Annotated in this window: 65 protein-coding genes and 1 pseudogene (2 of these 66 cut by a window edge); 18 read left to right on the forward strand and 48 right to left on the reverse strand. The window is 36.8% G+C overall.

Annotation, left to right across the window (positions count from 1 at the left end):
• On the reverse strand, positions 1-782 hold the 5' portion of the coding sequence (locus M3175_RS06130; protein WP_251515927.1) for a patatin-like phospholipase family protein. 1 nt of this gene lie to the left of the window's left edge; the window shows 782 of its 783 coding nt (coding positions 1-782); the start codon lies at positions 780-782; its stop codon straddles the left edge of the window (only 2 of its three bases are visible, at positions 1-2).
• 210 nt (positions 783-992) lie between these two features.
• Between M3175_RS06130 and spoVV the strand changes: the two genes are divergently transcribed.
• Positions 993-2,207 (forward strand): dipicolinic acid transporter SpoVV, encoded by a 1,215-nt coding sequence (spoVV, locus tag M3175_RS06135; RefSeq protein ID WP_251515929.1) that lies wholly within the window; start codon positions 993-995, stop codon positions 2,205-2,207.
• A gap of 37 nt (positions 2,208-2,244) precedes the next feature.
• Here spoVV and coaD read toward each other — a convergent pair whose 3' ends face one another.
• The 3 genes from coaD to M3175_RS06150 all read right to left on the reverse strand — a co-directional run bounded on the left by coaD (position 2,245) and on the right by M3175_RS06150 (position 5,026).
• On the reverse strand, positions 2,245-2,730 hold the full coding sequence (gene coaD / locus M3175_RS06140) for a pantetheine-phosphate adenylyltransferase (RefSeq protein WP_251515931.1): 486 nt from the start codon (positions 2,728-2,730) through the stop codon (positions 2,245-2,247).
• Positions 2,731-2,743: 13 nt separating this feature from the next.
• Positions 2,744-3,307, reverse strand: coding sequence for a 16S rRNA (guanine(966)-N(2))-methyltransferase RsmD (rsmD, locus tag M3175_RS06145; protein ID WP_251515933.1), 564 nt, complete (start codon positions 3,305-3,307; stop codon positions 2,744-2,746).
• A 291-nt stretch (positions 3,308-3,598) separates the two neighbouring features.
• Positions 3,599-5,026, reverse strand: a complete 1,428-nt coding sequence (locus tag M3175_RS06150; protein ID WP_251515935.1) for a stalk domain-containing protein — start codon at positions 5,024-5,026, stop codon at positions 3,599-3,601.
• 156 nt (positions 5,027-5,182) lie between these two features.
• Here M3175_RS06150 and M3175_RS06155 point away from each other — a divergent pair.
• A pseudogene (locus tag M3175_RS06155) lies at positions 5,183-5,572 on the forward strand (DUF7147 family protein).
• A 30-nt stretch (positions 5,573-5,602) separates the two neighbouring features.
• Here M3175_RS06155 and M3175_RS06160 read toward each other — a convergent pair.
• The 5 genes from M3175_RS06160 to M3175_RS06180 form a co-directional block, all read right to left on the reverse strand.
• Positions 5,603-5,878: a YlbG family protein gene (locus M3175_RS06160; RefSeq protein ID WP_119707429.1), complete on the reverse strand. Its 276-nt coding sequence runs from the start codon at positions 5,876-5,878 to the stop codon at positions 5,603-5,605.
• A gap of 96 nt (positions 5,879-5,974) precedes the next feature.
• Positions 5,975-6,412, reverse strand: coding sequence for a YlbF/YmcA family competence regulator (locus M3175_RS06165; RefSeq protein ID WP_251516287.1), 438 nt, complete (start codon positions 6,410-6,412; stop codon positions 5,975-5,977).
• 60 nt (positions 6,413-6,472) lie between these two features.
• On the reverse strand, positions 6,473-6,886 hold the full coding sequence (locus tag M3175_RS06170) for a hypothetical protein (RefSeq protein ID WP_251515937.1): 414 nt from the start codon (positions 6,884-6,886) through the stop codon (positions 6,473-6,475).
• A gap of 107 nt (positions 6,887-6,993) precedes the next feature.
• Positions 6,994-7,233: a YlbE-like family protein gene (locus M3175_RS06175; protein ID WP_251515939.1), complete on the reverse strand. Its 240-nt coding sequence runs from the start codon at positions 7,231-7,233 to the stop codon at positions 6,994-6,996.
• Between the two features lie 14 nt (positions 7,234-7,247).
• Positions 7,248-7,679, reverse strand: a complete 432-nt coding sequence (locus M3175_RS06180) for a YlbD family protein (RefSeq protein WP_251515941.1) — start codon at positions 7,677-7,679, stop codon at positions 7,248-7,250.
• A 118-nt stretch (positions 7,680-7,797) separates the two neighbouring features.
• Here M3175_RS06180 and M3175_RS06185 point away from each other — a divergent pair, with 118 nt between their 5' ends.
• Positions 7,798-8,283, forward strand: a complete 486-nt coding sequence (locus M3175_RS06185) for a PaaI family thioesterase (RefSeq protein ID WP_251515943.1) — start codon at positions 7,798-7,800, stop codon at positions 8,281-8,283.
• An 11-nt stretch (positions 8,284-8,294) separates the two neighbouring features.
• Positions 8,295-8,654, forward strand: coding sequence for a hypothetical protein (locus M3175_RS06190; RefSeq protein WP_251515945.1), 360 nt, complete (start codon positions 8,295-8,297; stop codon positions 8,652-8,654).
• A 27-nt stretch (positions 8,655-8,681) separates the two neighbouring features.
• On the opposite strand, the gene M3175_RS06195 is transcribed toward M3175_RS06190, so the two are convergent.
• Positions 8,682-9,719 (reverse strand): CAP domain-containing protein, encoded by a 1,038-nt coding sequence (locus M3175_RS06195; RefSeq protein WP_251515947.1) that lies wholly within the window; start codon positions 9,717-9,719, stop codon positions 8,682-8,684.
• Between the two features lie 193 nt (positions 9,720-9,912).
• The gene (locus M3175_RS06200; RefSeq protein WP_251515949.1) at positions 9,913-10,344 is read right to left on the reverse strand and encodes a CBS domain-containing protein; all 432 of its coding nucleotides are present in this window, start codon (positions 10,342-10,344) and stop codon (positions 9,913-9,915) included.
• 218 nt (positions 10,345-10,562) lie between these two features.
• Between M3175_RS06200 and M3175_RS06205 the strand changes: the two genes are divergently transcribed.
• Positions 10,563-10,922 (forward strand): YugN family protein, encoded by a 360-nt coding sequence (locus tag M3175_RS06205; protein WP_251515951.1) that lies wholly within the window; start codon positions 10,563-10,565, stop codon positions 10,920-10,922.
• Positions 10,923-10,950: 28 nt separating this feature from the next.
• Here the strand turns inward: M3175_RS06205 and M3175_RS06210 are convergent, their stop codons facing one another.
• Positions 10,951-11,286 carry a hypothetical protein gene (locus M3175_RS06210; protein WP_251515953.1) on the reverse strand — a complete coding sequence of 112 codons (336 nt, stop codon included), beginning with the start codon at positions 11,284-11,286 and terminating at the stop codon, positions 10,951-10,953.
• Between the two features lie 135 nt (positions 11,287-11,421).
• On the opposite strand from M3175_RS06210, the gene ytvI reads away from it, so the two are divergent.
• Positions 11,422-12,501, forward strand: coding sequence for a sporulation integral membrane protein YtvI (gene ytvI, locus M3175_RS06215; protein WP_371321661.1), 1,080 nt, complete (start codon positions 11,422-11,424; stop codon positions 12,499-12,501).
• 47 nt (positions 12,502-12,548) lie between these two features.
• Here the strand turns inward: ytvI and M3175_RS06220 are convergent, their stop codons facing one another.
• The 8 genes from M3175_RS06220 to cyoE form a co-directional block, all read right to left on the reverse strand.
• Positions 12,549-13,721 carry a GNAT family N-acetyltransferase gene (locus M3175_RS06220; protein ID WP_251515957.1) on the reverse strand — a complete coding sequence of 391 codons (1,173 nt, stop codon included), beginning with the start codon at positions 13,719-13,721 and terminating at the stop codon, positions 12,549-12,551.
• 80 nt (positions 13,722-13,801) lie between these two features.
• Positions 13,802-14,269 (reverse strand): DUF420 domain-containing protein, encoded by a 468-nt coding sequence (locus M3175_RS06225; protein ID WP_251515958.1) that lies wholly within the window; start codon positions 14,267-14,269, stop codon positions 13,802-13,804.
• Positions 14,270-14,294: 25 nt separating this feature from the next.
• Positions 14,295-15,200 carry a cytochrome c oxidase assembly factor CtaG gene (gene ctaG, locus M3175_RS06230; protein ID WP_251515959.1) on the reverse strand — a complete coding sequence of 302 codons (906 nt, stop codon included), beginning with the start codon at positions 15,198-15,200 and terminating at the stop codon, positions 14,295-14,297.
• Between the two features lie 132 nt (positions 15,201-15,332).
• Positions 15,333-15,668, reverse strand: a complete 336-nt coding sequence (ctaF, locus tag M3175_RS06235) for a cytochrome c oxidase subunit IVB (RefSeq protein ID WP_251515960.1) — start codon at positions 15,666-15,668, stop codon at positions 15,333-15,335.
• A 4-nt stretch (positions 15,669-15,672) separates the two neighbouring features.
• Positions 15,673-16,302 carry a cytochrome (ubi)quinol oxidase subunit III gene (locus M3175_RS06240; RefSeq protein WP_251515961.1) on the reverse strand — a complete coding sequence of 210 codons (630 nt, stop codon included), beginning with the start codon at positions 16,300-16,302 and terminating at the stop codon, positions 15,673-15,675.
• Positions 16,302-18,170, reverse strand: coding sequence for a cytochrome c oxidase subunit I (gene ctaD, locus M3175_RS06245; protein WP_251515962.1), 1,869 nt, complete (start codon positions 18,168-18,170; stop codon positions 16,302-16,304). The genes M3175_RS06240 and ctaD overlap by 1 nt, the downstream gene beginning before the upstream one ends.
• Positions 18,171-18,201: 31 nt before the next feature.
• The gene (coxB, locus tag M3175_RS06250; protein WP_251515990.1) at positions 18,202-19,272 is read right to left on the reverse strand and encodes a cytochrome c oxidase subunit II; all 1,071 of its coding nucleotides are present in this window, start codon (positions 19,270-19,272) and stop codon (positions 18,202-18,204) included.
• 119 nt (positions 19,273-19,391) lie between these two features.
• Positions 19,392-20,324 carry a heme o synthase gene (gene cyoE / locus M3175_RS06255; protein WP_251516019.1) on the reverse strand — a complete coding sequence of 311 codons (933 nt, stop codon included), beginning with the start codon at positions 20,322-20,324 and terminating at the stop codon, positions 19,392-19,394.
• A gap of 626 nt (positions 20,325-20,950) precedes the next feature.
• Between cyoE and M3175_RS06260 the strand changes: the two genes are divergently transcribed.
• A complete protein-coding gene (locus tag M3175_RS06260) occupies positions 20,951-21,889 on the forward strand; it encodes a COX15/CtaA family protein (protein ID WP_251516289.1) in 939 nt (312 codons plus the stop codon).
• 38 nt (positions 21,890-21,927) lie between these two features.
• On the opposite strand, the gene pyc is transcribed toward M3175_RS06260, so the two are convergent.
• The 3 genes from pyc to M3175_RS06275 form a co-directional block, all read right to left on the reverse strand.
• Positions 21,928-25,365 (reverse strand): pyruvate carboxylase, encoded by a 3,438-nt coding sequence (pyc, locus tag M3175_RS06265; RefSeq protein WP_251516022.1) that lies wholly within the window; start codon positions 25,363-25,365, stop codon positions 21,928-21,930.
• 74 nt (positions 25,366-25,439) lie between these two features.
• Positions 25,440-26,654, reverse strand: a complete 1,215-nt coding sequence (locus M3175_RS06270) for an FtsW/RodA/SpoVE family cell cycle protein (RefSeq protein WP_251516026.1) — start codon at positions 26,652-26,654, stop codon at positions 25,440-25,442.
• Positions 26,655-26,841: 187 nt separating this feature from the next.
• Positions 26,842-27,111, reverse strand: coding sequence for an Fpa/YlaN family protein (locus M3175_RS06275; RefSeq protein ID WP_371321667.1), 270 nt, complete (start codon positions 27,109-27,111; stop codon positions 26,842-26,844).
• 206 nt (positions 27,112-27,317) lie between these two features.
• Between M3175_RS06275 and M3175_RS06280 the strand changes: the two genes are divergently transcribed.
• A complete protein-coding gene (locus M3175_RS06280) occupies positions 27,318-27,815 on the forward strand; it encodes a peptidyl-prolyl cis-trans isomerase (protein WP_251516032.1) in 498 nt (165 codons plus the stop codon).
• Between the two features lie 75 nt (positions 27,816-27,890).
• Here the strand turns inward: M3175_RS06280 and M3175_RS06285 are convergent, their stop codons facing one another.
• Complete coding sequence (locus tag M3175_RS06285) at positions 27,891-29,219, reverse strand: PhoH family protein (RefSeq protein WP_251516035.1); 1,329 nt, start codon at positions 29,217-29,219, stop codon at positions 27,891-27,893.
• Between the two features lie 171 nt (positions 29,220-29,390).
• On the opposite strand from M3175_RS06285, the gene M3175_RS06290 reads away from it, so the two are divergent.
• Positions 29,391-29,990, forward strand: a complete 600-nt coding sequence (locus M3175_RS06290) for a YhcN/YlaJ family sporulation lipoprotein (protein ID WP_251516038.1) — start codon at positions 29,391-29,393, stop codon at positions 29,988-29,990.
• A gap of 26 nt (positions 29,991-30,016) precedes the next feature.
• Here the strand turns inward: M3175_RS06290 and M3175_RS06295 are convergent, their stop codons facing one another.
• The gene (locus M3175_RS06295; RefSeq protein WP_251516041.1) at positions 30,017-30,472 is read right to left on the reverse strand and encodes a pyridoxamine 5'-phosphate oxidase family protein; all 456 of its coding nucleotides are present in this window, start codon (positions 30,470-30,472) and stop codon (positions 30,017-30,019) included.
• Between the two features lie 143 nt (positions 30,473-30,615).
• Between M3175_RS06295 and M3175_RS06300 the strand changes: the two genes are divergently transcribed.
• Positions 30,616-30,816 (forward strand): YlaI family protein, encoded by a 201-nt coding sequence (locus tag M3175_RS06300; protein WP_119707401.1) that lies wholly within the window; start codon positions 30,616-30,618, stop codon positions 30,814-30,816.
• A gap of 65 nt (positions 30,817-30,881) precedes the next feature.
• Here the strand turns inward: M3175_RS06300 and M3175_RS06305 are convergent, their stop codons facing one another.
• The 3 genes from M3175_RS06305 to typA are packed head-to-tail and all read right to left on the reverse strand — an operon-like array spanning position 30,882 to position 33,355.
• Positions 30,882-31,169: a hypothetical protein gene (locus M3175_RS06305; RefSeq protein WP_251516043.1), complete on the reverse strand. Its 288-nt coding sequence runs from the start codon at positions 31,167-31,169 to the stop codon at positions 30,882-30,884.
• Between the two features lie 4 nt (positions 31,170-31,173).
• Positions 31,174-31,494, reverse strand: a complete 321-nt coding sequence (locus M3175_RS06310) for a YlaH-like family protein (protein ID WP_251516046.1) — start codon at positions 31,492-31,494, stop codon at positions 31,174-31,176.
• 22 nt (positions 31,495-31,516) lie between these two features.
• A complete protein-coding gene (gene typA, locus M3175_RS06315) occupies positions 31,517-33,355 on the reverse strand; it encodes a translational GTPase TypA (RefSeq protein ID WP_251516049.1) in 1,839 nt (612 codons plus the stop codon).
• Between the two features lie 182 nt (positions 33,356-33,537).
• On the opposite strand from typA, the gene M3175_RS06320 reads away from it, so the two are divergent.
• Positions 33,538-33,723, forward strand: a complete 186-nt coding sequence (locus M3175_RS06320; RefSeq protein WP_251516052.1) for a YlaF family protein — start codon at positions 33,538-33,540, stop codon at positions 33,721-33,723.
• A 26-nt stretch (positions 33,724-33,749) separates the two neighbouring features.
• Here the strand turns inward: M3175_RS06320 and M3175_RS06325 are convergent, their stop codons facing one another.
• From M3175_RS06325 to M3175_RS06335, 3 genes are all read right to left on the reverse strand, one after another.
• On the reverse strand, positions 33,750-34,214 hold the full coding sequence (locus tag M3175_RS06325) for a GNAT family N-acetyltransferase (protein ID WP_251516055.1): 465 nt from the start codon (positions 34,212-34,214) through the stop codon (positions 33,750-33,752).
• Positions 34,201-34,998, reverse strand: coding sequence for an inositol monophosphatase family protein (locus M3175_RS06330; RefSeq protein ID WP_251516058.1), 798 nt, complete (start codon positions 34,996-34,998; stop codon positions 34,201-34,203). Before M3175_RS06330 ends, M3175_RS06325 begins: the two co-directional genes overlap by 14 nt.
• A 183-nt stretch (positions 34,999-35,181) precedes the next feature.
• Positions 35,182-35,376 (reverse strand): YkzI domain-containing protein, encoded by a 195-nt coding sequence (locus M3175_RS06335; protein ID WP_066059919.1) that lies wholly within the window; start codon positions 35,374-35,376, stop codon positions 35,182-35,184.
• A 198-nt stretch (positions 35,377-35,574) separates the two neighbouring features.
• Here M3175_RS06335 and M3175_RS06340 point away from each other — a divergent pair, with 198 nt between their 5' ends.
• Complete coding sequence (locus M3175_RS06340; RefSeq protein WP_251516060.1) at positions 35,575-36,195, forward strand: YktB family protein; 621 nt, start codon at positions 35,575-35,577, stop codon at positions 36,193-36,195.
• Positions 36,196-36,276: 81 nt separating this feature from the next.
• On the opposite strand, the gene M3175_RS06345 is transcribed toward M3175_RS06340, so the two are convergent.
• On the reverse strand, positions 36,277-36,546 hold the full coding sequence (locus tag M3175_RS06345; RefSeq protein WP_251516063.1) for a UPF0223 family protein: 270 nt from the start codon (positions 36,544-36,546) through the stop codon (positions 36,277-36,279).
• Positions 36,547-36,732: 186 nt separating this feature from the next.
• Here M3175_RS06345 and M3175_RS06350 point away from each other — a divergent pair, with 186 nt between their 5' ends.
• Complete coding sequence (locus tag M3175_RS06350; RefSeq protein WP_251516066.1) at positions 36,733-38,202, forward strand: aminotransferase class I/II-fold pyridoxal phosphate-dependent enzyme; 1,470 nt, start codon at positions 36,733-36,735, stop codon at positions 38,200-38,202.
• Positions 38,203-38,274: 72 nt separating this feature from the next.
• Here M3175_RS06350 and M3175_RS06355 read toward each other — a convergent pair whose 3' ends face one another.
• Positions 38,275-38,403, reverse strand: coding sequence for a GapA-binding peptide SR1P (locus M3175_RS06355; protein WP_251516068.1), 129 nt, complete (start codon positions 38,401-38,403; stop codon positions 38,275-38,277).
• Between the two features lie 180 nt (positions 38,404-38,583).
• The gene (locus tag M3175_RS06360; protein ID WP_251516070.1) at positions 38,584-38,883 is read right to left on the reverse strand and encodes a DUF3055 domain-containing protein; all 300 of its coding nucleotides are present in this window, start codon (positions 38,881-38,883) and stop codon (positions 38,584-38,586) included.
• A 175-nt stretch (positions 38,884-39,058) separates the two neighbouring features.
• On the opposite strand from M3175_RS06360, the gene M3175_RS06365 reads away from it, so the two are divergent.
• Complete coding sequence (locus M3175_RS06365) at positions 39,059-39,493, forward strand: DUF1885 family protein (RefSeq protein ID WP_251516072.1); 435 nt, start codon at positions 39,059-39,061, stop codon at positions 39,491-39,493.
• Between the two features lie 48 nt (positions 39,494-39,541).
• Here M3175_RS06365 and M3175_RS06370 read toward each other — a convergent pair whose 3' ends face one another.
• A complete protein-coding gene (locus tag M3175_RS06370; RefSeq protein WP_251516093.1) occupies positions 39,542-39,784 on the reverse strand; it encodes a hypothetical protein in 243 nt (80 codons plus the stop codon).
• Positions 39,785-39,955: 171 nt separating this feature from the next.
• On the opposite strand from M3175_RS06370, the gene M3175_RS06375 reads away from it, so the two are divergent.
• Entirely contained in the window at positions 39,956-40,333 is a 378-nt protein-coding gene (locus M3175_RS06375; RefSeq protein WP_251516133.1) for a small peptidoglycan-associated lipoprotein, read from the forward strand.
• A gap of 33 nt (positions 40,334-40,366) precedes the next feature.
• Here the strand turns inward: M3175_RS06375 and lpdA are convergent, their stop codons facing one another.
• The 5 genes from lpdA to M3175_RS06400 form a co-directional block, all read right to left on the reverse strand.
• Positions 40,367-41,776: a dihydrolipoyl dehydrogenase gene (lpdA, locus tag M3175_RS06380; protein WP_251516136.1), complete on the reverse strand. Its 1,410-nt coding sequence runs from the start codon at positions 41,774-41,776 to the stop codon at positions 40,367-40,369.
• Between the two features lie 4 nt (positions 41,777-41,780).
• Positions 41,781-43,094: a dihydrolipoamide acetyltransferase family protein gene (locus tag M3175_RS06385; RefSeq protein WP_251516138.1), complete on the reverse strand. Its 1,314-nt coding sequence runs from the start codon at positions 43,092-43,094 to the stop codon at positions 41,781-41,783.
• A gap of 92 nt (positions 43,095-43,186) precedes the next feature.
• Positions 43,187-44,164, reverse strand: coding sequence for an alpha-ketoacid dehydrogenase subunit beta (locus tag M3175_RS06390; protein WP_251516139.1), 978 nt, complete (start codon positions 44,162-44,164; stop codon positions 43,187-43,189).
• Between the two features lie 3 nt (positions 44,165-44,167).
• Positions 44,168-45,283: a pyruvate dehydrogenase (acetyl-transferring) E1 component subunit alpha gene (pdhA, locus tag M3175_RS06395; protein WP_251516140.1), complete on the reverse strand. Its 1,116-nt coding sequence runs from the start codon at positions 45,281-45,283 to the stop codon at positions 44,168-44,170.
• A 438-nt stretch (positions 45,284-45,721) separates the two neighbouring features.
• The gene (locus tag M3175_RS06400) at positions 45,722-46,390 is read right to left on the reverse strand and encodes a YkyA family protein (protein WP_251516141.1); all 669 of its coding nucleotides are present in this window, start codon (positions 46,388-46,390) and stop codon (positions 45,722-45,724) included.
• Positions 46,391-46,639: 249 nt separating this feature from the next.
• On the opposite strand from M3175_RS06400, the gene def reads away from it, so the two are divergent.
• The 3 genes from def to rnjA all read left to right on the forward strand — a co-directional run bounded on the left by def (position 46,640) and on the right by rnjA (position 49,589).
• Positions 46,640-47,194, forward strand: a complete 555-nt coding sequence (gene def / locus M3175_RS06405; protein WP_251516142.1) for a peptide deformylase — start codon at positions 46,640-46,642, stop codon at positions 47,192-47,194.
• 511 nt (positions 47,195-47,705) lie between these two features.
• On the forward strand, positions 47,706-47,918 hold the full coding sequence (locus M3175_RS06410) for a DNA-dependent RNA polymerase subunit epsilon (protein ID WP_251516143.1): 213 nt from the start codon (positions 47,706-47,708) through the stop codon (positions 47,916-47,918).
• A 3-nt stretch (positions 47,919-47,921) separates the two neighbouring features.
• Positions 47,922-49,589 carry a ribonuclease J1 gene (gene rnjA / locus M3175_RS06415; RefSeq protein WP_251516144.1) on the forward strand — a complete coding sequence of 556 codons (1,668 nt, stop codon included), beginning with the start codon at positions 47,922-47,924 and terminating at the stop codon, positions 49,587-49,589.
• A 40-nt stretch (positions 49,590-49,629) separates the two neighbouring features.
• Here rnjA and M3175_RS06420 read toward each other — a convergent pair whose 3' ends face one another.
• The 8 genes from M3175_RS06420 to ccpC all read right to left on the reverse strand — a co-directional run.
• The gene (locus M3175_RS06420) at positions 49,630-50,289 is read right to left on the reverse strand and encodes a potassium channel family protein (RefSeq protein ID WP_119707379.1); all 660 of its coding nucleotides are present in this window, start codon (positions 50,287-50,289) and stop codon (positions 49,630-49,632) included.
• 95 nt (positions 50,290-50,384) lie between these two features.
• A complete protein-coding gene (locus M3175_RS06425; protein WP_251516145.1) occupies positions 50,385-52,211 on the reverse strand; it encodes an ABC transporter ATP-binding protein in 1,827 nt (608 codons plus the stop codon).
• A gap of 10 nt (positions 52,212-52,221) precedes the next feature.
• Positions 52,222-53,976, reverse strand: a complete 1,755-nt coding sequence (locus M3175_RS06430) for an ABC transporter ATP-binding protein (protein WP_251516146.1) — start codon at positions 53,974-53,976, stop codon at positions 52,222-52,224.
• 143 nt (positions 53,977-54,119) lie between these two features.
• Positions 54,120-54,575: a TlpA family protein disulfide reductase gene (locus M3175_RS06435; protein WP_251516147.1), complete on the reverse strand. Its 456-nt coding sequence runs from the start codon at positions 54,573-54,575 to the stop codon at positions 54,120-54,122.
• 82 nt (positions 54,576-54,657) lie between these two features.
• A complete protein-coding gene (locus M3175_RS06440) occupies positions 54,658-55,200 on the reverse strand; it encodes a peroxiredoxin (RefSeq protein ID WP_251516148.1) in 543 nt (180 codons plus the stop codon).
• 189 nt (positions 55,201-55,389) lie between these two features.
• A complete protein-coding gene (locus tag M3175_RS06445; RefSeq protein WP_251516159.1) occupies positions 55,390-56,511 on the reverse strand; it encodes an N-acetyldiaminopimelate deacetylase in 1,122 nt (373 codons plus the stop codon).
• A 61-nt stretch (positions 56,512-56,572) separates the two neighbouring features.
• Positions 56,573-57,283 (reverse strand): 2,3,4,5-tetrahydropyridine-2,6-dicarboxylate N-acetyltransferase, encoded by a 711-nt coding sequence (gene dapD, locus M3175_RS06450; RefSeq protein ID WP_119707373.1) that lies wholly within the window; start codon positions 57,281-57,283, stop codon positions 56,573-56,575.
• A 73-nt stretch (positions 57,284-57,356) separates the two neighbouring features.
• Positions 57,357-57,671, reverse strand: partial view of a transcriptional regulator CcpC gene (ccpC, locus tag M3175_RS06455; protein ID WP_371321662.1) — the end only. Its footprint extends 564 nt past the window's final position; the window shows 315 of its 879 coding nt (coding positions 565-879); its start codon lies beyond the right edge, outside the window; the stop codon is at positions 57,357-57,359.

Genomic DNA, 57,671 nt, shown 5'->3' on the forward strand with positions numbered 1-57,671 from the left:
TAGTACCCCTTCCAATTACTTAACAGCTCTTTAATCTTTGGTACAGCTTTAAGAGCCTCTTCCTCCCCTATTGCGATAATCTCCTCGATATTTGTAAATGCACGAGAATTAAACATCTGTACAGGAGGACGAATCATGACATCGGACTTTACTTCACGATTTGAAACGAGTTCCATTTGCATAATGTCTATACTTTGCATAATCACATCATAAATCGTGGTAATTTCTGCTGTAGATTTTACTGGACTAACATCAACTGCAACGATAATATCTGCACCCATTTCTTCCACGACAGAGACCGGTATACGGTCAACAACACCACCGTCTACAAGTAAGCGTCCATTATGCTTCTCTGGTACAAAAATCCCAGGGATGGAGATGCTAGCTCGAACTGCATCAGCTATGGGCCCCTCCTTGAAAACAACCTTTTCACCAGTCATTAAATCAGTAGCGATTACCGCAACCGGAATGTCTAACTCTTCTATATTTTTCCCATGAGTAAATACCCGGATAAGCTCCTTTACTCGTTTTCCAGCAACAAAGCCCATTTTTGGTACAGTATAATCTAAATAATATTTTCTTTTAAATGCTTTTGAAAGTTTGTATAGCCTCTCTACATCTAATCCTGCCCCATAAAAACAGCCCACTAGTGCCCCCATACTGCTTCCAGCAACAAAATCAATTGGGATACCTTCGGCTTGTAACACTTTAATTACACCTAAATGGGCAAAGCCTCTTGCCCCACCAGACCCAAGTGCTAATCCAATTTTCGGACGAGACAAGTACTCCTCCCCCTTTAAAAAGATTGTGTTACATATTCTAATCTTATGGTCTATTTTCATTTTGTATGAGTATATTGATTTATGAGGACAAGACCTATAAAAGAAATCCTTATTTTGTAACCTTCCATGTAGGGGTCCCCACTTTTCTCATATTTTATCACTTCTTTCCATACTTGCACAGTAAGTTCACCTTCAAGGGAGGATATAGGTGTGTTTCGATCCAGACTGAAAACCGTTGTATTAGCACTATCTGTCACATTAATGGCTATTTCATTAATAGCTTTCCCACAAGAATCTGTTGATGCGTCGATTCGCGGCTTAGATATGTGGTGGGAAATTGTCTTTCCTTCTTTGCTTCCTTTCTTTATCGTATCAGAAATGCTTATAGGTTTTGGAGTTGTTAAGTTTATTGGCGTATTATTAGAACCCCTTATGCGTCCACTATTTAAAGTACCTGGTGTTGGAGGCTTTGTTTGGGCAATGGGTATGGCATCGGGATACCCTTCAGGAGCTAAACTCACTGCGAGATTACGGCAGGAAGGACAATTAACTAAAGTAGAAGCAGAAAGATTGGTTTCATTTACAAATTGCTCAAATCCGCTCTTTATATTTGGAGCTGTTTCCATCGGTTTTTTCGGAAATGCAAAACTCGGTTTTCTATTGGCTTTGGCTCACTATCTTGGGAATATTTCCGTGGGATTGATCATGAGGTTTTACGGAAATGACACAGAGGAGAAAAAACGTACCAAAGAGCAGAAATTTTCTATTATTCTCGCATTAAGAGAACTACATCGTACAAGATTGAAAGAACAGAGACCTTTAGGACGACTGCTAGGAGATGCGGTCATGTCTTCCGTACAGACATTACTTATGATAGGTGGATTTATCATTTTATTTTCAGTGATAAACAAGCTTCTGTTCCATCTGCACATCACAGCATTCTTAGGTCAGTTTGTTGAGTTTATCCTTGTTAGCTTACATCTACCCGATGTGTTAAGCATTCCCTATATTTCTGGATTGTTTGAGATTACCTTGGGAAGTCAGCTGACGAGTCAAGTTCAAGAAGCTACCCTTATGCAACAAGCTGTCATTACTAGTTTTATTCTTGCCTTTAGCGGATTTAGTGTACAGGCACAGGTAGCAAGTATCACCTCTCAAACCGATATTGCTTTTAAGCCTTTTTTTATTGCTCGTATTATGCACGGGTTTTTCGCTGCTATTTATGCCTATTTACTTTGGGGAATCGTATACGAAGGATTAGCTAAAAGTGACCAACCCTCGAACGCCATCCCCGTATCTGTCCTAGAAACAGGATCATGGGCTTTAAACACGTATTCTTATCTAGCACAAATCGGTCCACTCGTGACCATTGTTTCTCTAGTAATCTATATTTTGGTTTATTCAAGAAGATTGAATGTAAAATGAAAACGAGCACCTCAAGGTGCTCGTTTTTTTTATGTATTTACTTGACTGTGTTCTTTTCTAATAGAGCTTTTTCTACAAGAGGTGGCACCAATTCAGAAATATTTCCTTTGTATTTTGCTACTTCTTTTACAATACTTGAGCTTAAGAAAGAATACTGACTATTCGTCATGATAAAAAATGTCTCGATTTGGTCATTTAATACTCTATTCATACTAGTGATTTGCATTTCATACTCAAAGTCTGAAACAGCTCTTAATCCACGAATAATGGCACTTGCTCCTACTGAGCTTGCATAGTCCACAAGCAACCCCTGAAACGAGTCGACCTTAACATTCGGTAAGTGTTTTGTTACTTCTCGGATCATTTCTGTACGTTCTTCAACTGAAAATAAAGGTTTTTTTGATGAATTACTTAATACTACTACAAAAACCTCGTCAAATACTTTTGCCCCTCGTGTAATAATATCTAGATGGCCATATGTAATCGGGTCAAAACTTCCTGGACAAACAGCAATACTTGCCATAAGATGTCACTCCCTATTCTTCTTCCGATTTAAGAACATAAATTGAAATGGAAATAATTCCATAATTCTCGAATTTCATTTGCTTCAAACGTCCAACCTCAACAGGAAGGACAACATCCTTTGAATGCTCACAAACAACAATTCCATTATTCGTAAGGAGGTTTTCATTTTGTATGGTTTCAAGCAAGTGTTCAAGTTGTTGTTTTTTATATGGAGGATCTAGAAAAATATAGTCAAACCTGATCTCCCTTTTCATTATTGCTTTTAAAGCTCGATCAGAATCGTTTCTATATACCTCTGAGTGATCTAACAACCCACATGTTTGCAGGTTCTCCTTAATTGTAGCAATTGCCTTTCCATCACGATCGACAAAGATTACTTTTTCTACTCCACGACTTAGCGCTTCAATCCCAAGTCCACCGCTACCAGCAAACAAATCCAGTCCTATTCCGCCACTGAAATAAGGTCCAATAATATTAAAAATCGATTCTTTCACTTTATCTGTAGTCGGTCTTGTTGAGTTCCCAGGAACCGCTTTCAATGCTTTCCCTTTATATTCACCAGATACAACCCTCATTGTCTCACCACTATCAATTCATTTTCATGTAAATTTCCTTCTTATCCTAACATAATGTCCTTATGAAGCCAATAGTTGTAACTTATAAAGAAAATATCGATTTTTCGTGTATATCCATTCAAGGAGTGGAAATAATGTAATTAACAACATCTATTCGAGATGTTGTTGCCAACCGCGGAGAAGACTTACGTTTCCCCATAAGTTCTTCCTCCGGTTTCTCCTCTCCCTTTGCCTTCTATCCAGTAGGATATAGAAGGACCCTGCAGAAAATTTTCTGCAGGGTTTTCTTTTTTATTCCGTAGATTCTTTCAGATAGACCGTATTTTCATCCTCATCAATTTGTATGTTAAACAGTGAGGTTAACCATTGATAATTAATATAAATGGTCTCATTTAGTTTCGTCAGTGGATTTTCTAACAGTCCATAGTCTTCTTCATTATAAATAAATATATTTTGGTTAACGTAAAAGCGATAACTATTTAGTCCCTTTGTAAGCAATAAGGTCTCATTATCTGAAAGAACCTTTACTTGAAAACCGAGGGATGATAACGTCTCGACAAATGGGAAAAGCTTTTGATCACCCATATAAATAATGTGGAGGTCTTTCTGAATTTTGCCCTTTAAAGATATATTTCTCTTTTCTAAGAAATATAAAGGAACCAAATTCGAATCTTCATTTTTATTATCTTCAAAGAACATAGTTGGTTTCCCCATTACCTTTACCAGAATTTCATCTAACTTTTGAGGAGTATAAACATTTCCTTCTGACAAAAATGTTTGGAGATAGCTCTCAAGTTCCTCTTCAGTCAGCTTCAATTTTAATTCTTGGATCACTTGATTACTCTTAGAAATTTGACTTTGACTGTTTAATAACAATGACACATGAAGATCCACTAACCAGCTTTGTTCTATCGGAAGATTGTCAAACTTTAATTTTAATAATGAGTAAAGCAGTTTCTTTTCTAACATTTCTGGCTTTATGTCTGGACGAGTAATAATTATTCCGTTGCCATTGCCCTCTTGTAGCTGGTTGGTTATTACCACTGTCAAGTGGGATCTGTTAGAGATCTGCTGTATGGAGGTAAAAGTTTGACCAAGATTCCCCTCTTGCTCAGAGTAAATCATAAGCTTACTGTCCACTTCTTCTTGCACTAAAGAATCCGCCTGCCAATAAAGAGAAGGATTAGCCAATTGGCCCTCAAATACATAATAATCAATAAGATCAAGCTTTTTGTTTCCTATTAAGGGAATACCCATTGCCCATGTTCCATTTCTTTTCGTTGAATCAGTAAGCTCGACCTTTGTATCTGTCACATCTACGTTTGAAAACGAAGCTAACCACTGATTGAAAAGAAAAGCTTTTTCGTTAGGTTTTATCGGTAATGTAAATTGTATTTGAATATTTCCTTTATTATCGGGTTTTATTGATGTTACACTTTCTTCCTGTTTTTCACACTTTCTTCCATCTTCAAGAAGACATTGCCAGATAGTCACCCCACTAGGAAGAGCAAAAGGTATTTCCTTTTTTCCTGTAAGACCACTAAGCTTTTGTGTGATTACTAACTTGTCTGATTCTGTATGAATAGAAATCTTTTGACTCGCAAGCTCCCTGTCAACAGGCTGATCCATTTCCTTTGAATAGGCATCCCATTGCCAAAATAACAAACCACATATGACAGCTGATAATATGATAAAAAATGTGAACGGTATCTTCCACATATCTATTCCCCTTGTTAAAATCTCTTAAATCTCTTACCATTACAATAGCAGATAGGAGAAATAACGTCACACAGATTTTTTGAAAAATTTACGAAATTTGACTTAGTTCGACACCATTCTGCGAGTACAAAATAACTAAAAAGGAGGTCATTTTACTTGATCCAAAGGTTTATTGAATTAGGAGAGGGCTATTCAGACATCTATGAGTTGCTAGAAATTGCCAAAGCAAATAAACATCGACTCATGCATTTCATGGCGTTACATACAGAAAAAAATAACAGGTCTGTAACTTCATTAATCATCGTTTTAAAACCCACTGATCCTGGAAACTTCCAACCACTTTATGTGTGTCGTGAAGGAATTCCGAATCCGCATGTGACAAAAAACAAGCGGTTTGAGTTATTCGAAAAGTAAGCTTTTGAATACGGGAAAGAAATCATTCAATTTGATGTAAAACCTTCAACGGCTTTTTCGGAAAAGGAATTATTCTATCAATATGTAATAGGTATCTTACGTTTAAATCATTATATCGCTCCATTACAATAAAAGATCAGGAAGGGTATCCCTCCTGATCTTTTAAATTCCCATTTTATAGTCGTATTCCTTTGCTTTATCTGGCCTCGAATTTTCATATTCAACCTTTAAGAATGGTTTAAAGGATGGCTCGACTTTTTTGACAAAGGAGTAGCTTTTTATTTTTTCCATGATTGTTTCAGTTTCATCTTGGTTGCAATATAAGACCACGTACTTCAATCTTTTTGATACATAATGAACATTCCCAAATTTGCGAAGCATTTTCGCTTGCTTAAGAGAAAATAGCCATACAATAATTCCTTGACGTTGACCTAGCATCGCTTTACTCCTTTTTCATTACACAATTGTCTTTTTATTCTAACACATACGTGTGTATAAAAAAAGCATAGGAATAATCCTATGCTTACAGTTAGTTTATGAGCAACCACAGCTTCCGCCTGTGCTGCAGCCTCCACCACAACTTGATTCAAAGAACGGATTTCCGGTTGGAACCTTGATAAAGTCAGATACTGACCGGCCAATGAGTACACTTATTTCATCAAGAAGTGACTGTAGATCGTTCTCCGCTTTTTTGAATTCAGCTACATTAAGGTCGAGATCGACTTCTCTTTTCAAGTTACGGATTTCCATCATGACGGTTTTATAATCAGGATGATATCTACCAAAGCGTTCAACCTCTTCATAACGATCCTTCATTTGAATAAACGCTTTAATTTTCTTTTGTGTTTCTTTATCTTTTTTTACATTATTCAAGCATATATAATAAGCCTCAACGACAGTTGACTCGAGCACCATTGTAGCTAGTTCTTCCGCATACTCTAGAATTTCCATACTTTCTGATGTAGCAAGCAATCCGCTCACCTCCGATTCATATTTTACCATGAATGTACGAAGAAATGAACTTTTTACATCCTACCTTATGAGAACTTCAAAATCTTTTATCATATCTTCTCTTTTTTGGTTCTTTTCAACGACTTGTAATTGAATTTGATGGGAGCCTTTTGAAAGCCCTTTAATAATAAAGGCAGCTGTTGTTACTACTTTTTTTTGTTTCCCATCTACTGAGACAATTAAGTTCGTATTACGATTTGTAAATGAAATATTAGGAATATAGCACTCAACATAAACATTATTTTCCTTCACATGGTGCTGAACTGTAAATGAATGTTCTGATTTCATTCCTAACACTACCACATCATTTTCTGCTCTTACAGTGTGCATAGGTACAATAGAAATTTCTTTTTTCACTTCAGGATCTGGGATATCTTTATGACATGCATTTAACATAAGTCCAATCAGAAAAACGAATACCATTTTCCTTACCAATTTGGCTGCCCCCAATCACACAATTTTACTTATTTTGTGCAATTATCAGCAAGATTAGTCAAAAAACCAACCAAAAAGCCTCCATACTCTCGTCAAGTGAAGGCCCCTTATTGGTTACTATTCATGGCTTGAAACATACTCATCATCATATTCGCCATTTGTACACTATGATTAAATTGCTCCACACGGTGGGGGATAGTCTTTTTATAATGGTGTAAAGCTGATATTTCAAAGCTTTGTATATCATGTGGATTTCTTCCGAGTTTTCTGTACCAAATGGGCTGTTCCCTTAAAAACTTTTTTAATTGTGGTTGCATACGTAAATACTCATTAATTTCTTCTCGCATCCAAGAGCCCCCTTCTAGTCTTGTCTAAATTGAAACGGATGTGATGGTGGGCTTACATTTTTTTTAGGCGGATTTTGGACGCTACTCCCTCCTTGTAGGGAGGAAATGACACCTTGAATCGCACCTAAGGCAGAACTAATACTCACGATATGATGTTGAAGCTGGTTTGGATCCATATTTTTCACAGCACCTAGTACGGTCGACATCCAATCCTTTTTAGATGATTCTTCTTTAGGAGATGATTCTTCCTTTGAAGCTTCCGTTGAGTGGTTACTTTCTTCAACATTTCCACTTTCTTTAGAATCATCCTCACCGAATAAATACCATTCCTCATATAACTCTTGCCACGTATTTGTCCCGCTTCTAACCTGCTTAATGAGTTCAGGGTGGACACGAACATACTCCTTAAACTTTTGCACAGAAGGATGCAGTTGCTTTTTGGCCATTACATTTCACCTCAATATAAACGAATGCCTATAATACGATATGAGAAAAAGAAAAATATGTGCACCACAGATTTCATGATAAAATGGAAAGGATAGGAAAGGAAAAGTGAGGGATATCATGGAGAATATTCAAAAGCAAATCCAAGACATTACTCTTCATTCGACCGAGCAGGACTTAGAACTGCTCGAACAGCTTCTAAAAGGTTATCAACTTTGGAAATCTGGAAATAACACCACGTTTATCTCTAGTCTTTTGCAAATGGAACGTAAAATAACGGATAATGACTGTGAAATAACCATACCCATTTCTCCTCTTTTATATAATACGTTGAACATTGTTCATGGAGGAATTACTGCGACTTTGCTTGATACAGCAATGGGTGTATTAGCCAATTCACTTGTTCCAAATGGCTATGGTGCCGTTACTACCCAGTTGAATATAAATTATATTGCCGCTGGAATTGGAGAACATATGGTCTGTAGAGCGAAGATGGAACATAAAGGCTCAAAAACCCTCGTATTGTCCGCAGAGATTCATCGTTCAGATGGAGTTAAGATAGCTATTGGGACAGGGAGTTTCCTTGTCATTGAAAAAAGAATATAGGGTGAACCCATTTGGTAACTGCCATTGTAATACCTATCATTATTATTTACTTTTATATTATTTCAAAGCGAGAGTTACAATCTCATACTGAGCAATGGTTAGCACTAGAGCAGGTATATGAGGAAGCGATTGTAACAGGAAAGATTAACCAGATAAAAATAAGAAAAGAACGTTTTTATTATCATCGATATGTACATATTGTCGAACTCACACTTATAAATAACCAGACAACAACAATTGTTTCAAAAATCACTCCAATGGTAAAAGGGATAATTCTTACAAATGATTTTCAGCTTGGTGATGAAGTGCGTGTGTACGGTAATTGGAAGGAAGACCATTTTCGTTTTGGTAGGTATGAAATACTTCAATAATAAAAAGGAGCACTCAGCTCCTTTTCGTCATTCTTCCCATGCTTGGATAAAGTTTTGTGTGTAGTATTTTTTATATACACCTACGCCGATATGTGTAAATTCTTCGTTCAATAAGCTTTCCCGGTGACCTTTACTATTTAACCAACCTTCCATAACAGCTGGAGCATCAGCATAGTTTGCAGCAATATTCTCTCCAGCTACCTGATAAAATACTTCCCCGGCCTCTAAGCGATCAGAAAGCTCCCCGAACTTTTCAGATGTATGCGAAAAAGTATTGCTCTCTTCCATATCCTTACTATGTCCATAAGCTACAATTGCCGTTTTCTCATCCCATTTTAAGTTAGTAAGACCAAATCTCATTCTCATAATATTCGTAATATCATATATTTGCTTTTCATTTGCATCCTCGACTTTTTCATCTGGTGCCATCTCATCAGGTTCAATTTCTTGTAATTCACCAAAATAAACCAATTCATAAGGTCTTAATTTCAATAAAGTTTCTGCATCCATTACCCTAAAACTAGATAATGTTGCGGTAAATTTATCAATATACAGTTGAACGAAAATGTCCCCCATTTTCAACAATGGTCTTGTATTGAGATCTGACTCTGATAGCTCAAATTGATAGGAACTTCCTTCATAATCTAACCCTATTTCTGTTTCAACATAACTTGAAGAAAAAATTTCATCTACATGTTGTCCAATCTTGAAGGGGCTTATATCCACTTCTGAACCGATCGCATAAACGGTTACTACCTTCCCGTCTTTCACACCAATCTGAGTATAATTAGCAGGATCAGCATTATAGATCCACCAATCAAACCCATAATAAGTCTGATCTACTCTGTTAGGTTGACCTAAGTTTTCCACCAAGTTTTCTATAGACATTCCGATATATGTTGTAACTCCCTCCGTGGGTCTTTCAGAATTTGTTCCTTCATCGCTCGTATTATTCGATAAGTCCTGGTTACTTTCTCTCTTTTGCGTCCCGTCTTCTAGGAGTATATCCTCATCACCATTTTGAATATTAAAATAAAATACAATTCCTAATATGGCAGTTATCAATATTAATATTCTTCCTAAACTTCTCAGAGGCCATCCTCCTCTCTATCATTCTTTCTATCATTGTATGCAAGCATTAAAAAAATAGTATAGTATTTCATAGTAAATATAATAGGTTGTTATGGTAGTTATTTATTTTATTATACCCTACCAGGCTCTGTACATAAATAAATAAAGACACCAAAAGGTGCCTTCATTAATGCATGTCAGAAGATGTATGTTCGGAAATGTCAGATAGGGCTTTACCGGCTTGATAATCTGTTATTTTCTCAACAGCCAAATCCCCAAGAGCAACGATTCCTACTAGTTTTTTTCCTTCTGTGACAGGAAGACGTCGAATTTGGTGCTTGGCCATTAATTCAGCCGCGTCTCTAGCAGTAGTTTCAGGTGATACTGTTATGATTTGCTTACTCATGATATCTTCTACTTTTGTCGAACCAGGATGTTTTTCAGCAACTCCTCTAACGACAATATCACGATCTGTAATCATTCCGATTAACTTATCATCATCAACAATTGGAATCGCACCTACGTTTAGCTCTTTCATTTTAAGTGCAACCTCGTACACATTATCCAGAAGCGTACAGCATTCGACTTCCCTAGTCATTAACTCATTTATGGTCTTCATCCTGAGCCCTCCTAAAAATATCGTCAATTCTATTGTTCCCTTTTGTTTGGTCAACTATTCCAGCATTGTACATGAGGAAAACATATCTGATTTTTGTGAACGTTCTCATTGCAACTTCCTATAATTTCTACTATTATTAAACATGAAGAAGTTATCATTACATAGTGAAGAGTTCAGTTTTAAGTAGACGGGTATCGTGTTTTGTAGGAGGGAAAATAATGAAGTTTGAAAATGTAGGTCTTGAGAACGTAAAAGCCGATTTAAATCGTTTGGACGAAGTTATGCTTGATCATGGATTAGTTCGTGAGGGACAATGGGACTATGAAAGAGTAACATATGACCGCAAGTTTATCCTAAAAGAAGGAACTTTCTACCTTCGTGTGTTCGGATATGCTGTAGAAGGTGATGTAGGAGCACACAAAGCAACCGTTCAATTAATGACACCTCTATTAGGTAAGCATTATTATCCACATGGAGTAGAATATGGTGAAGGTGAAGCCTTTCCAAAAGGACTTGTCAGTCAATGCGAAAAGCTTCTTAATGAAGTAAAAGTTGAAGTAGAAAAATTCGCTAAATAAAAAGACGCTTTTTGCGTCTTTTTTATTTTCAACTAAGTTTCACATGAATATAACTTACTTTATACCCCGTCAACAAGTACACTTCCTCTTGAATGGCAGCTTGTAAATTTTCTATTTTTTCAATAATTCCTCTATAATTAATGGCATTTAATCTTAAAATGATGCCAACAACGCTTTCTTTCAGTATCACTTCGTACGTTTGATTTTTTGTCGGATGGAATTGTCCTTGAATGCGATCAATGATAGATCCTCTTTTATTGAGAAGGACATAGTTATCGCTTTCCATTATATTAGACTCGACTATTGCTGAAATAATGTTGTGAACGGCTCGATCGCTTTCGTTTTGCTCAAACATACTTACCAACATAATCCCTCCTTTTAGGCTCGTCTAATAAACACCTCAAAATATAACTTCATATTTTTATTATTTTCATTGGTTATTTTATTAAATGCATACTATAATTTAAGTGTTCCGAAATTAACAAATATTTTTTTATTTATGGAAGGAGAACATCTTTTGTTACTAAGCTTTTTTAAGAAACGTTATTTTTTAATTATTTTAGGCCTCTGTATAACAGCCCTTTTGTTATATCTTATCCTGCCTGTTTCTATACCTTTGATCACAGCATTTATAACTGCTTTATTTCTTGAACCGCTCGTACGAATGATACAAAATCGTACCAAACTTAATCAGAAAGTATCTGTCTTAATTGTATTTTTAGGCTTTTTACTCTTTGTTGGCTTTACCGGCTACTTCATTGTTACAAAGGTTATAACAGAAGCCATTCAAGTAGTTGAATACGCACCGCAATTAATAAATGAAATAAATCGAGCTTGGTTAGATACAGAAGAAAAATTAACATCAGCAGCAAAAGAATTACCAAAGGAAATAGTAGATGGAATTAGCAGCCAAGTACAAACTTTTCTCAACCAAACGAAAAATGATTTAGTAGCTTACGTCAACATCGATAATGTCCGGTCATTACTTACAAATATCCCTAGCTATCTTGTTAGTTTTTTAGTTTATCTGATTGCTTTATTTCTTTTCCTACTAGATTTACCAAGGTTAAAAATTTCTTTATACAGTCATTTAACAGAGAAAACAGCTGATAAAGTTCATTTTATGACCTCTCGTCTATCCTTTGTTGTAATAGGGTTTGTTAAAGCTCAATTTCTTGTTTCTGTAATCATTTTTTTAGTTACATTAATCGGCCTTTTCATTATCACTCCAAAAGTAGCATTATTAATGGCAACAATCATTTGGATTATTGATTTTATCCCAATCATCGGTTCTATTGTAATCATGGCTCCATGGGCTTTATTTCATTTCATTACCGGTGATGTAGTATTAGGTACAAAACTTGCTGTTTTAGCAGTTATTTTGTTAATTATTCGTCGAACAGTCGAACCAAAAGTGATGGGAACACATATCGGCCTCTCACCTTTATCAACTCTAATAGCAATGTACCTTGGCCTGAAGTTGCTCGGAATACTAGGGTTTATTATTGGCCCTTTACTGTTAATTGCATTTAATTCGGCAAAAGAAGCCGGAATAATTAAACTGAATTTTAAAATTTAAAAAAAACGCAGACTTCCTATTAATGAAGTCTGCGTTTTTAAAAATTATTAAAAGTAATCAGGAAAAAATGGACGTAATTTTGGAATTTTCCTTTCTAGCTTTTTTATATCTTCTAAGCTTCCTATAATTTCTCCAAGGTGATATAATTCTTCAGATGTTTTGTATCCTAACAAAAGTGTAGACAATGTTCCTATGCCCATTTGTAGCCCTACCTTAGGTGGATGAGCACAAACACTTCCGTCTTTCTCTTTGTAAGCAGTTATTGAATCATCTCCAAGTAGATACGAACCGATATTCCATCTACAGTATTCATCACTCACATGAATAAATACCTTCTCACCAGTTGACTGAAAAGAGTAGGATTTTAGAAACTCTTCTACATTAACAATTCTAGCCATAAAGTATGGATGAACTTCGGTCTTTTGTTTTGGTTGTTTTAGGTAATATGGAAAGGAGTCATGAGTCGAAGTGTTAATTACAACCTTGTCTACCATAGAGTCATGCTGACAGATAAAATTCCACAGACCAATCGCTGCCTGATGGCTATTAGTAATAGTTTCAATGACTTCCAACTCTTTATTTTTCACTGAATATACGATATAACCCTCGTACTCTCCATCGTCGTTCACATACGCAGCCATATGATCCTCACTGTATACATGATCGTTCCACCATTCTTTTGTACGAACAAGCATCCCACTATGAGATGCCGCATAAGAATCATATACTCTTTCGATTTGTTCTTTTTCTTTCTGCGGAATGTCCCTTAAAACTTTGCCTTGGTATGAAGGCAACATTACCAGATCTTTTTTCTCAATCGTTACCATTTTGTTATCTGCAAAAGTCTCCCAACCAAATCTACGGTAAAAGTGAACATCAAAAGGGTGAAGAAAGGACAGGTATTGCTGTTTCTGATTCATATATTTTAAGGCGTCAGTTATGAGTTGTTTCACATAGCCATGCCGACGATATTCTGGATACGTGGAAACTCCAGCAATGCCTCCCATTTGAAACTTTTTATCGTTTATATAAACCACAAATGGGATAATATGTAATTTAGCAACAAGCTTTTGTTCATCTTTGACTGCAAGAATATTGTGTGATTTTAACATTTGTTTTCTTTTAGGTATATCTTCCTCGTTTACCTTGTATTGAAAAGCATACATTGACAATTTCATGGCTTCTTCATAATCTTTTTCTGTTAACACAACTACTTCCATCATTCCCACCCCTTATCACAACATCTGTATATTTTATTCAAAAAAAAGCGCCACAATTACTTGTAGCGCTTTCTGATTCATTAGAACCCTAAAATTGCTTTAATCACTGAGGTAGTTTCTCCTCCGTGGTAAAAAACATATAACAACAGGTAAACTGCTACTCCTGTAATAGCTGTAAAAAACCACACAATGCTTGTGATTGGTCCAAGTTTTCGATGCTTTTCTAACTGCTTTTTATAGCCAGTATATAAAGAAATAATCCCTAATACAGCTCCAACCGTAGCCAACGTAATATGAAAGATCAAAAAGATTGTATAGTAAATCTTTATATCATCTGGTCCACCAAACGCAGTATTTCCAATAAAAATAGTTCGGCTAGCATAGATGATAAAGAAGATAATAGCAAATATAGCAGCTAAAAACATCGTTTTTTGATGGGCCTGTATTTTACGTTGCTTGATTTGCCACCATCCAATGGCAACAGTTAGACCACTTAGTACAATAAAGGTAGTACTAATTGTAGGTAAAATCGGTAATGTGAACTCCATTTGTTTCTCCTCTTAATAACTTAATTTATTTAGTGGGCTCAGGTTGAAAGCTAGTTTGACTTGTAGGTAACTCATCAATTGTTTGTTCCTTTCTAAACCAACTAAAGAACACCCGTGCTAAGATCACTCCGTACACAACCTCTTGGATAACCTTCATTAACACTCCGCCCGTTTGCTGATCCTCAAGAAGCGACATCGAATTAAACATTTCTGGACCGCTTAAATTTAAAGAAGCAAGTGTGGTTGATGGAACGCATAATTCAAGAGCACTTGCCCATGCATTGGGATCAGAAAAAGTAGAATACATTGGTGTATCTGCAAAGATAATTAATGCACATGCTGGAGTTAACAAAATTCCATCTGCAAAAATATAACCTACTTTTTTTAACCCGTTTAATGTTTCATACTCTTCTAACTCGTTCACTAGTGGCCACCACATGCAAATAGCTAATAAAAATAATACAGAAGTATAGATCGCGTGCAACCACATATCTGTTTTTACAATATCAAAAATATTAGGAACGTGATAAAAAGAGAACACTCCATTAAAAAGAATAAGTGCAATTAAAGGTTTTGTAAAAAATGCAAACAATGGTTTAATGATTGGTCTAGATAGTACAGATCTCCAAACCCATGGAGGAATTCCGTAAATAAACAGAATAGGAATCACTAAGTATAGAATGGCCATCTGAATCATATGAACATAAAACATAATATGTCCTAGCAAATCTATGGGAGATCCCTTCACCACATACAAGAGTAAAATAGCAGAAGCAAAGCTAATCCATTGTTTTCTCGTTAATGCTTCAGATTGTTGAAATAGAGTTCGATATTTTGTAGTTACGAGAAAATAGCTAGCTAATATCACAAGTAAAAGAATCAGGAAGATGGGACTCCATAAAGCCCTAAAGCCAAATATATCAAGCGACAATGACGATCACCTCGTTATTTTTAAGTCAGTTATATTATACCTGATTTGTTATGAATACTACAATGAATGAGGTTTTCCTATATTTAGTGCAAAAAGAAAATCGGCTCAAGAGGCCGATTTTCATTCACTCATTTACCACCAAATAATGGTCATAAAAGCTAATATTGTTATTAACCCAACTAATAAACCTGAATATAGGAAAAGCGCTGGCGCTTCATGTCCCTTATGACTCATATGCATGAAGTAATATAATTGAAAGACTACTTGCACGACAGCTAGCAAAAGAATGAAAGGAACGATAAACCATGCCGAAAAGTCACCATAGCCTACAGCAATAAATGCTACTAAAGTCAAAAAGATCATCATAGAAAATGATACGATTTGATAGCGCATTTCCTCTGCACTTTTCTTTTTACGATATTCAATGTCTACTCTAGGGTTACCTGAATGTGTTTGTTCACTTGCCATCAGTTTATCCCACCATTCCCATTAAATATACTACCGTGAAGATAAATACCCACACCACGTCAATAAAGTGCCAGTAAAGACTTGCCACATAGAACTTTGGAGCATTATATAAATCTAACCCACGCTTTGCATTTCTCACCATTAAAGTAACAATCCATAAAAGCCCGAAAGCAACGTGACCACCGTGGAATCCAACAAGTGTATAAAATGCAGATCCAAATGCACTACTTGTAAATGTATGATGATACTCATGTACATAGTGATTGAACTCGTAAATTTCAAGAAGCAAGAACGCAAATCCTAGAAGCACTGTTAAACCTAACCATAGCTGCATCTTTTTGAAATTGAAGTTTTTCATATGGTACATTGCATATACACTTGTTAACGAACTAGTTAAAAGTAACATCGTTGCCACAAATACAATTGGCAATTCGAAAAGATCCTTTGCTAGTGCGTGTTCAGCATTCGGAACCTTATCCTTTAATGCTAAGTAAGTAGCAAAAAGTGATGCAAAGAGAACAGTCTCTCCACCTAGAAATAACCAAAAACCTAAAAATTTATTTTTTCCTTCAAGGGTTTGCTTTTCAGGTGCGGCAGGCCATGTTTCAGCAGTAAACTTATCTTCTACATGCATTATGCCTTCCCCCCCTTATCATCATCGTTTAATAAATCTTCCTTGTGAATATGGAAGCCATGGTCATCTTTAACAGAACGAACGAACATTGATAATAGAGTAATACCCATCCCTACGATAAGAACCAATACACCCCAATTATAATCTTCACGATAGAGTGCACCAAATGCGGCCACAAATAATCCAAGTGAAATCATAAAAGGATTAAATGAATTGTTTGGCATATGAATGTCCCCAAGCGGTTCAGCCGGTGTCATACCCTTTTTGCCTTCCATTTTTTCAATCCATAGTGGATCTAATCCACGAACAAGCGGAAGTTGCTTAAAGTTGTAGAAAGGTGGTGGTGATGGAATTGCCCACTCAAGTGTACGCCCATCTTCCCAAGGATCATTTCCAACCTTTTGATTTTTCACGCTTGTGATCACAATGTTAATTAACAGAATTAATGTAGCAATCGCCATAAAGAATGCACCAATCGTACTAATTAAGTTCCCAGCATCCAAGCCTTGGTTAGGTAAGAATGTGAAAATACGTCTTGGCATCCCCATTAATCCTAGGAAATGCTGGATAAAGAATGTTAAGTGGAATCCAATTAAGAATAACCAGAAAGTGATTTTCCCTAATGTTTCATTTAACATGGTTCCAAACATTTTTGGCCAATAGAAATGTGTTGCTGCTAATAGACCAAATACAACTCCACCAACGATAACATAGTGGAAATGAGCAACTACGAAATATGAATCATGGTATTGGTAATCTGCTGCTGCAGAAGCAAGCATAACACCAGTTACCCCACCACCTACGAACGATGGAATAAATGCCACAGCATATAGCATCGGTGTAGTAAACTTGATACTTCCTCCCCACATCGTGAAGAGCCAGTTAAAGATTTTAATACCAGTAGGAACCGCAATTGCCATTGTTGCAACAGCAAAGATTGCATTAGCAATTGGACCTAATCCAGTTGTGAACATATGGTGAGCCCATACCATGAATCCTAAGAATCCAATAAGAACAGTAGCGAACACCATCGATGAGTAACCAAACAGACGTTTTCTCGAAAAAGTAGCAAAAATTTCCGAGAAAATACCGAAAGCCGGTAAGACTAAAATATAAACCTCTGGATGTCCGAAGATCCAGAATAAATGCTCCCAAATGACTGTATTTCCACCATTCGCAACATCAAAGAAATTTGAACCGAACATACGGTCAAAAATCAGCAAGAATAGTCCCACAGTAAGTGGAGGAAATGCAAATAGAATAAGTGCTGATGCCACGAACGTAGACCATGTAAACAATGGCATTCTCATGTAAGTCATCCCAGGTGCACGCATATTGATAATCGTTACTAGGAAGTTAATCCCCCCCATTAACGTCCCTGCACCAGAAATTTGTAATCCTAGTGCATAGAAATCAATCCCGTGTCCTTCAGATGCCATCGATAGAGATGCATATGAAGTCCAACCAGCATCTGGTGCCCCTCCTAAAAACCATGATAGGTTTAAGAAAATACCACCAAAAAAGAATAACCAAAAACCAAGTGCATTTACAAATGGAAACGCAACGTCACGTGCTCCGATTTGTAGTGGCATAATAGCATTCATAAAACCAAATAACAGTGGCATGGCTGCTAAGAAAATCATTGTAGTTCCATGCATGGTTAGAATTTCGTTATATAATCCAGCGCTTACAAAATCATTGTTTGGTACTGCAAGCTGGATACGAATAAACATTGCTTCAAGACCACCTAAAACAAAGAATAGTCCACCAGCAATTAAGTAAAGGATAGCGATCTTCTTATGGTCTACTGTAGTTAAGTAATCCCATACAGTCGCTCCGAACCCCTTTTTTTGAGCATAGGTACTCACAATTCTACCTCCCTTTTAACAAAGTCCCCTATTAATCCTGTACCTTTAAGTTCATTAAGTATTCTGCTACAGCATCTAATTCTTCTGGAGTTAATTTGTTGTATGCATTTGTCATTTTGTTCCCTGGCTTATATGCTTCAGGATCAGAAATCCAATTTTTAAGCTCTTCTTCTGTATGGTCTAAAACACCTGCAATACGAGATCTTTCGCCAAAGTTCGTTAAATTCGGTCCAAGACGAGCGGCTTCTGGAGCACCAGTAGCTGGTGTTACAGCATGACATCCAATACAGCTGTTATTAAAGACTTCTTGACCTTGTTGAGCTAAAGGTGTTTCTGCCGTTTCAGGTTCCTTGACAGATTGCATATCAGCAACCCACTGGTCAAACTCATCTGGTGAAATCGCTTTAACTTTAAAGTCCATTAGAGCATGAGAAGGTCCGCAAAGCTCAGCACATTTCCCGTAAAATAAATCTCCAGCTTCGTTTGCTTTTTGTTCATCGAATTGCAAATAAAATCTGTTCACGTTGTCAGTGTTTGTGTCCATTTTCCCACCAACAGCAGGAATCCAGAAAGAGTGTTTTACATCAGATGCCTTTAAGTTAAAGTACACCTTTTGTCCTGTAGGAACAACTAAGTCCTGACTCGTAATAATTTCTTCATTTGGATACTCAAATTCCCACCAATAAAGGTTAGCACGAACATTAATTACTAGTGCATCCGTTTTACCTTCTTCATTTTTCTTATCCATCTCTGATACATCTGCAAACTTAAATGTAGAAGCTACTGTTGGAACAGCAAGAATAAGAAGTAGAATAATTGGGATAACAGTCCAAATAATTTCTAGCTTATGACTACCTTCCACTTGTTTAGGGATGGTATTATCCCTGCGGCGGAATTTTACAACCACGATCGCGAAGATCAAGGTTACGACGATAATTACCCCTACCATTATCGCCACGGATAACATCATTAAATCAAATTGCTCTTTAGCAACCTCACCGGCTGGCTGTAGCGTTGACAAGAACGGTTCACCACATCCGGAAAGTAGTAGCGTTATGATTGCAATCATTGAAATCATTCGCCATTTCGCAAGCCTTTTCATAGCTTAATCAAACCCCTCTTTCGTAAAATATTTCTTCCCTGAAATGTTTGATCAGTAAAAAAATTTATAGACAACCTTTCCCTCAGACAGGAGGGAAAGGTTTTTCTAACAAACATATTTTATATTAGTGTGACAATTACCATAGCAACAAAAAGAATAGTCAGATATTGTAGTGAATAGACAAACATGATCTTTGCCCATTTCATATCGTCCTTTTTCTTATAGCCATATAACCCAGTAACTAACCATCCAACATTTAATGCAGACGCTAAAATAAGGAATGGTATCCCTAAGCTAGTCAGTAAGAATGGAAGCGGCAACAACGCTACAATCCATAAAATAATATGCTTCTTTGTCGTTTCGAATCCTTTAACAACTGGTAACATAGGAATGCCAGCAGCTCTATATTCTTCTACCCTTCTCATCGCTAGTGCATAAAAATGAGGTGGTTGCCATGCAAACATTATTAGGAATAAACTCCATGCCATGATACTCAAATCTCCATCAACCGCTGACCAACCAATAAGTGGTGGTACGGCACCCGATATACTTCCGATGATGGTATTTGAAACTAGTTGGCGTTTGGACCACATTGTATAAAGTACAACATAGCTAAACACCCCTACAAGTCCAATAACAACTGCTGTTAATGTTGTTAACGCAAGAAAAATAGTACCTATTGTAATAAGGGTTAGCCCCATGATAATTACTTTTCGCGGCTGTATGTTCCCCGTTACTGTTGGTCTATCCTTTGTACGTTCCATTAGAGGATCAATATCTCTATCAATGTAGTTATTTATGGCACAGGATCCTGCTATTATGAGCGAAGATCCAATTAACGTATAAAAAACAATATCAAGATTTGATAAAAAGCTTTTCTCTCCAAAGTGAAGCGCTAACCAAAGTCCAGTAAAGGTAGTAATTAAGTTGGAGTTTACGATACCAATTTTGATCAAAGCTAGGAAATCCTTCCACGCATTTGTCTTCGGTATCTCAATGCCGTTATCATCACCGTTTATTGTTGCTTCACTTATTGATCTTGAACCCGCCATTTCCTCTCCTCCTTTCCCTGTACACAAATCAGGTCACACGACACTACAATAACTATAGTACATTATGAGCTTTAATGCTATATTGTAATGAAAAACGACTATCAACGATTTTAGTCAATATTCTGCCAATAGTTTTCATTATCTTAATAGTGGAAATAATGTTAAATATTTGTGTAGAAAAATAACATTTCCTCAATCTATTAAATCATACTTCGCTCCATTTTTGTGAACTTTTTTTGAATTATTTTTGAATTATTTGTGACCTGTTTCATTTAGCAATACAGGTCATTTATTTTGTTAAAATAACATTTTCGCAATCGAATGACTGTGCAATCCCTTTAAAAGAAACTCCGATATGTATTACGACTATGTGTAGAATTATAGTTCAAAAACAACCCATGAGTTTCCAATTCGCTTATAGTGTTAAATACTTAATATATATTGTAAAAACTCGGTAGATTGTGTAGTATCAAAAATGCAGTATGATCATATTAACTTCTATTTTTTTTCCTACTAATTCGTTATGATAAAGATATATTAAAATGTGGTTATTATTATACTGTTCATTATACATGTCAATAGAAACTTATGACAAATTTGTGAACTTGAATGAGAAGGTGATTTTGTTGAACAGAGCCTTGAAGTGGTTTTCTGTCCTTACAACGATTGGTATGTTATTGATTTTATTAGGAGGAGCTCTAGTTACAAAAACAGAGTCTGGAATGGGTTGTGGCCGCTCTTGGCCTTTATGTAATGGTCAACTTATTCCAACTGACATATCACTTGAGTTAATTATTGAACTTGCTCACCGTGTTGTTTCAGGCGTTGTCGGATTAATGGTATTGGTGTTATCCATTGGGTCTTGGAAAACGATTGGTCATATCCGTGAGACAAAATTTTTATCGGCACTATCTTTTTTCTTCCTCGTATTACAAGGATTAATCGGTGCTGCGGCTGTTGTTTGGGGACAGTCAGATTTTGTACTAGCTTTACATTTTGGAATCTCATTGATTTCATTTGCCGCTGTCTTACTATTAACACTCCTTATTTTTGAAATAGACAAGCGTTTTGAAGCTCATAAATTAATCATTGATACACGTTTGCGTAAACATATTATTGGAGTTAGCGTATACAGTTATGTAGTCGTTTACACTGGCGCTCTAGTAAGGCATGTGAATGCTAGCCTAGTATGTAGAGACTGGCCATTTTGTTTGAATAACGCAATAGGGTTACCCACGAATTTTTATGAATGGGTACAGATGGGGCACAGATTTGCAGCTGGGTTAATTTTTCTTTGGATTGGATATATTACTCTACTTGCTTATAAACACTATAAACATGAAAAGGTTATTGTTTGGGGTTGGATGATTGCTTTTATATTAGTATCACTCCAAGTGATGACTGGAGCTTTAATTGTTTTTACCCGACTTAACTTAACGGTCGCTTTAGCACATGCATTTTTTATCTCTTGCTTATTCGGGGTATTAAGCTATTTTATCCTTCTCGTTACTCGAAGTAAAAAGAATCAGGTTGAGCTTAACAAAAAAAATAATCACGCTTTATAAAAAAGGTGTTGCACAAATGTGCAACACCTTTTCTCTGCTTATTTCTGTAACTCGATAAGTAGGTCACCTGTTTGAATTGCTTCTCCATTTGATACATAAATATCTTTAACAAAGCCTGAGAACGGAGCTTGAACTGTCGTTTCCATTTTCATAGCTTCTGTAATCATTAAGTGATCACCTTTTTCGACCTTTTCGTCTTTAGAGACTAACACTTTAATTACTGTACCTGGCATTGAAGCACCAATATGAGTTTCTCTCTTTGGATCAGCTTTAATCTTAGTGGCAACAGTGGATTTAATACTTTCGTCCTTAATAACAACCTCTCTCGGCTGTCCATTTAACTCAAAGTACACGATACGAGTTCCATCAGCTTGAGGCTGACCAATAGAGATAAGCTTCACGATTAATGTTTTACCTGTTTCAATTTCGACTTCAATTTCCTCTCCTAATCTCATGCCGTATAGGAAAGTTGGTGTATCTAACACCGAAATATCGCCAAACTGCTCAACCATAGCCGTATAGTCTTTAAATACCTTTGGATATAACGCATACGCAATGGCATCAAAGCTCGTTACAGGTCTTCCTAATTCATTGAATAACTTTTCTTTTAAAGCGGTAAAATCAACATCCTCTAATAGTTCTCCAGGCCTTACTGTGATTGCCTCGCGACCTTTTAGGATTACTTTTTGAAGTTCTTCTGGGAAACCTCCAACGGGCTGTCCTAAGTATCCTTCAAATAATTCTACAACCGAATTAGGGAAATCGAGACTATTTCCTTTAGAAAGCACATCCTCTTCCGTCAGCTCGTTTTGAACCATATACAATGCCATATCACCTACGACTTTTGAAGACGGAGTAACTTTAACAATATCACCGAACATATGATTTACTCGTGCATACATTTCCTTCACATCTTCCCACTGCTCAGCAAGGCCAACTGCCTTAGCTTGTTGTTGAAGATTGCTATATTGACCACCTGGCATTTCGTGCTGATACACTTCTGTATGCGGAGACATCATTCCACTTTCGAAATCGTGGTAGTACTTTCTTACATCTTCCCAGTAGTAAGAAAGCTGTTCTAACGCTTTAATATCTACCTTCGGTTTACGATCATTGCCTTCAAGTGCATAGTACAATGTATTAGCACTAGGCTGTGATGTTAATCCAGCCATTGTACTTAATGCTGTATCTACAATATCTACACCAGCCTCAATGGCTTTTGCATACGTATATATTCCATTTCCACTTGTGTCATGCGTGTGTAGGTGAATCGGAATATCAATGGTCGCTTTTAATTCAGAAATTAATTGATATGCAGCTTGTGGCTTTAATAATCCTGCCATATCCTTTATAGCTAAAATATGTGCCCCTTGATTTTGAAGTTCTTTTGCCAAATCCTTATAGTAGTTTAAGTTATACTTCGGTCTAGATGTATCAAGGATATCTCCTGTATAACAAATGGCTGCTTCAGCTATTTTTCCCGTATCTCTTACGGCTTGAATAGCTACTTCCATTCCTTTAACCCAGTTCAGACTATCAAAAATACGGAATATGTCGATACCTGCATATGCAGATTTCTCCACAAACTCACGAATCACATTGTCTGGATAGTTTTTGTAGCCCACAGCATTGGAAGCTCGAAGTAGCATTTGGAATAATACATTTGGAATCTGCTTTCTTAAAGTTAAAAGTCTATCCCATGGATCTTCCTTTAAGAAATTATACGCAACATCAAATGTTGCTCCACCCCACATCTCCAAAGAAAACATATCAGGTAGTAATAGCGATGTTGGTTCTGCAATATGTTTTAAATCTGTCGTACGAACACGAGTAGCAAGTAGCGATTGATGAGCATCTCTGAACGTAGTGTCTGTTAAAAGGACCTCTGGCTGTTCCTTTATCCACTTTACTAGCCCCTCTGCTCCTCTTTCGTCAAGAATTTGCTTTGTTCCACTTTGGACACTTAATGAATCTGTTACAGGAATTCTTGGCTTATCAAAAACAGGCTTTTTCTTTTTCTCAATTCCTGGGAAACCGTTAATAGTTACATTCCCAATGTAAGAGAGCATTTTCGTTCCTCTGTCTTTACGTACCGGGAACATAAATAACTCAGGTGAAGAATCGATAAAAGATGTATCGTAATTTCCACTGCGGAAATCTTTATGCTTTACAACATTTTCCAAGAAAGGGATATTCGTTTTAATTCCACGGATACGGAACTCTTGTAGGTTTCTAACCATTTTTGCACAAGCTTGTTCATACGTTAAGGCATGAGTAGATAGCTTTACAAGCAAGGAATCATAGTATGGAGTAATAATGGCTCCTTGGAAGCCGTTACCTGCATCTAATCTTACTCCAAAACCACCACCTGAACGGTACGTCATTAATCTTCCTGTATCAGGCATGAAATTGTTCAACGGATCTTCCGTCGTGACACGAGATTGAATCGCATACCCCATAATACGAATATCTTCTTGCTTCGGAATACCTACTGTTTCATCATGGAGTTCATGTCCTTCTGCAACTAAAATTTGTGTTTGGACAATATCAACACCTGTGATCATCTCAGTAATGGTATGCTCAACCTGAACGCGTGGGTTTACTTCAATAAAGTAGAATTCATCTCCTGAAACAAGAAATTCTACTGTTCCAGCATTTAAATAATCTACATTTTTCATTAAATCAACAGCTGCTAAACAGATTCTATCTCTAAGATCTTCTGAAATAGAGATACATGGTGCAACTTCTACAACCTTTTGATGACGACGTTGTACCGAACAATCTCTTTCAAACAGATGGACAATATTACCAAACCCATCCCCTATAATTTGAACTTCGATATGCTTTGGCTTTTCAATATACTTTTCAACGTATACCTCATCATTTCCAAACGCTGCTTTTGCTTCAGATTTTGCTCTCTCGTAGGCTTCCTTTACTTCCTCTAAGTGCCTAACGATACGCATACCTCTTCCGCCGCCACCGAGCGATGCTTTAATGATGATTGGATAGTGATATTCTTTCCCAAAGGAAATAACTTCCTCTAAGCTATTTACAGGACCATCGCTTCCAGGAATGACCGGAATCTTTGCAGCTTGGGCTTGTGTTCTAGCTTTTACTTTATCTCCAAACATGTCAAGATGCTTTGATTTTGGACCAATAAAGATGATCCCTTCTTCTTCACATCTTCTTGCAAAATGAATGTTTTCAGAAAGAAATCCATATCCTGGGTGAATAGCATCAACATCACTGTGTTTTGCAATGTTAATAATCCCTTCAATGTCTAAATAAGCATCAATCGGTTTTTTTCCTTCACCAACGAGGTATGCTTCATCGGCTTTATAACGATGATATGCACCAGAATCTTCTTTTGAATATACTGCAACTGTTCGTATATTAAGCTCTGTACAAGCTCTAAACACACGTATAGCTATTTCCCCTCGGTTTGCAACTAAAACCTTATTAATCTTTCTTTGCAAGAAAAACACCCCATTCTGTATATTTATACTATATTGTATTTATAAAAAGCGCTTGGTCAAGAAACCAAGAGCGCTTATTTTTTTATTTGAACGCCTTCAAAACGGTTATTAGGTGGAATTGTTTCTACTTTCTTATCATTCGTTTCCTTAAACTTTTTCTCATAATTAACGAACATAGAAACATTCACTAAGATGCCCATAGAAATGGAGAGTTGCAAAATAGATGAACCTCCATAACTAATAAATGGCAATGGAACTCCGGTTAACGGAATGACTCCTGAAACACCTGCTAAGTTTACAAATGATTGTATACCTACCATCCCCGAGATACCGATTGCTAGCAAACTACCAAAAGCATCCTTTCCTTTTAAACCAATGTAAATTCCTTTTAGAACGATAAAACCTATGCCGAACAATACAAAGGCAACTCCAAAGATTCCAAGTTCCTCAGATATTACAGCCATTATAAAGTCGGTATGTGGCTCAGGTAAATACCCTAATTTTTGGACACTTTGTCCCAATCCTAGACCTTTAATTCCACCTGCTCCTAAAGCAAGGAAGGAATTAACCATATGATAACCTTCTTTTTGGGCTATCTCTTCAGCAAATGGATTAATAAATGCTTCAAACCTTCCGACACGAACAGAGGAGAAAATTTTATCCTTAAATAATATAAGCAGTGGGATAGAAGGTATCGCACCCAACATAACTAATTTGCCTATATTTTTCAAATTCATTCCAGACGAAAGGATGATCACACCTGAAATAGCTACTATTAGTGCAGCTGTTCCAAAGTCAGGCTGAAGCGCAATTAAAAAACAAGAAATGATGATAAAAGCAAGTGGTGGGAGTACACCATGATTAAACTGATTAATATAGGATTGTTTCTTTGCATACACGGCCGATAAGTATACTATAGCACTTACCTTTACAAATTCAGATGGTTGAAGGCTTAATGGACCTATCTTATACCAACTTTGAGCATTTCCCGCGGAATGACCGAATGGAAAGATGAAAATGAGCAATGCAAAAGAAAATAACACAACGGGAATTAAAAAACGATTACTAAGCATGATTTTGTAAGGAAAAACAGAAAAGAAAAGAAATAAAACTGCACCAACAATTAAAAATAGTTTTTGACGATCATAAAAATGATCACTTTCATATCCATACCTTTGAATAGCTGTTACCATACTAGAGCTATAAATCATAACTAGTCCAAATATTGATAACAATACCACAACTAGGATTAACGAATAATCATAAGATTTTAATATTTTTTTAAACATGTAACCCTCTTCCTCATCTTCTAAGTCGTAATATGTATTATATTATAACATTGAATTTCCTGCATTTGATGTGAAGAAAAGTACAACTAAAAATTATTATCTTAATAATATCAAATTTTCAGAAAAAATACCTTATAAAAAAACTCAAACAGTCTCTCTCGAGAAAGTTTGAGCTTTCGAAAGTACGTTATTTTCTTTGCGATGCTTCATGAAGGGCTGATAGTTCTCTTTCTAATTCTCCTAAAATTGCCTTACCTTCTTTTTCTTCAATCAAGCCAAGGCGAACAGCAAAATCTATTTCACGAGATAGACCAAACATTTGTGTATCGAGAACCTCTTCATATAACGGACACTGAGGCATCGTTAAGTTATCCATTTGTACTTTAATTAACTTTAGAATTTTATCAGCGTCAGCCTTTAATAAGGCATTTGCTTTTTCTTTATGATCTAATACCATATCAGACGCCAACTTAGTCCCCCCGTTTCCGAGCGTTTATCCTATCTATAAATTTTATACGTTTAAGAGGAAAATTGCAAGGATAATCAGTAGCACCCGTAGAAAGATTCAGGAAATTTTGAATATCCTCCAAAATTTTGAATTTCCTCCAAAAATGACTTTTGTTCTCTTTAAGTCTATACTAAGGATACAAAGGGGGAACTATTATGGAAAATATTATACTAATCCAAGGGAAAGTAAATTTCACAATCACCTTAGACCCTGGAGTATGGATCTTTGATGATCGTCGAGTAGATTTAACTACCTATTTTGAAGGAAGTCAAAAAGAAGTAGATGATTTAGAAGAATATAAAAAAAGCATGTCCAAGCATTGGGATCGTGAAATAATGGAGGGAGCTGTTTTTCCTCCTACTTTAAAGACGGAGAAAAAATTTGAAAAAGAGAAAGTTCTGACGGGGACATTTGGGATGCCGCTAAAGCCCTTCTTAAAAAATTCAGAAATTAAAGATGATGCAAAAAACTTAATACTCATAACTACAGATGGCGAGGTATCTATGCCTCTAGACGTAGGACAAGATTTAATTTTAGGGTTTTCAAAGGACGGTAAGCCATTAACAGATGATGGACCCGTGTACGCCTTTTACGGAGATGGCTCTAATAAACATCAGCCAATAAAAAATATCCGTGCGGTAGCTATTGAATAAAAGAAGGGCCCACCTTCTTTTATTCAATAGCTTGTTAATGCTTGTGCCATTTAAGGGTAAAAAAAATCACTTTACTTATAAAAGATCAGCTGCTAATTGTGCCAGACCGGATCTCTCACCCTTAAATAACTTTACATGGCCGGATATCGATTGGTCCTTAAACCTCTCGACTACATATGTAAGGCCATTGTTATATGCATCAAGATACGGATGGTCAATTTGCTCAGGGTCACCCATCAACACGATTTTACTTTTTTCTCCAACTCTTGTAAGAATCGTCTTTACTTCATGTTTTGTTAAATTTTGAGCTTCATCAATTATAATGAACTGTTCAGGTATACTTCTTCCCCTTATATAAGTAAGAGCCTCTACTTCAATGGAACCCATGCCTGCAAGAATTGCATCAAGTTCCCCAGGCTTTTTCACATTGAATAGATATTCTAAATTGTCATAGATCGGCTGCATCCATGGCCGTAGCTTTTCTTCCTTTTCACCAGGTAAAAATCCAAGATCCTTCCCTACAGGTACAATCGGTCTAGCCACTAATAATTTCTTATATTCCCCGAAATCTTCTGTTTGCATTAATCCTGCTGCAAGAGCCAGAAGAGTCTTCCCTGTTCCTGCCTTACCGATTAAAGTCACAAGCGGAAGGTCTTTTCTTAAAAGCAATTCAATTGCCATTGTCTGCTGAACATTTCTTGAGCGAATTCCCCATATATGATCGTGATCAAATACTAATTTTTTAATTTTTTGCCTCTTTGAATCGACCATACCAAGTGCGGATTGAGAAGATCCCATTGCATCCTTTAGCACCAAGAACTGGTTTGGATAAAAAGAATAAGTAGTAAATAATGATATTGGAATTTCTCCCTTTTCGTAAAACTGATTTAAAACATCCACGGCCACAAATAATTCTGCATAGCCCGTATAAATCGCATCATTTTCTATGACTCGATCACTTAAAAAATCTTCTGAATTTAAACCAATTGCATCAGCTTTCACTCGTACTAATGCATCCTTACTGACCAAGATTACTAATCGACCATTTTCTTTTGTTTCCTCTTCTAAAGATAGATTTTTGGCTACAGCAAGTATCCTGTTATCATTTGTTTTCTCAACAAAAATATCTTGGAGTTGATGAAAGGATCGATGATTCAATTCAATTCTCATCACTCCACCATTTTCAAGTGGTATTTTTTCATGTAATTTTCCAGTTTGTCTTAAATTATCAATGAGCCTTGATACTTGTCTTGCATTTCTTCCAATTTCATCCATATACCTTTTTTTCGAGTCCACTTCCTCTAGTACTACGGCTGGTATTACCACCTCATTGTCCTCAAAGGAAAAGATGGAATATGGGTCTTGTAACAAGACATTGGTATCTAATACGTAAATTTTACTCAAACTGATGCCTCCTGCTCCTCTTAATTCTATAGTAATTTGAATTAACCACATGTCCTTGCCAATATTTCTGCTTAAGAAAAGAGCTTTGGTAAACTATATGTTTTCTTGTATAAAGATAGAAGAATTTTTGCACAATAAACGGTAACCAAACATTATTCGGAGGTGGACTTTATGAAGAAAACCCTTTCTATACTGGCATGCTGCTTGTTTCTTTCCGCGTGCGGAAGTCAGGATAATACGACATCTAAAGCAAATCAGAACGAAGAACCACGTACCATAAATGTCAAAAATAGTACCATACCAAATATTGATCGAGAAACAGGCCAAGAGGTATCAAAACACTTGGTTAACCTAGCGACTTCCATTCCAAGCGTGAATGATGCAACGGCTGTTGTTTTAGGAAGATATGCAATTGTTGGTATTGATGTGAATGAAGACATTGACAGATCTCAAGTAGGAACGATTAAGTATACAGTTGCAGAAAGTTTGAAGAATGACCCACATGGCGCAAGAGCAGTGGTTATCGCCGATCCAGATATGACCGCGCGATTAAGAGAAATACAAGAGGACATACAAAGTGGTGAACCTATTCAAGGCATTGTAAATGAATTAGCTGATATATCCGGACGGTTAATGCCAGAGGTTCCAGCAGATATTATCGATCCAAATGCTAATAAAGCAACCGAAAAATCAAAACGCAAGCTGAACGAAGAAGAAACAAAAGAGTTAGATAAAGCTCAAGAGAAAGAATCACAAGGCTATAAGGATTAATAATTAACAAAGCTTAGCCTTAAAGGCTAAGCTTTTCTCATTGCATCCATTACTTGGTTATCAAGACGTGTTGCTGCCGCTTTGTCATATGTTTTATCGTATTCTGGCTCAACAGTTATTTTCGAACCATAAAACATTACATCACGAACTTCTTTTATGCTAATTTCTATTAAAGCAAGCTTTAGTGGTACATCACTTATTTTTTCCATCTTAACACTTGCTTCTCCACTAATTGAATAGGTGGATTCATTCACAATTATGTTCACAACCACCTGATTGTTTTTTTGAATGTTTTGCACAATTCTCGAGCGATTATCAACAGCAAAATAGATTTTTTCATCTGTCTTTGCTAAAATCCAAGAGATGGCACTTACATTCGGGCCCCCTGTTTCAAAGTCTACTGTTGATAGCGTTACAAAACGCTCTTTTTGTAAGGCATCAAACAGTGGCTGAATTAATTTTTGTTCAACTTGGTTAGGCATACCATTCCCTCCTTATATTTCTATCTTATATCTACTTTATGGTAGTTTCAACCTTGAAACCTATTTTGTACTGCTAGTCCTATTCATATAGAAAATTTTACTATACAATACAGAAAGAAGAAAAATTTTGAGGTGTACGATATATGAGAGTAAAATGTGTAATTTGCGATAAAATTGAATCTTTACCAGGTGACTCTTTTCAAGCGAAACGACTTCGTAATCGTCCGATACATACCTTCATGTGTAAAGAATGTGAAGAAAGAATTGCGACTCGAACAAAAGAAAGAATTGCAACCGGAAACTTTAGGCTTTACAAGCCGAAGGATGAAGAGGATGATTGGTAAAAGAATAGTTGCAGCTAGACATCATGAAAAAATCCGCCCCGTTATAAATAACGGAGCGGATTTTTTTATTCTGGGTAATTTGCGTATCTTTCAGGTGACTCATTTATTTGGTTTAGCATGACCTCTATGAGCTCTCTTGGGAAGCGGTTTGACTTTCTTTCCCCATCTAAATCGTAATGAACATAGTACATAACTGCATCAGTGGTAACCTCAATATTTTTTATACCTTGGTCTTCAACAAGCATATCATAAAACATTTTCTCTGTATCAACTGCAGCTGAATCATCCGGACGTTCATCAACTACGACTTTAATCGTTAGCCAGTTATAGAGTGTATCTTGTAATGATTTCATTTAATTACTCCTCTACATCCACTTGAGTATGCTTTTTCTCTTGATGAAGGCGGATTTTATAAATGATAAGAATGAGCGCCGCTACAGCTAATCCCTCCACTATTGGAAGACCATAGGAGAAAATCAACAAAACAAAGCAGCCTAAAATTAAACAAGTGTAAATGACAATATTTTTTAAAATGGACAGTTTCTTTGCAAAACCTAATTTGTAAACAATGATTGTCAAAATAATTAAGGTCACAAACTGAAGCCATGTACCCGTTTTTACATCAGTTAGTTCGATAAAAAATCTAAGACTAGGTGAAAACCCTTGTAGTCCTTCCACGCTACCCCTCTCCTTTAATAGCTTAGCTCATTTCCGCCATTTTTTTCTTTTTAGCGATTCTTTCTCTCTCGTTCTTATCAAGAATCTTTTTGCGGAGACGAATTGATTCAGGAGTTACTTCACAAAACTCGTCTTCATTTAGGTATTCAAGTGATTCTTCAAGTGTCATAATTCTTGGCTTTTTCATTGTTGTTGTTTGATCTTTATTTGCAGAACGAATATTTGTCGCTTGCTTCACCTTCGTGATATTAACCGTAATATCATTTTCACGAGTATGCTCGCCAACAATCATTCCTTCATAAATTTCAGTACCTGGCTCAACGAAAATTGTTCCACGGTCTTCAACACCCATAATCCCGTAAGAAGATGCTTTACCAGATTCCATCGAAACAAGAACTCCTTGGCGTCTTCCACCAACTTGACCTTGTGCCATCGGCTGGTAACTATCGAAACTGTGGTTGATAATACCGTAACCACGAGTTAGTGTTAAGAATTCAGTTGTATAACCAATTAAACCTCTTGCAGGAACCATGAATATTAATCGCACCTGTCCACTTCCGTTATTAATCATATCAACCATTTCACCTTTACGAGCACCCATTGATTCCATAATTGCACCAGTATGCTCTTCTGGAACATCAATTTGAACACGTTCTACAGGCTCAGAACGGACTCCATCAATGTCTCTTACGATAACCTCAGGCTTTGATACTTGAAGTTCATAGCCTTCACGACGCATGTTTTCAATAAGAATCGAAAGATGTAACTCCCCACGGCCAGAAACAATCCATGCGTCAGGTGAATCTGTATTGTCCACTCGTAAGCTCACATCAGTTTGAAGCTGAGCACGAAGTCTTTCTTCAATTTTACGAGCAGTAACAAATTTCCCTTCCCTTCCAGCAAATGGACTATTATTAACAAGGAAAGTCATTTGTAGTGTTGGCTCGTCAATTCGCAACACAGGTAGAGGCTCTTGATGCTCTACTGGACATACCGTTTCCCCAACATTAATATCTTCCATCCCTGAAACAGCGATCAGGTCTCCTGCGAACGCTTCTTGGATTTCCTGACGCTTTAGTCCGAAGAAACCAAAGATTTTTGTTACACGGAATTGCTTAACTGAACCATCAAGCTTCATAAGGGCTACTTGTTGTCCAACCTTCATCGTTCCACGGAACACACGGCCGATACCAATTCTTCCAACATAGTCATTGTAATCTAGTAGCGCTACCTGGAATTGAAGAGGTTCCTCACGGTTGTCTACTGGCGCAGGAATATTTTCTACAATTGCCTCATATAAAGATTCCATGTTCTCATCCTGCTTATCAGGAGTCACACTTGCTGTTCCATTGATTGCTGAAGCGTAAATGACAGGGAATTCTAATTGTTCTTCTGAAGCTTCTAATTCAATAAATAAATCAATTACTTCGTCAATGACTTCAGCTGGGCGAGCGAAATCACGGTCAATCTTATTAACAACTACAATTGGAGTAAGATTTTGCTCTAATGCTTTTTTCAATACAAAGCGTGTTTGTGGCATACAGCCTTCGTAAGCATCTACGACAAGTAGGACACCATCAACCATTTTCATGATACGTTCTACTTCTCCACCAAAGTCAGCATGTCCTGGTGTATCAAGGATATTAATTCGAGTATCTTTGTATTGGATTGCTGTATTTTTAGCAAGGATCGTAATACCACGTTCTCTTTCTAAATCATTCGAATCCATCGCACGCTCTTCCACGTGCTCATTAGTACGGAACGTTCCTGATTGTTTTAATAATTGGTCAACCAGTGTTGTTTTTCCGTGGTCAACGTGGGCAATAATCGCGATATTTCTAATGTCTGTTCTTAAGTTCAACATGTTCACTCCTACATTTTTATATAAACTTTTATTTAACTTTTTTAGTCATAACTGAAACATTATATCATATTCGAAGTGGAAACCTAGTAATATTTTGTGTAAAATAAAGAATGGAGCGTATACATTTTATTTTTTACAAAACAAATACATTCTAATACCTCACTCAAGGAGGTTTTATCTTGCAATCAATTAAGTGGCCATTATTATTTTTTGCTCTTGCTTCAGCAGCCTGTATGATGGGAACGGGAATAGCTATTAGCTATCGTAGTATATGGGGGATTCTTGCTTCGTTAGCTGCACTCGTTATCGTAATGGGATTTGGATTTACGACAAAGAAAAAAATGCGAGAACAAGGAAGACTGTAAAAGGGTTGGCAATTTGCCAACCCTTTTTATTGCAACGGAGAAACCATAATTAAGAACATTTGATTTTGTTCATCTTTTTCAACCTTAAACTGTTCAAAATAACAGTCTGATAAGAATTGGATCCACATATCTGCTTCCACTGGTAGCCCTGCAAAAATCGCTTTATGCCCTTTTTCTCGCAATTCCTCTTTTAAATGTTGTATCACACTTATACCTAAACCTTGCCTTCGTTTGTTTGGGTTTATAATGACCGTACCAATCCATGGCTTATTGTTAGATGGCGCAAACTCCAAATGATAAGTGATCGCCACATCCCTTTCATCTTGCTGCCACACTCTCCATTCTCCAGTAAGATATTGTTTCATATATTCATTAGCTTTCAAATGTTTCAGTTCAATCGATTTCCATAAATAATCAAACTTTGTAAAAGTTTGTAATAATGTCTCATCCGATTCAAGCATTTTTCGGTACAGAATGTTACCATTTTCCATTATGTAAAAAATCCTTTAGCACTGCTTCATGAAAGCTTGCATTCGCAATAAACACAGAATTTTCTCCAAGTAGATTAAGCTTCTCTCCCTTTAAAGTTGTACACTTTCCTCCAACCTCTTCCACCAATATAATTCCTGCTGCAAAATCCCAAGGAGATAACCGAAGAGTTATATATGAATCGAGTCTCCCAGCAGCCACATAAGCCATCTCTAGCGCTGCTGAACCATATGATCTCGTTCCTCTCACCGCTTTGACAAGTGGAGACAGAATATTGCTATCAATTCTTCGGTTCTGAGTGACCCACGTACTATTTATCCCAATGACTGCCTCCTCTACCTTTACAGATGAAAGAGGAGAAAGAGGTTGATCATTAATGTATGCCCCCTCCCCCTTTTTAGCATGATACAATTCGTCATGAACCACATCATATATGAGGCCAATCATACCAACACCATCTTCATAAATACCTACCGAAATAGCAAAGTTTCGTTGTTGATGAATAAAATTCATCGTTCCATCAATAGGGTCAATGATCCACACGACACCAGACAGTTCTTTAGGATTACTGCCTACTCCCTCTTCCCCTAATACTCGATGATCTGGAAAATGTTTCTTTAGATTATGTATGAAATATTCTTCAATCTCCTTATCCATATTTGTAACAAGATCATTGGCATGTGATTTAGTTTCAATGTTTAATACCTTAGAGAACGATTTTTTTATAAGTTCACCGGCTTCTTTAACCAATTGTTTTGCGAATATGTCCACTGCATGAATATCCATTTATATCATCTCTTTCCTCTATAAATATCTTTATTCTTATAGATTAAAGCAATTACAATCAACAAACAACTGATACGAATGTGAGAAATAAAATAGGCGATCATAAGTATGCACTTAATGTTCGCCTTTATGATTCCCTTTGTATTTTTTTAAAATCCATCCAACTATACCATCCTTACAAAATTACAATGCCTTTAACTTTACCAGTTCCATTCTGATTCTTTCAAGTTTTTCTTTCACCTGTGTCTTCTTCTTTTCATTTTTCTCCGTCATAGCTTCAAATAATGTAGCAAGTTCATAATCCATTTCCAAACGTAGAACAGCCGTTCTTTCTCTTTCTGCGTTATTCTTTTTCGCTGAGCCAATCAGCTGTTTCATAGTAATACACCCCTTTTTATAATGATAATTTTCAGATAATTTTTACTATTATAATATGAACAAAATGCTTTTGATGCAACTAATTTGCGCATTTGCTTAACATTTTTTATTCTCCATACAAGAGTCAACATATTTCTCGTTCTTTCTACCATATGCTACAATTATCTACAGAGAGATTTATATACGGGAGGAAAAACAATGCAATTTACTGGATTTACTGAAGAGGACTTTGAAGTTTTTACAATAGATGGTTTGGATGCAAGAATGGATGCTTTAAAGACTACAATTAGACCAAAGCTTGAAGCACTTGGAAATCATTTTTCTCCAACTTTATCGACATTAACTGCAAATGAAATGTTCCCTCATGTTGCAAAGCATGCAAGGAGAACGATAAATCCACCTAAAGATACGTGGGTAGCCTTTTCAAGTAGTTCAAGAGGATATAAAATGCTTCCACATTTTCAAATTGGTCTTTGGGAATCTCATGTTTTTGTTTGGTTTGCCATGATTTATGAAGCGCCAAATAAAGCTGATTTCGGAAAAACATTAGAGAAAAAACTATCTTCCGTTTACAAAAATATTCCAAAGCATTTCGTTTGGTCTGAGGACCATATGAAGCCAGGTGCTACAACACATCAGCAACTTAAAAAAGAAGACCTCCGACAAATGTTCGAGCGATTACAGACGGTAAAAAAGGCAGAAATATTATGTGGGATCCATATCAAGAAAAAAGATGCGATCAACATGTCTGCTGAGGATTTTCTAACAGAAGTTGAGGGTGTCTTTAAGACATTATTACCCCTGTATAAATTAGCGTAAACAGTTTTCAGAAAAAATGGGCAGGTTTATTTAAAAAGGGAGCCTCAACTGGGTTGATTACTTCCCAAAGGCTCCCTTTGCTTATTTCATTTTTATTTTTTCTGAATTGCCCTCTTTTGCTTTTTTTACAGTTAAGTATGTGGAATAACCACTGGATTCGGCAAATTCATCACATATCTTTTTTTCTTCTGATTTACTTGGAACAATCTCTTTGAACCTTCGATACGATTTCATAAATTCGTCACGACCTACTCCTTTTTCATAAGCAGCCTCAACGAGCTCAAAAAATTTTATAACATCAATAATTTCATCAGTAGACCAAGTATGGTCAATCGGGTATTGATATTCCAAAATACATTCACTCCGTTACATTTAATTTCTCTTAAAGTGTACCCTAAAAATAAGTTACATAGCAATCTGACATAATAATGAAAGAAGAATATGTTTTTCTATGCAACGAAAGTGAATAATGCTATAATTTCACTTGTTTTATGGGTGAAATAACCTGACTATTAATTAAAGAGGTGTGGAAATACGTTGTCTCAATACGAAACACCGTTATTTAGCGGACTAATAGAGCATGCAAAAAAGGATCCAGTTCAATTTCATATTCCTGGGCATAAAAAAGGAACAGGGATTGATCCGGAATTTAGAAATTTTATAGGTGATAATGCGTTGTCAATTGACCTGATTAATATCGGTCCCCTTGATGACCTTCATCAACCAAAAGGAATGATCAAGCAAGCACAGGACCTCGCTGCTAAAGCTTTTGATGCCGATCAAACCTTCTTCTCCGTTCAAGGTACAAGCGGAGCAATTATGACAATGGTCATGACGGTTTGTGGACCTGGGGATAAAATCATTGTACCTAGAAACGTTCATAAATCAGTTATGTCAGCGATTGTTTTCTCTGGTGCAACACCTATTTTTATCCATCCGGCCATCGATGAGAAGCTTGGGATCTCTCATGGTATTACAACAGATTCCGTGGCACGAGCACTAGAACAGCACCCCGATGCTAAAGGTGTTTTAGTTATTAACCCCACATACTTTGGAATGGCTGCCGATCTAAGGAAAATTGTTGAAATTGCTCATTCATACAATGTACCAGTACTTGTGGATGAAGCTCATGGGGTCCATATCCACTTCCATGATGATCTTCCTCTATCAGCCATGCAGGCTGGTGCTGATATGGCTGCAACGAGTGTTCATAAGCTCGGAGGATCCATGACACAAAGTTCCATTTTAAATATTAAAGGAGATCTTATTAACCCAAAACGCGTGCAATCCATATTAAGTATGCTGACGACTACTTCAACTTCCTACCTATTGCTAGCATCTCTAGACGTTGCACGTAAAAGACTGGCTACGGAAGGAAAAGAGTTGATTAGTCAAACGATTGACTTGGCTCAATATATTCGTCGAGAAGTAAATACAATCCCACATCTTCTTTGCGTTGGAGAAGAAATTCTTCAATTGGATGCAGTGTATGATTATGACCCTACAAAGCTAATTATCTCTGTTAAGGAGCTCGGTTTATCTGGTTTTGATGTAGAAAAATGGCTACGTGAAAACCACAATATAGAAGTAGAAATGTCTGACCTATACAATATCCTTTGCATCGTAACACCAGGTGACACGAAAAGAGAAGCAGATCTTTTGATAAGTGCATTGAAAGAGCTGGCATCTCAACCAATTCAGAATAATGATATGGTTAAAGCAGCAGTACTATTACCAGATATACCTTTATTAGCATTGACACCACGTGATGCTTTTTACGCCAAAACAGAGCTTGTCCCTTTTGATGAATCGGAAGGAAGAATTATCGCCGAATTCATCATGGTCTACCCACCGGGTATTCCGATTTTTATTCCAGGTGAGATCATCACCGAGGATAACTTAACGTATATCCGAAAAAATATGGAAGTCGGTCTTCCTGTACAAGGTCCAGAAGATTTTGATCTAAGATATTTACGAGTAATAAAGGAACAGAAGGCTATAAAATGAGAAAAGAGAGCGAGGGATAACCCCTCGCTCTTTATTTAAAATCACATATTCTTTTGTGTTATTACATATAATTTACTTCTCTTCTTCCCCTTTAGTATGACAGCAATCTCTACAATGTGACTTCGCATAAAGAACGGTAACTTTTTCATCCTCAAAATGATCAATCGTTGAATTACAAGCTTGACACACGATAGTTCCCATTTTCCCATTCCCCTTTATTTGTATTTAATCACAAGTATTGAAAACGCTTCAACATCTTTAAATTAATAATAATATAACACTATTAAATTATCAACCCCAAATTGTATAACACATTAAATTTTTATGTTGATTATATAAACAAAAAAATTACAGACCTACTTGGTCTGTACAAAGTTCAATTTATTCATATTGTGTTTGAAAAGGGGTTTCTGGTAAAGCCTCTGAAAAGAATTCAATTAAATCTTTCGCTTGTTGGAGGTCTTTTATTCTAAATGCTGACTGAATGTATTCGATATCATCGAGGTCTTTAGGGTCGAGGAGTGTTGAGCGGCCAGTTTGCATACAAATTACGAGAGGCTTACCAAAAAACATATCCGTGTAAACAATTCCAAAGTCATAGCGCGTTTGTTCTGTAGCAAAACCGACAAATCGTACTCTGACCTTTTCGTGCTCATCATAGAGCTTGTCAAAAAAATCCATTATTGCCACCTCCTGTATTTTCTTAATATTTAGAATTTTATTATATCTTACAGACCCAAAGAAAAGCAACCACAACTTTAAACGATATCTTGTTGTACTTTAATTTTATACAATGCTAGAATGAAGATGAGCAAAGAAATATGTATATTTTCGTACAAATAATGGGGGGATTATGGTGGCTACTAACGCATACATAAAGCTCGTGCCAGCATCGACAAAAGAAAACGTTACCACAGATGAAATAAAAGAGCTTTTTCACTATTATAAGGACATAACTTCAAAGACAGGGAAGCAACTTGATTGGCAGTACGAGGCATCAGCCTTCCCTTATGAAATAAAGGAAGAGCCATCAGGTAAAGGAACTTGGTTTTATTTGTATTCTAATCAGGACAGATATCATGCCATTTTATTAGGGGTTGACGAGGAGACCATTGTAGATTCCGATGGAAATGAGAACAAACAAACCTATATTCAAGTTACACTCCCAGAATCATCTACTTTTGGTGATAAAGGAAAAGCAAATGAGTTTTGTAAATTTGTAGCTAAGAAGCTTCAGGCAGAACTTCATTTATTCAATGGCCGAATCATGTACTACTACCCAAGAAAATAAGAAATAAAAAAGCAAGAGGCTGACCTATTAGCCACTTGCTTTTTATCTTTAATAGACAAAAAATGTCATGGTCAAATGAAACGAACTGTAAAGCATCAAGCTTATCATAGTTACAATCATTGTCTTTTTAGGTGAACGAATAATATGGTTTCCAGTTGAAATAGCTAAATAGAAAAATACAAAGAACATTAAGATATTATAGATTAGTTGATCATGTTTAGAAAGCCATTCTGTAAGAGTGTATCCACTCCATATCATTAATTGTATGATAATTACTACGTAAACCTTCATACTGTTCACCACCGGCTCTATTCTTCTATTCTCACTTGTCCTATTTTATTTTATGTATAAACTCCTCATTCTATTTTTCATTTCTGTAACAAATAGATGACATTGAATAAAAATTCCCAACTCTATGGTAAAATATGTTCGAAATTTACAAAAAAAAATGGAGGCGGTATTTTGAAAGGGTTATCTACGCTTATAGTGATTATGCTCTTACTGATTATCGTCTCCTGTGATTCTTCAAAATCTAAAGATGTTTTACCCTTTGATAAAGATGTCAAACAACTAATTTTCCTTTCTGATGAATCCGAGTATCAATATGAGGCAGCCTATTATGATGCGTTAATAGAATTAAAAAAGATTTATCCTGAGGCCGTTAAAAACATGAAGACGATTAATCCCAATCGCTCTGAGGAGTATCTTGATTTTCTTAACATAAAAGATAATCCAGCCATAATCGTAGTTTATAATAATGAAATAGTAGCCACAGTGAACGGAGAAGAAACTGTAGAAGAAATTGTTCAACCCATAGCAAAAATCCTGGACGAAAAATAAGACCTGCATCGAAAAGATGCAGGTCTCTTTATGTTATTTTACAATATGAATTGGATTTCCAAGTGCAACTTCAGCAGCTTCCATCGTGATCTCACCTAATGTTGGGTGAGCGTGGATTGTCATTGCTAAGTCTTCCGCTGTCATTCCAGCTTCAATTGCTAGGCCTAATTCAGCAATCATATCAGATGCGCTAGGTCCAGCGATTTGTGCTCCGATAACTAATCCATCTTCTTTACGAGTTACAAGCTTTAAAAAGCCTTCTGCAGCTTCAAGTGCAAGTGCACGACCGTTTGCAGCGAATGGGAATTTCGCAGCAATAATTTCGATTCCCTCATCCTTAGCTTGCTTTTCTGTATAACCAACAGAAGCTAATTCAGGATCAGAGAATACTACAGCTGGAATTCCAAGGTAGTCAATCTCAGATGGATGACCAGCAATTGCTTCTGCAGCAATCTTCGCTTCGTATGATGCTTTATGCGCTAAAGGTGGTCCTGGAACAACATCACCAATTGCATAAATATTGCTTACATTTGTACGACATTGCTTGTCAATATTAATGATTCCTCTTTCACCAATTTCGACACCAGCTTGTTCTAACCCAAGCTCATCAGTGTTCGGACGACGACCAACCATTACGAACACATAGTCCGCTTCAACTGATTGCTCTTCTCCTTTTACTTCGTAAGTAACTGTTACGCTGTTTTCTGTTTCCTGTACACCTTTTGCAAGTGCCTTTGTAATAATTTCCGCACCCTTTTTCTTTAGGTTGCGCTTTACGATAGCCGACATTTGCTTTTCGAAACCGTTCAGGATTTCGTCTGTACCTTCTAAGATCGTTACTTTTGTACCAAAGTTAGCGTATGCCCCACCAAGCTCTGTACCGATGTATCCTCCGCCGATAACAACGATATGGTTAGGGATTTCTTCTAGAGCAAGAGCTCCCGTTGAGTCAAGTACACGCTTTGTGTATTTAAATTGTGGTAACTCGATTGGGCGTGAACCAGTTGCAATAATTGCATTTTTAAACTTATACGTTTGTGCTGAATTTTCATCCATTACACGAACCGTTTCGTTGTCTACAAAGTATGCTTCACCACGAACGATTTCAACTTTGTTTCCTTTTAAAAGCCCTTCAACACCGCCAGTAAGCTTTTTAACAACTCCAGCTTTCCATGCTTGAACTTTAGAAAAGTCAACTTTTACATTATCTGCTGTAATCCCCATTGCATCAGAGTGCTTTGCTGTTTCATATCGGTGACCAGCTGCAATTAATGCTTTTGATGGGATACATCCAACATTCAAACAAACTCCACCAAGAGTTCCTTTTTCTACAATTGTTACTTTTTGTCCTAATTGAGCCGCACGAATAGCTGCTACATAACCACCAGGGCCAGCCCCTACGACAAGAGTATCTGTTTCAATCGCGAAATCTCCAACTACCATTTTTTTACGCCTCCATTAACAATAGTTCTGGATCGTTCAACAAACGCTTAATATGGTTAAGTGCGTGTTGAGCTGTTGCTCCATCAATCATACGATGGTCAAAGCTTAAAGATAATGCTAATACTGGTGCAGCAACAATCTCGCCATTTACAACGATTGCTTTTTCTGCAATACGACCAATTCCTAGAATTGCTACCTCAGGGTGGTTAATTACAGGAGTAAACCATTGTCCACCAGCTGAACCGATATTTGTGATTGTGCAAGAAGCACCTTTCATTTCATCAGGAGCAAGTTTTCCATCACGTGCTTTTCCAGCAAGTTCATTAATATCATTTGAAATAGCGAAAAGTGATTTACGATCTGCATCCTTCACAACAGGAACAAGTAATCCTTTTTCAGTATCTGCAGCGATTCCGATATTGTAGTAGTGCTTGTGAATAATTTCGCTTGTTGCATCATCAATTGATGTGTTTAAAGCAGGGAATTCACGTAATGCACTTGTTAATGCTTTAACTACATAAGGTAAGAATGTTAATTTAATACCTTTATTTGCTGCCACATCTTTATACTTCTTACGGTGTGCAACAAGTTTCGCTACATCAATTTCATCCATTAATGTCACATGTGGAGCTGTGTGTTTAGAGTTAACCATAGCTTTTGCAATTGCTTTACGAATTCCACTCATCTTCTCACGAGTTTCTGGATATTGACCTTGTGGAATTGGTGTTGCTGCTGGTTTAGCTGTTTCTTGAGCTGCTTCAGTTACAACTTCAGTAGCTGCAGCCGGTGCAGTTTCTACTGCAGCTGGTGCTGCTCCACCATTTAAGAATGCTTCGATATCGTCTTTTACTACGCGGCCGTTTTTACCAGAACCAGCAACTAAAGCAATATTTACACCTTTTTCACGAGCATATTTTCTAACTGATGGCATTGCAACCACACGACGATTAGGGTCAACAGAGGCCTGCGTTTCTGCTACACCGCTGTTCGTTGTGCTAGCTTCTGCAACAGGAGCTTGCTCTTCTTGCTTTGGTGCTTCCTCTTCGTGATCGTCACCTTTAAATTTAAGGTTTTCATATCCAGGAGCATCAAATGTAATAAGGACTTGACCTACTGTTGCAACTGTTCCTTCACCTACTAGTACTTCTTCAACTGTACCAGCAACTGGTGATGGAATTTCTACTACTGCTTTATCGTTTTGCACTTCACAAAGTACATCATCTTCTTGAACTTTATCGCCAGCTTTTACAAACCACTTAACGATTTCACCTTCATGGATACCTTCACCGATGTCAGGTAATTTAAATTGGAATGACATGTATTCACCCTCCTATAGATACGAGCTTATTCAGAACTTTTCAAATAAGGAAAGGGAAAATGGTGACCCATTCCCCTCTTTAATTAATAATTTTAGAAGCTTAAAACTTTCTTAGCTGTTTCAATTACATCTTTGTAATTTGGTAACCATACTGTTTCCGCTTGAGAGAATGGGTACACAGTGTCAGGACCTGCAACACGTAATACAGGAGCTTCTAAGCTAAGAATTGCACGGTCGTTAATTTCAGCAACCACTTGAGCAGCAATTCCTGCTTGCTTCTGTGCTTCCTGAACAACAATAGCACGTCCAGTTTTCTCTACAGATGTCACAATAGCGTCAATATCTAATGGTGCAAGAGTACGTAAGTCAACAACTTCAACTGAGAAACCTTCTTTTTCAAGCTCTTCAGCAGCTTTTAATGATTCGTGTACCATTGCTCCGTAAGTAATAATAGATAAGTCTTTACCTTCACGCTTCACGTCAGCTTTTCCTAATGGAATTGTGTACTCCTCTTCAGGAACCTCTTGACGGAATGAGCGGTATAGCTTCATATGCTCAAGGAAAATAACAGGGTCATTATCACGAATAGCTGATAATAATAAACCTTTTGCATCATAAGGAGTTGATGGAATAACCACTTTCAAACCAGGTTGTTGAGTCATTAATCCTTCTAAGCTATCTGCATGTAGTTCTGGTGTATGAACGCCACCTCCGAATGGAGAACGGATGGTAACTGGAGAATTGTAACGTCCACCTGAACGATAACGCATACGAGCCATTTGACCAGAAATAGAGTCAATAACTTCATACACGAAACCGAAGAATTGGATTTCCATAATCGGACGGAAACCTTGTAAACCAAGACCGATTGCTAAACCACCGATACCAGATTCAGCTAGTGGTGTATCGAATACGCGCTCTTCACCGAATTCCTTTTGAAGACCCTCAGTTGCACGGAATACTCCTCCGTTATTTCCTACGTCTTCACCGAATAGTAACACGTTCGGATCATTGCGCAATTCAATACGTAACGCATCCGTGATTGCTTGAATCAATGTCATTTGCGCCATGGTTTACTTCGACTCCTTTTCTTTATAAATAGCATACTGTTCTTCAAGGTTCTTAGGCATTTGCTCGTACATATTTTCCATTAGGTCTGTAACCTTCTGTTTTGGTGCCTCGTCTGCCTTTTTGATTGCTTCTTTAATATCTTCTTTTGCTCTTTCAATTACTTCGTTTTCTTTTTCTTCATTCCAGATTCCTTTTTTCTCAAGGAACTTACGGAAGCGTACAAGTGGATCCTTTTTCTCCCACTCGTTATCTAGATCAGAAGTACGATATCTTGTTGGATCGTCTCCTGCCATTGTGTGTGGACCATAACGATATGTTAGGGTTTCGATAAGTGTTGGACCTTCACCGTTAATTGCTCTTTCACGAGCTTCTTTTACTGCAGCATATACAGCAAGAGGATCCATACCGTCTACTTGAACTCCAGGGATACCAGCTGCTACTGCCTTTTGAGCAATGGTCTTAGCTGCTGATTGCTTCTCAACTGGTGTAGAAATAGCAAAGCGGTTATTTTGAACGACGAAGATAGCTGGCGCTTTGAATGCACCTGCAAAGTTAATTCCTTCATAGAAATCACCTTGTGAAGCTCCACCGTCACCTGTGTAAGTAATTGCAACTGATTTAGCTCCACGCTTTTTCATACCTAAAGCTACACCAGCAGCTTGGATAATTTGTGCACCAATAATGATTTGCGGAGAAATTACATTTACACCTTCAGGAATTTGATTTCCGTGGAAGTGGCCACGTGAAAATAGGAATGCTTGATATAATGGAAGTCCATGCCAAATCATTTGAGGAACATCACGATAACCTGGAAGGATGAAATCTTCCTTTTCTAACGCATATTGTGATGCAAGTTGTGATGCTTCTTGACCTGCAGTTGGAGCATAAAATCCTAAACGACCTTGTCTGTTTAAAGAAATAGAACGCTGATCAAGAATTCTTGTATACACCATACGACTCATTAATTCTTGTAGCTGCTCATCAGTTAGATCTGGCATTGCAGCTTCATTAACTACTTCCCCTTCTTCGTTTAACACTTGAATAGTTTGAAACTGCTCAGAGATTTGCTCGAGTTGCTTCGTTGCATCGAACCCTTGATTCTTCGTTTTAGAAGCCATCGGAGTCACCAATCCTTTCTTTGGTAGAAAAATAATAATAAAAGCTTAAAATACGCACAAAAATTAGGATACCCAAAATCAAATCTTCTTAGAAATAATCATCATTCTTAGAATTGACCTGTTCTAAACAGAGAGAAGCTATTATTTATTAAGTAGTTTCCCACAATTCTCGTTTAAAAAAACAGAAATTGTAGATTCAATGCTTATGATATTCTGTATCACTAACTTATGCAACAAAATTGATACAATAAATTGATTCGTTTCTTAGTTTACATCATTAAAAATACCCGCGTCAAATATTAAATTTGTGAGTTTTTAAATATATTCATAGTAATTATTATTTTAATGATATTCCTTTTCTGTATCAATCAATAATCACATCTGTACTATATAACATCTCCCTATTATACATCCTGTTATAAATCAAAAAAGCCGACCTTATTTGGTCGACTCTTCGATATCTAGTCCTGATAGTTCATAAAACGCATGTTTTATATCATTATATTCCTTCGTTAGCTCATTAAATTTTTCATTGGCAGCAATAACTTGTTCGTAAATTTGATTTATTTTAACTATTTGTTCCTCAAGTTCTGCTAAAGACCTTTCCTCTGCTTTTAACATATTATATAGATTTTTATCCTGCTCGAGTCCTTGTATATATGCTTTATAAAGCTCATCATGGGTACGATATCTTTCAGTCATTACTGAGTATAATTCGTCTGCTTTATTTTTTACTTTCTTCTCATCAATCTTTTCAATTAAAGGTTTTACTCGTTTAAATTCTTCTTCTGATTCCTCTAAGCTTTTTTGTTCATTGTTCATGTGAACTTGTCTTTTACCTACTATTTCTATAGCTTCATCAGATCTTTTTACAATATCATCAAGATCCTTTGTTCCAAGTTCCATTATTTCTTCATATAATCGTTGCTCATCCTTTTCTAACTGCACTAACGGTTCCTGCTGTTCTTCAAACAAAGCTTCTTTTTCTACCACATCTTCTAATACTTCGTGAATTTTTTCGGGAGTTGATTGAAAAGGACTACAGCCTGTCAAATACAGAATGAAAGAAACACATAAAATACCTAATAAAAATTGATTTTTACGCACAATTTAGCCCTCCTATAACAATTTAACTATATCTAGTAGTGGGACGAAAGACAATACTATACAATGCTTTTATTTTTAATAAATGGCTAGGCTTGTCCGTTTTTTTACATCATATTTCTCATCCTTGATAAATATGTATTAAATAAGCAAAATCCGGAAGAGATGATTAACTTTTAATCCAAACTTTGATAGACTATTATCGATAAACAACGGACAACTGAAGTCTTGTAACTTAGGAGCGTGTATTTTATGATTACAATGGATGATATCATACGGGATGGACATCCAACCTTACGTAAAGTCGCCGAGGAAGTTTCCATGCCTCCGTCTCAAGAAGATATTGAACTGTTAAAAGGTATGCATGAATATTTAATAAATAGCCAAAATCCAGAAACCGCAATGAAGTATCAGTTACGGGCTGGAATTGGAATTGCTGCACCACAGATAAATGTTTCGAAAAGAATGATCGCCATTCATGCAAAAGATGAGAAAGACCAAATTCATAGTTATACATTGTTTAATCCAAAAATTATTAGCCATTCTGTAGAAAAAGCCTATCTTACATCTGGCGAGGGATGTCTCTCTGTAGATGAAGCATTCCCCGGATTTGTGCCAAGATATTCAAAAATTACAGTAAAGGCATTTGACCTACAAGGAAAAGAAGTTAAGCTTCGATTAAAAGGAATAATGGCAATTGTTTTTCAACATGAAATTGACCACCTTAACGGCGTGATGTTTTATGATCATATCAACAAAAAAGACCCATATTCCGTACCTGACCATTCAATTGCCGTAGAAAGATAATTATGGCTGCTGGTAAAGCTACCAGCAGTTTTTTTTATGAATTCACTAAAATACCAACTTTATCCACGAGAAAATTGGTTAAAAGAGCATATAATATAAGTAGAAGAAATGCTTCCGGGACAAATTTTCTTTACTTTGGACAAGGATCGTTTAAATATTATTTTAAGGAGATGATCCACCATGTTAAAGAAGCTTAGAAAAAAGCTTGTTAGGCAGTGGAACGAATTATTACGTAAAAAAACAATCGCATAATTTTTCACCTTCCTGGCTTGGGGCTTCCTCAAGCCAGATCTTATACTATATATTTTTTCTAAGAGAAAGCCCTTCTAAACTTGCGAAGGGCTACTTCTTTATTGTAAAGTTAATCATTGTCACTACATATTCTTTTGCAATAATGTAAAAGAATGGTTAATTGCACATAATCCTACTATTTAATAAGAAAAAACATGAAATACATGTTATTTTTAGATATAATAGAAAAAGTTACTATCGGAACAAGGAGAGATTTCAAATGATTTTTAAAGTTTATTTTCAAGAAGACAGAACACAGGTACCTGTAAGAGAAAAGACAAAAACCGTTTATGTTAAAGCGGATTCAGAACGAGAAGTCCGTACAAAATTGGCAGACCGACCATACAATATCGAGTTTGTTACACCTGTAACGGGTGCATTCTTAGAGTATGAACAACAAAATGAAGATTTTAATGTATTGGAGATTGATTAATTTATGAAATTTGTTAAGAACGATCAAACGGCCGTGTTCGCCCTTGGCGGCCTTGGGGAAATTGGAAAGAATACGTATGCTGTTCAATTCCAAGATGAAATTATCTTGATTGATGCCGGTATTAAGTTTCCAGAGGACGAGCTACTTGGAATTGACTACGTAATACCTGATTACACCTACCTAGTGAAAAATGTGGACAAAATTAAAGGTCTTTTTGTAACACATGGACATGAGGATCATATTGGTGGGATCCCTTATTTATTAAGAGAAGTAAATATTCCTATTTATGGCGGAAAACTTGCACTTGGCTTAATCAAAAATAAGCTTGAAGAACACGGATTACTTCGCACGGCTAAATTAATAGAGATTAAAGAAGATGACATCATTAAGTTCCGAAAGACTTCAGTTACTTTCTTTCGAACCACCCATAGTATTCCAGATTCATATGGAATCGTAGTGAAAACACCACCAGGACAAGTCGTCCACACTGGAGATTTCAAATTCGATTTTACTCCTGTCGGGGAACCAGCTAACTTAACAAAAATGGCAGAAATCGGTAAAGACGGCGTGCTTTGTTTGTTGTCTGATAGCACAAACAGTGAAGTCCCGGATTTCACCATGTCAGAGAGACGTGTTGGTGAAAGTATTCAGGATATTTTTAGAAAGGTAGAAGGGCGCGTTATTTTTGCTACCTTTGCCTCTAATATCCACCGCCTTCAACAAGTAACAGAAGCTGCTGTAGCACACGGAAGAAAAATTGCTGTATTCGGTAGAAGTATGGAAGCAGCCATTCGCATCGGACAGGATTTAGGTTATATTCGTGCACCAAAAGATACATTTATTGAACCACAACAAATAAATCGAATCCCGGCTAATCAAGTAACGATTCTTTGTACAGGAAGTCAAGGTGAGCCTATGGCAGCTCTTTCACGAATTGCCAATGGAACTCATCGTCAAATTCAAATCAATCCTGGAGATACTGTTGTATTCTCATCTTCACCAATTCCAGGAAACACGGTTAGTGTAAGTCGTACAATTAATATGCTTTTCCGTGCTGGAGCAGATGTTATTCATGGATCATTAAACGATATTCACACATCTGGTCACGGTGGACAACAGGAACAAAAGCTTATGCTACGCCTGATTAAGCCTAAGTTCTTCATGCCAATCCATGGGGAATATCGCATGCAAAAAATGCATGCCAAACTTGCAGTGGATTGCGGAGTTGAAGAAGAAAACTGCTTTATTATGGATAATGGCGAGGTTCTAGCTTTAAGTGAAGATACCGCACAGGTTGCTGGAAAGATTCCATCTGGAAATGTTTATATCGATGGAAGCGGAATCGGTGACATCGGTAATATCGTTTTAAGAGACCGTCGTATCCTCTCTGAAGAAGGACTAGTTGTTGTTGTTGTAAGCATTAATATGAAGGACTTTAAGATTGCTGCTGGTCCTGATATCATCTCACGTGGGTTTGTGTATATGAGAGAGTCCGGCGACCTGATTAACGATGCTCAAGCGCTAATTTCTAAACATTTAAATAAAGTGATGGAAAGAAAAACAACACAATGGTCAGAAATTAAAAATGAAATTACAGACACCTTATCTCCTTTCCTTTATGAAAAAACAAAGCGTCGTCCAATGATCCTACCGATCATTATGGAGGTATAAAACTTAAAGCCACTCTATAAATGAGTGGCTTTTCTTTGCATTATTGGATAACTTTCTTTTCAAAACGATTGATGTCAACATCTGCACCAATAACGATTAAGACGTCATTTGCTGCAATAGGTTCATTGGCTTGTGGTGATACAATGATATTATTTCCTCGCTTAATAGCAACAATGTTAATACCGTATTTCGCACGAATATCCAAATCGATAATTGTATTTCCTACTAGACGATCACTTGCAACAATCTCCACAATACTATGCTCATCTGAAAGCTCAAGATAATCTAACACACTGTTTGATATGATATTATGCGCAATTCTTTTCCCCATATCTCTTTCCGGATGAACCACATGGTCAGCACCAATTTTTCTAAGTACTTTCTCATGATAATCATTTTGTGCTTTTACCGTAATATTGTTTACACCAAGTTCTTTTAAGATAAGCGTAGTTAAAATACTCGCTTGTATGTCATCCCCAATAGCAACGATCACATGGTCAAAATTACGTATACCAAGACTTTTTAGAACTGACTCATCAGTCGAATCTCCTACTACGGCATGAGAAGCAATCATAGAAAACTCATTTACTCGATCCTCACTATTATCAATAGCCATAACCTCCATACCCTCTTCAGCAAGAGCACGGCAAATACTTCCCCCAAAACGACCAAGACCAATGACAGCAAATTCTTTTTTCATAAAAAGGTTCCTCCGAATACTGTTCAAGTATTTTACCATTTTAGCACAAAGCACTAAAAGGAAAAAGCCCCCATCACCATTCGGGGACAATTCCATTAACCCGCTGTGTTCATGGTGAATTGTGCTCTTACAAGAGAATAGTATTCTCCTTGATAACTCATTAATTGTTCATGATTCCCCTGCTCAATTATTTCACCATGATCTAGCACAAAGATTTGATCCGCTTCACGTATCGTAGATAAACGGTGAGCGATAATAACAGCTGTACGGTTTCTTAATAAAGTCTTTAAGGCATTTTGAATCTTTTGTTCAGACTCTGTATCAATACTTGCTGTTGCTTCATCTAAAATAAGAATTTTAGGGTCTGCAAGCAACGCTCTAGCAAAGGAAATTAACTGTCTCTCCCCTACGGAAAGGACATTCCCTCTCTCCTCTACTTCTGTCATATACCCATTAGGAAGTCTTTCAATAAAACCATTCGCACCAACTGCCCTTGCGGCTTCTTTTGCCTCTTCCTCCGAAGCATCAGGGTTTCCAAATAATATATTTTCCATAATCGTACCGGAAAATATGAACGTGTCCTGTAGCACTACGCCAATTTGTTTTCTTAAACTTTTTAACGAAACCTCCTTTAAGTCAGTTCCATCGATGGATACTGTACCGCTGGTTGGGTCGTAAAACCTGCTAATTAGATTGGCAATTGTAGTTTTCCCTGAACCAGTATGACCTACCAGCGCAACGGTCTGACCGGCTTTCATTTCCAAAGATATGCCCTTTAGTGCTTTACGATTTGTATCGTAGGCAAACTCCACTTGGTCAAACTCGATTTGTCCCTGAATATTTTCGAGTTCAATGGCTGCTTCCTTCTGAGACACTATCGGCTTTTCGTCCAAGAATTCAAAAATACGCTCAGAAGATGCCATCCCCATTAACAATTGATTATATACTTGACCAAGCCTTGAAATGGGCTCCCAAAACATTCCTAGGTAGAAAGCAAAAGACACAAACTCACCGATTGTTATCGATTCATTTTGAATCAGACTAGCTCCAAACCAGATGAGAACAGCCGTCCCGACCGCATTCGTTAGTTCGACCATTGGGCGGAACATGGCGTTTTTTTGAGAGGCCTCTCTCCAGCTTTGAAAATTCTCAGTATTTACACCATCAAAAAACGCCATGTTCTCCTGTTCCTGTGTAAAGGACTGAGTAACTCTTATACCTTGTATACTCTCATTCAAATGAGAGTTTAATTTTGATTGCTTGAGACGTACAACCTGCCATGATTTTCTTATATTCCGTCTAAGACTTGTAGAAATAAAGAACATAATCGGTAAGATAACCATAATAGCTAATGTTAATTCAGGACTTAATGTAACCAATATAACCATTACACCTATCAGCAGAATTACATCCATTAAAAGATTAATAACTCCATTCGTAAAAAGCTCCTGAAGAGAATTGATATCATTCATTATTCTTACAAGTATGGAACCTGCTGATCTTTGGTCAAAGAATCGGTGCGAAAGGTTTTGCACATGGGTAAAGAGGTGTTTTCTTAAGTCATATATGACATGTTGACCAAGCTGATTCATCCATTTTATCCGGAAGAAATTCGCTATGTAAGAAGCCATATATAAACCGGAAATGATAACAACAAGTGTAGTTAGGAGTTTCGCATCCTTATTAACGATTGCTTTGTCTAACGTGTATACCCCTATTAATAGCGGGATAATAAGTCTTACAGCTGTGTTGATGAGTACCATCATCATAGAAAACGGTAGTAAATTTGTCCGATATGGTTTCATATAACTGAACAATCGCAGCATCTGACCCCAATTAAACGGTTTATCAATTATCTGGTCTTGTGAATACTCGAATCTTTTTATTGCATTCTCACTAACATGTGGTCGTTTCTTATTCATATGATCCCCCCTATCCGATATGCGGTTGCATAATTTGCTTTTGATCTTGGTATTGAATATCATACACGCGCTGATATAGTCCGTTTTGGTTTACTAGATGTTCATGGACTCCACGCTCTACAATTTTCCCTCTATCTAAGACTAGAATTTCATCAGCATGCTTAAGCGATGAAATTCTATGGGCAATGATAAATGTTGTTCGCCCTTTCATAACTTCATGAAGAGCTTGTTGTATTTTATATTCGGTTTCCATGTCAACAGCACTTGTAGCATCGTCTAAGATAAGTATACTTGGGTTCACACAAATCGCCCTTGCAATTGCTATTCGTTGTTTTTGACCTCCTGATAATCCCATTCCACGTTCCCCAAGCATAGTGTCATAGCCATCAGGTAACTCCATAATAAAATCATGTGCTTGAGCCCTTTTCGCTGCTTCAACGATCTCTTCCATTGTCGCCTCAGGTCTTCCATAAGAGATGTTTGCTTTAATGGAAGACGAAAACAGAAAGGATTCCTGTAACACAAACCCAATATTGCTTCTCAGAGATTTAAATGCATAATTATTTACCTTCTCACCGTCAATTAATACTTCTCCTTCATTAACGTCATAAAATCTAGTGATGAGCTGTGTAATGGTGGTTTTACCTGACCCAGTAGCGCCTAAAAGTCCAATTTTCTTTCCAGGCTCAGCAACAAAAGAAATATCATATAAGGCCTCAGAATCATCCTCCGTGTATTTAAAGGTAACATTCTTAAATTCAACCTTTCCTAGCAATCTATCAACAGCTAATTGCCCATCTTTCTCCTCAATTTCTCCCTCTGCATCAAGAATTTCCAAAAGCCTTTCCCCAGATGCTTTCGATTGAGAAAATAAATTAATGACAAAACCTAAGTTCATAATTGGCCACATAATGTACCAAACCAAACTGTAAAAGGCCACCAATTCTCCAGGTTTAAGCTCTTCTTGGATGACGAGGTAGCCCCCGTAAGATAACAATAAAACCACACTTATATTCCCTAGCAACTCCATTAGTGGAAAATACTTTGCCCAAATATCGGAGGTGAAAATATATTTATCCTTGTAGTCACCATTTGAATGGTTAAACTTTCCAATCTCAAAGTCCTCTCTTGATAATGACTTCACCGTGTTGATCCCACTAATATTTTCTTGTACTTTTGTGTTTAATTTTCCAAAGGATTTTCGAATTCCTCTAAATGCAGGATGAACCGCTTGATCGAATTTATAAACAACCACCGCTAAAAACGGGAGTGTGATCAGAGTAACCATGGTTAGTGGAACAGAGTAGTAAAACATTACACCAAAAGTAATACCAATTAAGACAATAAAGCGAATCAATTCTGAAAACCCAAATGAAAGAAAAAAACGAAATCCTTCTACATCTGCCGTTAACCTAGACATAAGATCTCCGGTTTTGGCATTATCGTAATAACGAAAAGGTAAATACTGCAGCTTTTCATAAAGGCGATTTCTCAATTTATAAACGGAGGTTATTCCGAACAAGTCTCCTGTATATTGGTGAATATACGTTCCAATCCCCTTAATCACCATAACACCCACAAACCCTAAGCTAACGATTGGAATCCATTCGTACCTTCCCCCCAGCACTATGTCGTCAATCGTTATTTGAAGAATAATTGGGTATATTACAGTGATTCCTGTAATAAGTAATAAAAATGACATTGACCATAAGAAATAGCTTTTATAAGGCCAGTAAAATTCTTTCAGCTTTTTGAAAACCTCCATGAAAATCCCCCTTCATTTGTCAGAATTTCTAAAAAATTCATGAACATAGTAATAAATATATCGGTTTTCGAAATAAATTTCCACCCTTTTACAACATTTTTTCATATAAAAAAAAGACTAGGGATCCCTAGTCTTTCAAAATTCTACTCGGCTTTTTCCATTTCATCTAAAACACGATTTACGCGTTTTTCTAGCATTTTCATTCCGCTTCCACCAGCTTGGAAATGACGAAGATTTCCATCTTTATCAAATACATAGTAAGCAGGTACATATTGATTTTCAAATGCTTCCGTTAATTTATGTTCGCCGTCAACAAAGATTGGTTGTGTAATTCCATGTTCGTCAGCCGTTTTCTTGATTGCTTCAAGATCCAGATCTTCTTCACTTCTTGGCATATGAACAGCGATAACATTTAATTTATCCTTATAATCATCACGGAATTGATTCACTTGTGGCATTGCCTCTTTACATAAGTAACAGCTTACTGACCAAAAGTGAATTAATGTAGGCTTTTCTCCGACTAAGTCAGCTTTCGCTACCTCACCATTTAACCATTCTGTTGCACCAGTTAACTCTGGCATTGGGGCTCTAAGTTTCATTTTACAACTCTCCCTGTAAATAGTTTTCATAACTTAAAGAAAAGACCTAACATTACGTTAAGGCCTTTTCCACTTTTGTTGATTAAAGAGTTTTTTGACCTGGCTTCCAGTTTGCTGGGCAAAGACCACCAGTTTGTAGTGCTTGAAGCACACGTAATGTTTCATCTACGTCACGACCGATATTGTTGTGGTTTACTACAGAGTACATCATTTCTCCTTCTGGGCTGATGATGAATAGACCACGTAATGCAATACCTTCTTCTTCAATTAATACTCCATATTCACGTGAAACAACATGGTTTGTATCAGCAGCTAAAGGATATTTAAGATCACCAAGTCCGTTGTCTTTACGATCTGTGTTGATCCAAGCTAAGTGAGTATGAATCGTGTCAGTTGACACTCCAATTACTTCAGCATCAAGGTCTTCAAACTCATCGTAACGATCAGACAATGCAGTAATTTCTGTAGGACATACGAAAGTGAAATCCATTGGGTAAAAGAATAGGACAGTCCACTTGTCGTTTTTCATGTTTTCTTCAAGACTTACTTTACCGAATTCCTTATTTGCAAGTACAGCATCCATCGCAAAGCGTGGAGCTTGTTTTCCTACCATACGTTCTGCCATTATAAATCCCTCCGTGTAAAAATATGTAGATATTGTGAAAAAAAATACAAATACAATTATAGTAGTAACCTACTGCTTGAGTCAATTGTTATGAAGGAATAGATGTTAAAAAAGAGTTATTATTATTAAATTAGCACCTAACCCACTATATGGTTTGCCCTATTTTTTTGTAAAATAAACTCTCTTATATTAATTTCCTTTATAATTTAAGTATGAGGTTAGAAGCATAATCGCTTTCTCAATTGCGCCTTCATTTGGATTTAATTTTGAATGATGAAGTCCATACTCTGACTCAACTCCCAGCCAAAACATAAAGCCAGGTATCTCTTCTAGCATGTATCCAAAATCTTCTCCTGTCATCGCTTCCTTACATTCAATCACCTGAACTGAGGATTGTTCCTCGACAAAATTCATAAATTCTCTTGTTAAGGAATGGTCATTATATACTTGATGATACATACTACCATAATCTATCTTAACCTCGCACTCATATCCAGTAGCTACCCCTTGAACGATAGATTCAATTCTTTTCTTCACTTTTTTCATCGATTCAACCGAGAGGGTACGTATTGTGCCTTCTAGTCTTGCCTTCTCAGCAATGACATTTTGAACAGTCCCACCAGTAATTTTTCCAATCGTTATAACGGCACTATCCAATGGGTCAACATTTCTACTGATAATCGTTTGTAGTTGACTTACAAGGCTGCAAGCGGCAATCACCATATCATTCGTTTGATGAGGATAGGCGGCATGTCCACCTTTTCCGACTAAGTCGATAAAAAGTTCAGATGTATTGGCAAATAAAAGGCCTTCTCTCGTTGCAATTGTACCAACAGGATACTCCGGTGCAATATGCAGGGCAATAATCATATCAGGCTTCCACTCTTGCATTTCCCTTGACTTCAGCATAGGTTCTGCCCCGCCAGGACCTTCCTCAGCAGGTTGAAATATAAACAGCATGTCATCCTGAATAGGGTGGTGGACAATGTGAGTTAAAACTCCTAATCCAATACTCATATGAAAATCATGGCCACAAGCATGCATTTGTTCTGCATGAGTAGACTGAAAAGGAAGCAACGTTTCTTCTATTATTGGCAGTCCATCAATGTCGGCACGATAACCTATTAGTTTTTTTGGGTTTTGCCCATGTACCTTTACAAATAAACCTGTTTCCCATTTCTTTACTTCTAACCGCTCTTTTGGCAACGTTTCAATATATGATAGTAAATATTTCTGCGTTTTAAACTCCTGAAAGCCAAGCTCAGGGATTTGATGCAAGTCTCTCCGAATCTGAACAAACGGATTACTCATTACTTCTCCCCCTTTATTTAAGGAGAAAGCGTGGATAGGAATCCACGCTCTCAAAAATGTATTATAGTTGACGTAACGCTTGGATTACTTCCGTTTTTGATAAGGTTTTCTCATCTGCTTGTTTGATAACACGAGCAGGAACACCTGCAACTACTGCACCAGCTGGAACGTCCTCGATAACAACTGCACCAGCAGCTACACGAGCACCTTTCCCAACGCGAATTCCTTCTAGTACAACAACGTTTGCTCCAATAACAACATCGTCTTCGATTACTACAGGGCTTGCAGAAGGCGGTTCAATAACGCCTGCTAACACAGATCCAGCACCGATATGGCAGTTTTTACCTACAGTAGCTCGTCCTCCTAAAACAACGTTCATGTCGATCATCGTTCCTTCACCAACTACCGCACCAATGTTAATAGACGCGCCCATCATGATAACAGCATTGTCACCAATTTCCACTTGATCCCGAATAACAGCACCTGGCTCAATACGTGCCTTAATGTTTTTCATATCTAAAAGTGGAATAGCTGAATTTCTTCTGTCATTTTCAACAACATAGTCCTCAATTTTTCCTTTATTTGCTTCTAATGCTTCACTTACTTCGCTCCACTCACCAAATACAACTCCTGTATTTCCAGTGATAAAGGCCTTTGCGCTTGCACCAAAGTCAATTCCTTCAAGATCACCTTTTATGTATACCTTAACTGGTGTTGCTTTTTTGCTATTTTGAATAAACGAAATGATTTCGTTTGCATCCATCATTTTCATTATTTTCCCTCCAATTTGTACAATCTAAAAATTACTTTAACAAACAACCGCATTCAAGACAAGTGAGAACCCTTTAGCTTTCATTAATAAATTCTTTAATAATTTCCACAAATGCTTGGACTTGTTTTAGCTTAAAGGAAGATTCATACCCCATAAGCCAAGTGTCCCGTCTTAAGGGCATTCCGGCTTCGTCAAGTAGCGGAATCTTAAATATATCATTATCCATCTGATTTAATGTAATTGCCGGTAATATGGCAAAACCAATTCCATTTAAAGCCATCTGTTTACATGTTTCAATTTGATCCACAACTAATGTTCTTTTTGGTGAAGTTTGAAAATTACGGTACCACCAATCTTGGATTTCCTGAAAATAATTGGAATCGCTTTT

It is taken from the genome of Robertmurraya korlensis (assembly GCF_023715225.1).
In the GTDB taxonomy this organism is placed as follows: Bacteria; Bacillota; Bacilli; order Bacillales; family Cytobacillaceae; genus Robertmurraya_A.

Excerpts from the sequence above, each read along its gene's own strand:
- M3175_RS06300 (WP_119707401.1), top strand. The coding sequence starts at position 30,616 with ATGAGAGTAAAATGTGTAATTTGCGATAAAATTGAATCTTTACCAGGT.
- rnjA (WP_251516144.1), top strand. The coding sequence starts at position 47,922 with ATGAAATTTGTTAAGAACGATCAAACGGCCGTGTTCGCCCTTGGCGGC.
- M3175_RS06445 (WP_251516159.1), bottom strand. The coding sequence starts at position 56,511 with ATGAGTAATCCGTTTGTTCAGATTCGGAGAGACTTGCATCAAATCCCT.
- M3175_RS06430 (WP_251516146.1), bottom strand. The coding sequence starts at position 53,976 with ATGGAGGTTTTCAAAAAGCTGAAAGAATTTTACTGGCCTTATAAAAGC.
- M3175_RS06175 (WP_251515939.1), bottom strand. The coding sequence starts at position 7,233 with ATGCGAGAAGAAATTAATGAGTATTTACGTATGCAACCACAATTAAAA.
- M3175_RS06225 (WP_251515958.1), bottom strand. The coding sequence starts at position 14,269 with ATGGAGTTCACATTACCGATTTTACCTACAATTAGTACTACCTTTATT.
- M3175_RS06330 (WP_251516058.1), bottom strand. The coding sequence starts at position 34,998 with ATGGATATTCATGCAGTGGACATATTCGCAAAACAATTGGTTAAAGAA.
- M3175_RS06270 (WP_251516026.1), bottom strand. The coding sequence starts at position 26,654 with ATGTTTAAAAAAATATTAAAATCTTATGATTATTCGTTAATCCTAGTT.
- def (WP_251516142.1), top strand. The coding sequence starts at position 46,640 with ATGATTACAATGGATGATATCATACGGGATGGACATCCAACCTTACGT.
- M3175_RS06280 (WP_251516032.1), top strand. The coding sequence starts at position 27,318 with ATGGAAAATATTATACTAATCCAAGGGAAAGTAAATTTCACAATCACC.
- M3175_RS06205 (WP_251515951.1), top strand. The coding sequence starts at position 10,563 with ATGAAGTTTGAAAATGTAGGTCTTGAGAACGTAAAAGCCGATTTAAAT.
- lpdA (WP_251516136.1), bottom strand. The coding sequence starts at position 41,776 with ATGGTAGTTGGAGATTTCGCGATTGAAACAGATACTCTTGTCGTAGGG.
- M3175_RS06420 (WP_119707379.1), bottom strand. The coding sequence starts at position 50,289 with ATGAAAAAAGAATTTGCTGTCATTGGTCTTGGTCGTTTTGGGGGAAGT.
- M3175_RS06240 (WP_251515961.1), bottom strand. The coding sequence starts at position 16,302 with ATGCATGTAGAAGATAAGTTTACTGCTGAAACATGGCCTGCCGCACCT.
- M3175_RS06295 (WP_251516041.1), bottom strand. The coding sequence starts at position 30,472 with ATGCCTAACCAAGTTGAACAAAAATTAATTCAGCCACTGTTTGATGCC.
- ctaF (WP_251515960.1), bottom strand. The coding sequence starts at position 15,668 with ATGGCAAGTGAACAAACACATTCAGGTAACCCTAGAGTAGACATTGAA.
- M3175_RS06410 (WP_251516143.1), top strand. The coding sequence starts at position 47,706 with ATGATTTTTAAAGTTTATTTTCAAGAAGACAGAACACAGGTACCTGTA.
- coaD (WP_251515931.1), bottom strand. The coding sequence starts at position 2,730 with ATGGCAAGTATTGCTGTTTGTCCAGGAAGTTTTGACCCGATTACATAT.
- M3175_RS06180 (WP_251515941.1), bottom strand. The coding sequence starts at position 7,679 with ATGGCCAAAAAGCAACTGCATCCTTCTGTGCAAAAGTTTAAGGAGTAT.
- M3175_RS06150 (WP_251515935.1), bottom strand. The coding sequence starts at position 5,026 with ATGTGGAAGATACCGTTCACATTTTTTATCATATTATCAGCTGTCATA.
- pdhA (WP_251516140.1), bottom strand. The coding sequence starts at position 45,283 with ATGGCTTCTAAAACGAAGAATCAAGGGTTCGATGCAACGAAGCAACTC.
- M3175_RS06290 (WP_251516038.1), top strand. The coding sequence starts at position 29,391 with ATGAAGAAAACCCTTTCTATACTGGCATGCTGCTTGTTTCTTTCCGCG.
- M3175_RS06435 (WP_251516147.1), bottom strand. The coding sequence starts at position 54,575 with ATGAAACTTAGAGCCCCAATGCCAGAGTTAACTGGTGCAACAGAATGG.
- dapD (WP_119707373.1), bottom strand. The coding sequence starts at position 57,283 with ATGAAAATGATGGATGCAAACGAAATCATTTCGTTTATTCAAAATAGC.
- M3175_RS06160 (WP_119707429.1), bottom strand. The coding sequence starts at position 5,878 with ATGCTAGGTCAACGTCAAGGAATTATTGTATGGCTATTTTCTCTTAAG.
- rsmD (WP_251515933.1), bottom strand. The coding sequence starts at position 3,307 with ATGAGGGTTGTATCTGGTGAATATAAAGGGAAAGCATTGAAAGCGGTT.
- M3175_RS06275 (WP_371321667.1), bottom strand. The coding sequence starts at position 27,111 with ATGGTATTAGATCATAAAGAAAAAGCAAATGCCTTATTAAAGGCTGAC.
- M3175_RS06325 (WP_251516055.1), bottom strand. The coding sequence starts at position 34,214 with ATGGAAAATGGTAACATTCTGTACCGAAAAATGCTTGAATCGGATGAG.
- M3175_RS06185 (WP_251515943.1), top strand. The coding sequence starts at position 7,798 with ATGGAGAATATTCAAAAGCAAATCCAAGACATTACTCTTCATTCGACC.
- M3175_RS06440 (WP_251516148.1), bottom strand. The coding sequence starts at position 55,200 with ATGGCAGAACGTATGGTAGGAAAACAAGCTCCACGCTTTGCGATGGAT.
- M3175_RS06355 (WP_251516068.1), bottom strand. The coding sequence starts at position 38,403 with ATGGGAACTATCGTGTGTCAAGCTTGTAATTCAACGATTGATCATTTT.
- coxB (WP_251515990.1), bottom strand. The coding sequence starts at position 19,272 with ATGAAAAGGCTTGCGAAATGGCGAATGATTTCAATGATTGCAATCATA.
- M3175_RS06200 (WP_251515949.1), bottom strand. The coding sequence starts at position 10,344 with ATGAAGACCATAAATGAGTTAATGACTAGGGAAGTCGAATGCTGTACG.
- M3175_RS06425 (WP_251516145.1), bottom strand. The coding sequence starts at position 52,211 with ATGAATAAGAAACGACCACATGTTAGTGAGAATGCAATAAAAAGATTC.
- M3175_RS06305 (WP_251516043.1), bottom strand. The coding sequence starts at position 31,169 with ATGAAATCATTACAAGATACACTCTATAACTGGCTAACGATTAAAGTC.
- cyoE (WP_251516019.1), bottom strand. The coding sequence starts at position 20,324 with ATGGCGGGTTCAAGATCAATAAGTGAAGCAACAATAAACGGTGATGAT.
- ytvI (WP_371321661.1), top strand. The coding sequence starts at position 11,422 with ATGGAAGGAGAACATCTTTTGTTACTAAGCTTTTTTAAGAAACGTTAT.
- M3175_RS06340 (WP_251516060.1), top strand. The coding sequence starts at position 35,575 with ATGCAATTTACTGGATTTACTGAAGAGGACTTTGAAGTTTTTACAATA.
- M3175_RS06390 (WP_251516139.1), bottom strand. The coding sequence starts at position 44,164 with ATGGCGCAAATGACATTGATTCAAGCAATCACGGATGCGTTACGTATT.
- M3175_RS06335 (WP_066059919.1), bottom strand. The coding sequence starts at position 35,376 with ATGAAACAGCTGATTGGCTCAGCGAAAAAGAATAACGCAGAAAGAGAA.
- M3175_RS06220 (WP_251515957.1), bottom strand. The coding sequence starts at position 13,721 with ATGGAAGTAGTTGTGTTAACAGAAAAAGATTATGAAGAAGCCATGAAA.
- M3175_RS06385 (WP_251516138.1), bottom strand. The coding sequence starts at position 43,094 with ATGTCATTCCAATTTAAATTACCTGACATCGGTGAAGGTATCCATGAA.
- M3175_RS06370 (WP_251516093.1), bottom strand. The coding sequence starts at position 39,784 with ATGAAGGTTTACGTAGTAATTATCATACAATTAATGATATGGAGTGGA.
- M3175_RS06360 (WP_251516070.1), bottom strand. The coding sequence starts at position 38,883 with ATGGATTTTTTTGACAAGCTCTATGATGAGCACGAAAAGGTCAGAGTA.